Origin of the sequence: Chryseobacterium sp. AG844 (genome assembly GCF_003182335.1) — a bacterium.
GTDB classification, from domain to species: Bacteria; Bacteroidota; Bacteroidia; order Flavobacteriales; family Weeksellaceae; genus Chryseobacterium; species Chryseobacterium cupriresistens.
Map to the genome: position 1 here is coordinate 1 of NZ_QGTV01000016.1, position 57,671 is coordinate 57,671.

Genomic DNA, 57,671 nt, shown 5'->3' on the forward strand with positions numbered 1-57,671 from the left:
GCTAACGCGGGAGAGTAGGCCGCCGCCAGTTTTTATTTTATTTTTAAAAAATCCTTTATCATTGTGATAAAGGATTTTTTTGTTTTATACCCAAGTTAAGCTTATAAGTAATGAGCAATGGGTAATGAGTAATGAGTAATACATGGTTATTCATCATTCACCAACTATGTATGTCTTAATTGTCATAAAACACAGTATCATATCGTCTGAATTAAAGGAATCCTAAAGACTCTAATAAAGTAGGCTGGATTCCTGCGGAATGACACAGTAAGAAAGAAGCGGCACAAATAAAAAGAAAGACGCCATTGCAACCAATAACACCATTGGAAAAGATAACCACGGAATCCGTATCCCGGACTTCATTACATCATTTATAATTTATCATTGATGATTTATTCATCATCCTAGCCCCGATAGAAATGGTTACCCCGCAGCTTGGGTTGGAGTGAATGTGGTGGAGCGTGGGAGTGCATGGGCGCGAGGAGTATGAATGGATAGCGGGAAACAGCTCCAGAATTTTTGATGTTTGTATATGCTGATCAACAGAAATAATTGAGTAGCCAAACGTCTTTAGTATAGTGATAGTTTTTAACTTGTGACCAACTTTATTCAATTACCGGAGATTTTTGTTTTTGTAATTTAAAATTGTGTAACTTAGTAAGGTAAAAACAGTTACGAATCTAAAAATATATACTATGAAAAAACATTTATTCCCTCTATTTTTACTGGTGTTAGGCATAAATGCGCAAGCACAACAGGATTTCTTTGCGATTACAGGAAAAGATACCCAAAGTATTACATTCAATGATTTTCGTGCAATTGATGGCACTAATGGAACTTCAGGAGAGAAGCTTTTTACTGCTGAATCTTCATCAAACGTATTTTCCCAAGCAAGAAAAGGTGTTGTAGCAGAAGACAAAAATTCTTACAATCATTCTCAATCTGTAACATTAGCAGCTCTTGCCTATGATTCTTCGAACAATAATCTGGTATACATGCCTATGTTTTCTTCGAATATCTATGTGTTGAATCCGAAGACAAAGGAAATTACTTTAGTGGAAAATAAGGTGGCAAGAGTATCATCATGTGATATTAATTCTCATATTACCAGAATGGCAACCGGATATAACGGTAACATCTATGCTGTTAATAATGCGGGGACACAGTTTTTGGAAATCAGCAAAAAAGCAGAAGAATACATTGTGACTGATCTTGGAATTATTAAAGATGACCCTTCTAACGGAAGAAATTCTTTTACGGCTATGGAAACTGGTTTTGGCGGTGATATGATTGCTGATGCAGATAATAACTTCTATGTTTTTGCTGCTTCAGGAAATGTTTTCAAAGTTCTGACTAAAGATTTAAAAGCGCAATTTATAGGTAAAATTGCTGGCATTCCTGATAATTATTCCGTAAATGGTTCTGCTGTAAATGCTCAGGGGAAAGTGGTAATAGCAAGTGCAAAGGGAGGTGCTTTATACGAGGTAGATCTGACAACTTTGCAGGCTAAACAGCTTCCGGGAGAACAGGGGCTTCATATTTACGATTTGGCAAGTAAATATTTTGCTAATGATAAATCTTCAACAGTAAATACTCTGGCTGCTAATCTTGATATTTATCCGACAAGAGTTGATGAACACTATATCAACGTTCATGTTAATAATAATTTAAAAGGTGCCATTAAACTGAACATTTTTGATATGGCAGGTAAAAATGTAATGACTCAGAGCTTATCGGTGAAAAATGGCTCAATGGACGAAAAAGTATACCTTAAAGGATTGGTAACGGGAGCGTATATTGTAAATATTGCTGATGAATCAGGGAAAGTTATATTCAATAAAAAGATTTTAGTTACAAGATAATAGAGTGCTATAAATTAGCATATAAAGACCTTTTCAAATTATTTTGAGAAGGTTTTTTAATGATTATTTGATATCCAATAAGTTTTATTTTTCGATATTAAAATGTACTTTTATAAAAAAATATAGATGAAACTATACTTTAATGTAGGATATATTGTAAATGCTGGAGAAAATTTGCAGCTGGTATTTGGTGAAGACGAGAATACCGTACATGTCCATACTATGTTTTATGCGGAGAATGGTTTATGGAAATGCGAAGTAGACTATTTTTCAAAACTCATTTCTTATCATTACCGGGTGGTGAATGAAAGAGGAAATGTATTAAGAGAAGAATTTGTGGGACATCATTTGAGTTTTCCACATAATTATAAGGAATTTATCATTTTTGATGAATGGAATAACAAAAACTTTCCTGAGAATTATTTAAATAATAAAATCCTTTACAATAAACTGCACGATTTTATTCCCGAAAAAGTTACAGTTTTAAAAAAGCATACCCATCTGTTCAGAATAGAAGCCCCTATTTATAATAAGGATTGGAGGATTGTTCTTTTCGGAAGCACAGCATCACTGGGAAACTGGAGCTATGACCAAGTTGTTCATCTTAATCAGACAGATTTTGGAATGTGGGAAACTTCTGTTGAAATTCCGGAGAATGAATTTATCCAGTTTAAATATTGTATTTATGATACGAAAGAAAACAGGGTTATAGATGTAGAAACGGGAGAAAACAGATTTACAGTTGCCAATCCGCTGAGTGATGTGCTGCAGGTAGTTTCCAATCATTATTTTAGGTTTAAGGGATATCAGATGTACCATGATGCCGGTGTCGCAATTCCTGTATTCTCATTGAGAAGTGAGGATGGATTTGGAGTAGGAGAATTTACAGATATTAAAAAACTGGCGGATTGGACGAAAGAAACCGGTCTTGGAATTATCCAGATTCTTCCGATCAATGATACAACCGCCAATTATTCATGGACAGATTCTTATCCATATGCAGCAGTATCTGTTTATGCGCTGCATCCACAGTATATTTCTTTAGAAAACCTTGATTATTCTTTACCGAAAGAATTAGTTGATGACTATCTGTCTGAAAAAGAGAAATTAAACTCTTTGGATCTGATCGATTATGAAAAGATGATTGAAGGCAAGTGGAAATATCTTACAGCCGTTTTCAACAAAGAAAAAGACAAAATTTATAAAGACAGAAATTTCAAGAAATTCATCAAGGATAATGAATACTGGCTTGTTCCTTATTCTGCATTCTGTGTTTTGAGAGACAAATATAAAACACCTAATTTCAACGAGTGGAAAACTCACAAAAAATATATTGCAGGAAAGATTTCGCAGTTCTTTACAACGAAGAATAAAGACTATGATATCTCAATGCTTCATGCCTGGGTACAGTATCAGTTACATGTACAGCTGAAAGATGCTGTTGATTATACCCATAACCTGGGAGTTTCGTTGAAGGGAGATCTTCCCATTGGTATTTACAGATATTCTGTAGAAGCCTGGACAGAACCGGAACTATTCGGAATGGATTTTCAGGCTGGAGCACCACCTGACCAGTTTACTGAATTGGGACAGAACTGGGAGTTCCCGACTTATAATTGGGAAGCTATGAAAGCAGATGATTATAAATGGTGGAAAAACAGGTTCAAAGCACTGGAACAGTATTTTGATGCCATGAGAATCGATCATATTTTGGGATTCTTCAGAATATGGAGAATGCCGGTTTCTGCTGTACAAGGGATTTTAGGATACTTTTACCCGGCGGTTCCAATTGTTTTGGATGAATTCAAGGCCTGGCAGATTCCGTTTAATTTTGACAGGTATTGTAAGCCTTTTATCAACAATAAGATCTTATGGGATTATTTTGGAGAAGAAAGTGCAAAAGCTCTTGAGTTGATGAGCCGTAATGAAGATGGTACCTATGCTTTTAAAGAAGAATTTAATACCCAGAGAAAACTCGTTGACTTCTTTAAAAAAAAATCATACGGATCTATTGAAGAGAAATTGATTTCCCTTTGTGCCAATGTTTTGTTTTTACCGGAAGAAAGAAATGGGAAGACGGTTTACCATCCCAGATTTAATGTTTACAATACAGAGTCTTATCAATACCTTCCCGAATCGGAACAGAAAAGTATATATGACCTTTACCACGACTACTTCTTCAGAAGACAGGACCGCTTGTGGTTTGAAAAAGCCATGGAGAAACTTCCGGTTATCCTGAATGCTACCAAAATGCTGATCTGCGGTGAAGACCTAGGAATGGTTCCTGCCTGTGTACCTGTTGTAATGGACGAATTGGCCATCATAGCATTGAAAGTACAAAGAATGCCTTCTGAAAATATTCCGTTCTATAATCCTAAGAATGCAAACTATATGAATGTAGTGACAGCTTCTTCCCATGACAGTTCAACGTTGAGACAGTGGTGGAAAGAAGATCCTGTATTGACACAGAAATATTACAATCAACAGCTGATACAATACGGAAAGGCACCTGAAGATCTCAATCCCCACCTTGCTGAAATCATTATGAAGCAGCATTTGTATAATGAGGCTATGCTTGCTATTTTCCCGATGCAGGAATTTCTGGCAACAGATACTGAGCTTACCAATAAGAAAATGGACAATGAAAGAATCAATAATCCGGCGGTTTTTCCACATTATTGGCGTTACAGAATGCATATAAAACTTGAAGATCTGAAAGAGAAAACCTCTTTCAACAAAAAAATTGCACATTGGATAAAAGATAGCGGAAGAGCGTAAATTTTACACTTGATTATCAGATAGTTAAAAATATTTTAAAAGAAGTTTAATCTTATGATTTAACTTCTTTTTTTTATTTGTATCAAAAAGATAGAATTAAGATATTCTGCTATATATTAACCAATTAACGACTATAAAGATGAAAAAAATATTTTTGGGATTAGCTTTTGGGTTGGGCGTTTTGACGTCTGCTCAGCAATATCCGAATAATGGTTGGGATGATGACGGTTATTATCAGAATGATGGAGGTTATTACAGTGACCAAGATGATAGAAATTATTTCCCTGATGATTATTATTACAATTATCCTCAGGATTATTATCCAAGTAATTATTACCAAAGCTATTATAACGACTACAGAGGAAGTATTATCAATATCGACTGGAACGGATTTTTCGTACAGAACAGATTAAGCAGATGGCAGGTAGACCAGATTATGAGATTGAATAATCTGTTTGTAAGTTTCACAGCATGGAATAATTTCTACAGATATAATCCGGACAGATGGTACTATGACAGGTTTTATGCATTGGAGAGAATTTTAGGACCAAGAGTATTTGTGGTTTTCCAGAATAACTACTACAGAGGTTCCAGCCCAATCGTATATTTCCAGAATTACAGAAGAACGTATTACGTACCGAGATATACGGTAATGCCAAGATATAGAAATATTAATATCAACGTTTACAGGGTAGACCGCTCAAGATTCCACAGAATGGATAATCCTACTTTTGATATTATCAGAAGAGGCAGCAGACCGGACAACGGTTTCAGAAACACGGGAAACAATGGAAATTCAGGAGGATTCCGTGGAAATAACGGAAATAACAATAATTCCGGTTTCAGAAATGACAATAGTGGTGGTTTCAGAAACAGTAACGGAGGCGGCTTCCGGGGAAATTCTGACAATGGAGGAAACAGAGGAAATAATGATAACGGAGGCTTCAGAAATAATAATGGTGGCGGATTTAGAGGGAATAGTGAAGTAAGAAGAGAAGCTCCTAAAAGAGAAAACAATAGCGGCTTCAGAGGAAACAATGGAGGAGGCTTCAGACAAAGATCTGAAAGTTCTGCACCTAGACAGGAAAACCGTGGAAATAACGGTGGTGGTTTTAGAGGCAGTTTAGTAAAGAATTAATTTTCATATATTATATTTAAGTGGTGTGAAGGGCAGGTTTTTATAATCTGTCCTTTTTTTTGTTGTTTTATTAATTTGTTTTTGTTAAAATTTAACATTATTTATGAATTTGTTAATTTAACTTGTGTTTTAATTCATTATCAAAAAGGTATAATAACAAAATAACAATTAATTAAATTTTAAAAAGATGAAAAAATTAGTTTTAGCAATAGCATTTATCGGAATGGGAAGTTTTGCAATGGCACAACAAACTACAATCCCGCAGGACAAACATGCAAGAACTGCTGAAATGAAGCAGAGAATGGAGCAAAAACAACAGGAACATTTAGACCAGATGCAAAAAGACCTTAATCTTAATGCTTCTCAGGTAGCTCAGATAAAGGTACTCCAGGATAAAAGAAAAACGGAAATGAAGGCAGAGTTTGACAAACATAAGGCAGACAGACAAGCTAAGATGCAGGAAATGCACGCCAAAAGAGCACAAATGGATGCTGATATGAAAAAAATCCTTACTCCTGATCAATATGATAAATGGCAGGCTGACAGAAAAGCTAAAGCAGAGAAAATGAAGATGGCTATGAAAGAAAGAAGAATGATGAAAAAGCCGATGAATACAGGAACTGCTGAAGTAAAATAACAGTTTGTAATTTTAGTTTTTTAATGTTTTAAGGGTGGATGTTTTTCCATCCTTTTTGTATTAATTTTCTTTAAAACTTTTGATGTAGGGCTTTTATTCCCTATTTTTGACTATAAATTTAATACGTATGGTTAGCGAAAAAATTGCAAAATTAATTAACGAACAAATTGCCCACGAACAATACGCCGCTCAATATTATCTTTCAATGTCTGCATGGTTTTCAGGAAAAGATCTGGATGGAATTGCCAACTATTTCAGAGTACAGAGCAAAGAAGAATTGATGCACGCAGATAAAATGTTTGATTATTTGAATGATGTAGGAGGAGAAATTATCATTGGAGAAATTCCAAAACCTCCACATGAGTTCGAAAACGCAACGGATATTTTTGAGAAAGCATTAGCACATGAGAAAGTCGTAACTAAAAGTATTTTCAATATTGTAAAAAATGCAAACGACGAGGGAGATTTCGCAACAACATCATTCCTGCAGTGGTTTATCAACGAACAGGTAGAAGAAGAAGCGAGTGCTTCTCAATACGTAACAAAAATCAAAATGGTATGCGATAATCCATCTGCATTATACCTTTTTGATCAGGAATTGTCACAGAGAGTATTTACTCCTGATACAACTGCTTAAGATTGAAAATTTTTCAAAATATAAAACCGTTATCCTTTAAGAATAGCGGTTTTTTTGTTATGATAAAAGAATTATTTCCTATGCGGCCGCCTTTGAATTCTCACAGCGGAAATAAAAACCACCGCTCCCAATACAAAACTTAGAAATAAAGAGTTGGCAATATTTTCAGCGGGCCCAAAATGGTGGTCATCTGGGGTAACGGGCGGGTCTAAGCAATCAACAATATTGTAAGTGACCACTGTCGTAAATAACATGATAATCAGGCTTATAAAAAAGGAGTTCAAGTATATTCTCATGGTTGGTTAGTTGTAAAACAAAATATAATCAAAGACTGTATGATTGTACTCGTCTTAGAATAAAAATACTAAAACCTTTTTATATTTGAACAATTTTTGCGAAAAATTGTTACAGTAATGTTTTGTAAATCTTCAGATTACAGATAAATGATCTGAGTTTTTAGTACTTTTTTGCCCAGACGTTCAAGAATGTTTTTATATCCTTCTACCTGCGCTTCATCTTTCGCTTTTGGTTCACCGGTTTTGAAATCTACAATTATATAACCTTCTTCACCCTTTAAAATACGGTCTGGCCTGAAAATATGGCTTTCTCCTCTTTCAGAAATCATGATATCTTTTTCGTTGATTACTTCCCATTTTTCATCAAAAAATTCTGCATACGTTCTGACAATTTCCTGTAATGTAATCTGTATTTCATTTTTTTCCTCCAGTGTAATCTGCCCTTCCAAAGCATAACCGTCCAATACTTTCACTATATCTCTTTCTGTATTGATCTTCGATAAAAGTTCATGCACAAAAAGCCCGATTCTTACCTTTTCATTTCGTACCTGATAATTTTTAGACGGCGTAGCAATTTTGATGGATGTACTTTTCTCATTAACATTCTTCAGGTTCTGGATATTCTGGGTTTTAAAAGAAGAGCTTTTATCTTTAGAATATTTCTTCAGCATTTCAGGATTCACCGGGTAAACATCAAACTCGTCAGCCTGTTCAGGATTTTTTGTCTGAAGGAATTCCAGAAGCTCAAGATTATTAGAGGTCTTATTTGCCTTTTGCAGATAGAAAAACAGCTGTTCAACAGGTCTGGTGGTAGCTACGTATTGCAGACATAATCTGTCGATCAGGTTTTTATAAGAATTCTTTGTGTTGAAAAACAGAATTTCATCATCATAAGCTTCCAGGTTTTTACTGAATTGATTGATGTTGACCGATTTTAAAGCTTCATTTTCATTCGTGTCAAACCAGTTGGTGAACTCACTGTCCCGGTTTTTGTTCATCATTGGGATAAAAACAATCGGGAATTCCAGTCCTTTAGACTTGTGGATTGTCATAATCTGGACAGCCTCGATATTTTCCGAAGCCTGAATAGTGTATGAAGAAGCTTCTTCATCCCAGTATTTCAGAAACTCTTTGGTACTGGCACCTGCGTTCTGCGTAAAGTTGAAAAGCATTTCCAGGAAGTTCAGTAAAAAGTCTGTTTCTTTATTTTCAACAGAAAATTCGTTGATATAATATTCAATAAAATTATAAAGATTGAATCTCGGAAAGTTATCCTGTTTAAGCTGCAGCGAATATTTTTGCTGGATAAACTGCAGAATTTCTTCATGCCCTTCAATATCCAGAATTTCTTTCATTCCTAAAGTGAAATCCAGCATATCAATTTTTCCGAGTGTATTCAGATGGTACATCATCATGATCAGACAATGTTTATTCTTAGGATTGAGCTCCCAGCGAAGAAATTCAATAACAGCCTTTAACGTATTGGAAAGTTCCAATGTAAGGCCTTTATCAGAAATCGTTTTAATATTGGTTTCTTCTCCCTTGTAGCTGACTTTTAAAGCTCCCAGTTTCTGAGAATAACTGAAAATATCAAAATTTCCACGGCAAAGAATAGTGATGTCAGAAAACTTGAAACCATTATCCAGACATTCCTGGATATCTTTCCGCATCCTTTCTGAAGTATCATTGTAAAATTCTTCATTCGTAAGATTTTCGATCAGATTTACCTTTACGCGCCCATCCATTTGGGATTTTGGATTTTGCTCAGCATCTGCCCCGAAAATATTCTGATGTTCTTCCAGCAATCCTTCAGAATGAAAACGGTACAGTTCATTGTTGAATTGTACAATGTTTCTGGCACTTCTCCAGTTATCCTTTAATACCAGAAGATCAGCTTCTTTAGGTGAAAATTCTTTTTTGTTGATGATATCCAGCATTAGTTTGCTTTCGCCGCCACGAAACCGGTAAATACTTTGCTTGGGATCGCCCACCAATGTAAATGACGTGTATTCTGTAGAAACACTGTGATCTCTCAGCGGAACAAAATTCTGCCACTGTAGTTCTGACGTATCCTGAAACTCGTCAAAGAAATAATGCTGAAACTGTGAACCTACTTTTTCATAAATAAAAGCAGAAGGTTCATTTCTAAGATTTTCATTGATCAGAATATTAAATTTAGAAAGAAGAACAAGATCATTTTCTTCTTCAATTTTCTGAAGCTCATCCTGAATATCTTTGTTTACCTTTAAAGGAAGAAGAGCAGACAAAACTTTCTCTTTCTTTTGAGTTTCAATATACAGAATGATAAGCTTCATTCTGTTGTCGAGAAGCTGATCCAGGATTTCGAAAATTTCAGATTCTTTATGTTTCGATTTTGAAGACGCTCCCTTTCTATAATTATTGATAACAGATTCTTCCTGCGTAGTAGGGAAAGGAAAACCAGCTCTTTTCTGCTGATAAAAATCGATAACCTTAGTAAAAAAGCCTCCGATTCCGTTTTTACCCTGGGCAAAATCTTCAATATCAATATTTCTTGATCTGAATAATTCAATAGAACTTGCGGCAAGCTCTGCGGACTGTTTTTTATTGAGAACAATCTCTTTACGAAGCGTATTCTTGATATTCTCATAACTGGCATCGTCAAAGCTTTTATTGCTTTTCAGATGCTCATAGTGAATATCCTTTACAAATTCCTTAGCCGAATCATAAAGATTTTTATTAAGATTGATCCTTTCATTGTTTTCCAGACTGTAGTCTACATAATCCATGAAAGAATTGGAAATAGTCTCATTCTCACCAATCTGATCCAGCATCTTATCAACGGCTTCTATCAGAAACGGTTCAGCTTCAATTTCAAGGTTAAAATTTTTAGCCAGTCCCAATTCATAGGAAAAACTTCTTACCAGTCTTGAGTTAAAACGGTCAATCGTTCCGATATTCAGTGTGGAATAATTGTGGAGAACATAATCCAGCATTTTTTTAGAACGCTGATGAAGGTCATCGATGGTAATTTTCAGCCCCTGTTCTTCAAATGCTTTCTGGATGTTTTTCAGATCCGTATTCTCTGCATAATCTTTAGCTGAAAAATTTCCCAGCCACGATAAAATTCTTTCCTTCATCTCGTTCGCTGCTTTATTGGTAAAAGTAAGCGCGAGAATATTCCTGATCGACTGCTGCTGATTAGGGTAGCGGAGACAGATCATCAGAAGCCTTTGTACCAGGGCATAGGTTTTCCCGGATCCGGCAGAAGCATTGATGACTGTGTAAGAATTTTGCATTGTTAAAAGAGAATTGAGACTGCAAGTTAGCTAAAATTTAAAAGAAACTTTAACAATTTAATTACGCTATTTAACAGTTTACAGGGTAAAAATCAAAAAGAAATATTAAAACGCGTTAACTGTGGTTAAACTTATGGGATACATTAAAAATAATTTTAGCTTTGCTTTATAAAAAATAGCCCGTGAAACTTAAACTATTCTTTTTCTTATCCTTTATTCTTTTTATTCATACCCAGGCCCAAAGCTATATATTTGGTAAAATCATTTCCGAAAACGGTACTGAAATGCAGGATGTGAATGTTGTCAATATCAGAACTGATGAGATCGTAGTTTCAAACAGGGATGGTCATTTTATGATTTCGGGAAGACAGGGAGATGAACTTCGTTTTATAAAAGCGGGTTATGAACGTATCACCAAAATAGTTTCCCAGGAAAACACACAATCTCCGATGAATATAAGTATGGTTCGCCAGACTATTCAGATTCCTGAAGTGGAAGTGAAACAGGGGCTAACCGGAAACCTTAAAATTGATTCAAAACTTTATAATAAACCTCAAAAGGTTGAAAAACTGCTCAAAGAGATGGATCGGTATATTGCTCAGAAATCAGATCCCAGAATACTGGCCGCAAAACCCGGGGAATTTGTACAGCCGAAAGGCCAGGGATTTTCTATTGGGAAAGTAAAAGATAAATGGGATGATGTAGATTTAATGAAGTACATCAGAGCAAGCCTTGGTGATGATTATTTTACCAATCTTAAAATTGAGAAACCTCTGATAGAACATTTTATTTATTATGTCTTTGCAGGCGGTTTTGAAAGGAAAAAAATCCTGAAATACGGATTCTGCAGTGATGCGGATCTGAACAGGTTTCAACGTTTTGTCCTGACAAGAATTTCATCTTATCGTGCTCCGCAAACTCAAAGATAATATGGAAATAAAATATATCAGAAGAGTTTTATTATTAGTGCTTTTTTGTACCGCTTCAGGATTGTGGGGACAGCAAAAAATATCAGGAAAGGTAATAACAGGCGATGACCTTGATTTAGCTCCTGTACTCGTTGTTAATATCACAGGGAACAGAAGTGTATTAAGTGATATGTCCGGAAAATTTGAAATCGAAGCCAAAGAAAATGATGAGATCAGATTTGTAAAAGAAGGATATTACCGTGTTGATAAAAAATTGACCAAAGAAGAGATCAATACTCCTTTCAATATTATTCTGAAGAAGATGGAAATTCAGATTCCTGAGGTCAGGATTAAGTACCGGCCTACCGGAAATCTGGCAAAAGATAATCAGCATTATAATGAATCCAGAAAGCTTCAGACCTTAAAATCAGATATGGATGATTATATGAGAAGTCCGCTGAATGAGCCTTTACCTGATAATGCCACATCAAAAACTTTTACCGGTCATGATTTCAATGCAGGGCAGGTCAATCTGTTTGGCGTATTTAATGCTGTAAAGAAACTGGCACAGCCTAAGGTTACCAAAGCCAATTACAATGAAACTCAGGATTTCCTCAGGAGGGTTAAGAATGAAGTAAATCTGGGGTTCCTTAAAAAGTACGGAATGGATGAAGAACAGATTGATGCATTTCTTCTGTATGCCGATAAAACCCGTTCATTGGCGAAAAGATACCGTAAAGATTTTAGTATCACTGTCATTGAATATGAACTTAAAATTGCTTTCGGGGAATATAGTAAGACAAACAAATTAGAAGGAGTTAAAGAATAATATATAAAAATCAGAAGTTGGGTTATTTTACTGAAAATATTGAAACATCCGGACAGAGAAAATTTTTTCTTTTCCTGATGCTTCTGTGCAGTACTTTTATTTTTTCTCAGCAGAAAGTGACAGGGCGAATCGTAGATGACAATGGAGAGAATTTAAGTAAAGTAATTGTTATCAATATGTCTACTGATAAAAAAGTATATTCTGATTCTGAAGGTATATTTTCTATTGATGCCAATCCTAATGATGAATTAAGATTTGTAAAAGAAGATTTCAGAAGAGTTTCCAGAAAAGTTCTTACCAATGATATCAATTTGCCACTCTTTATTACTCTTTATCAGATTCCGAAGGATGTAGGAGAGGTCAAAATTGTGAAAAAACTCACCGGAGATCTGGAAACAGATTCCCGGATTGTTGCTAAAGTAGATAAAGGAGAGCAGGTGAGAGATGCCGTCGGTCTTCCGCAGCCGGTCGGAAAAATGAGAGAAAAACCGGCAGAAGTAAAAAGTGTACTTTTACCTATACTTTTGGGAAACCTGAATGTTCAGGGCGTATATGATCTGATAAGCGGGAAAGCCAGAAGACAGAAAAGACAATACAGATATGACGATCTTCAGGAACATATCGTCTGGGTTCGGGATAGAATAGAGGATGAATATTTTATCAAAGCCGGAATTCCTGGTGACAGAATTTCAGAATTTATTCAATTTTCATTTTTAGCAAAACCTCAGGTACGAACCTATGTAAAAGCAAGAAATCTTTCGGGGGTTATGCTGAGACTGGAAGAGACAGTTCCTCTTTTTCTGGAGAGAGTAAATCAGGATCAAAAGTAATTTAAATGTTAATAAATTCTTAAAATATTGGAATAGAAATTGATACCATTTTGGTAACACAAATTCACACATTTTATGAATAAAAACATTTTTGCAGTAGCTATTGCAGCATTAGGTTTTGTAGTAGGTCTCGGTTTTTTGGGAAATGCTATTAAAAACAGGAATAAATCTGAAAATACCATTTCCGTGACAGGATTAGGAACCAAACAGTTTACATCAGATCTGATCACCTGGTCCGGAAGCTTTTCCAAAAATAATGTGGATCTCAAATCTGCCTACGATGAACTGGCAACAGACAGAAAAGTAATTAATGACTATTTGCTTTCAAAAGGGATACAACAGAAAGAGATCGTGTTTTCTTCCGTAGATATTCAGAAACAGTTCAGAAGCTATAATGATTCAAACGGAAACTATGTACATGGGGAATTCTCCGGTTACAATCTCACCCAAAAAGTTTCTATTGAAAGTAAAGAAGTGGGAAAAATAGAAAACCTCTCCAGAAATATTACCGAAATCATCAACCGAGGAATTGAATTCACTTCTTCTTCACCAGCGTATTTCTACACCAAGCTGGCTGCAGTAAAACAGGAAATGATTGCCAGTGCTACAAAAGATGCTAAAGAACGTGCTGAAAAAATTGCGGAAAATTCTGGAAGCAGTCTCGGGAATCTCAAGAAGGCAACCATGGGTGTGATTCAGATTACAGCACCTAATTCCAATGAAGATTATTCTTATGGCGGAACTTTCAATACTTCATCCAAAGATAAAGAAGCCAGTATTACCATCAAGCTCGAATACGAAGTAAATTAATAGAAAAAGTTGTCTGATAAACTTTATAAAACCACAAAAGTCACAAAAGGACTCATTTTAAAACACTTTTGTGCAGTTATGTGAGTTTAAAATTATACCTCATAAAAGCTCACATAAGATTGAAATCAAAGATTTTCACAAAACTTAGGTGAACTCATTATGCATAAAGTTTTGCTCTAAAAACTTAAGTGTTTAAAACTTTTGTGCCTTTTGTGGTCAAGAAATAGAAAATAAAAACGCTGGAAGACTATTCCGGCGTTTTATATTTTAAGCATAAATAATGTTATGAATTTCTTTTTTGGCTTCCTCTATATTTTCAGGAGTATAATTGGCCAGCAGCCATAAGTTTAAAGATTTTTTCCCTTCGCCATAGCTCGGCTGAACATGAGTAGTATCAATCAGACTGAATTTATTTCTCTGATAAAAAGAATACCGTCTTGATGCATCTTCGCTCAATTCTGCAGGTTCAATTTCCAGAATTATACGTGGGTAATTTTCTGATAAATGATTCATAATATGAGATCCCAGTTTTTTACTTCTGAATGCTTCTAAAACTTCAAAATGCTCTACAAAAACAAAAGAGCTCAGCTTCCACAGGATGAGGTAGCCAATAGCTTCCGATTCGTGGATAACAGACATGAATTCCACATAAGGATTTGTAAATAAACTTTCAAACTGATCTTTATCTCTTTGTTCGTCTACAGGAAAAGTTGTGGTGTATGAAGCATAGATTTCCTGAACCCTATGATCTTCTGCAGAAGTAATCGGTAAAAATTTCATAATTTATAAATCAAAGACACTCGGTCTTCTGGTGATGAAAATATCTTTAATCCAAAGGGTGAATGCCAGTCCCAGATAGATCAGAAAGAAAAATCCAGCTGTAGCGAAAGTAGAATAGATGAAGAAAACTCTCAATTTAGAAACAGGAATTCCCAGCTTGGCTCCCATTCTGGTCAGTACACCAAACCATTCTCTTTCCATTTTATGACGAATATTACTCAGCATTTCCAGATTGTTATTTATAAGTTTGAATCTATTAATCAAAGTTAAGGAATTTTTTTGACAAAGATTTTGATCGACAAAACTGCCCGGATAAGGTTATTCTTTCAAGAGTTTATAGCCGATAGTACAGGCTAAACAATTTTTCGGCTCGCAATAGGTTTTATAATGATAGATAAGACTTTGACTTTCCAACGCATTGGTGACCTTTAATCCATGTTTTTTCCAGCTCGTAATGATGGTGTTTTTCTCTCCGGAAATTGTCTTGTAAAGCGCAATAATTTCATCTGCAATATCTTCCTTATGATATCTGTGATAAGCATATTGTAAAGGAAGTATGGTATTTAGAATGAGAAGATCAACAAAATCTTGGCTCAGTGTTTTAGGCTGTACTTTGGAAATACTCCCGAAATTAAAGTGAAAATCCCAATATTCAGAAGCTTTTACAGATTTGAAAATAGTGTACAGCTGTTCTGCGTTTCTTGCTTCCATGATTTTTGAAAATAAATTCTGCTGCCTGTAAAGGTCAGCCAATTGTGACAACCGGATTGTTGGAAAATTCGGTGGTCTCAGTCTTAAAAACTTAGGATGAAATTTTAAATCAGAAATGGAAAATTTTGCCTTGATAAAATCGAATTCTCTTTTCCATATTGTCATCTGCCCGTCCTGGGGTTTCTCTAGCCATCCTGAAATTCCAAATAATAACGCTTCAAGCTGAAGGGGATTCTGACGTATTTTATTGATAATACTGTAATCTATACTTTCCGCAATCTGCCGGAAAATAGAAGCATTTACTTTTAACCCGAATGAGTAGGCAAAACTGTGAAATAAAACAGCTTCAAAATTATTTTTATATTGATGTAAACTCTGTTCAAGTTCTGAAGATTTCTCATCCAGTTTTTTCAGTATACTTTCTTCATAAAAATTGACCGGGATTTTTTTCGGATCAAAAATCTTTTCGCAGGCAATAAATTCATTACCATTCATAAGTTTTTGATATTTACAAAGAATATTTTTATCAATATAACTTTGAAGTTCCAAGGTTGGAACCTGCTTTCCGATAAGTTCATGAATGTCTATGTCGTGCTGAAATACAACATGAAGAATAATATTGCGGTAATTGGGATCCTGGGAATGATTGTGGAAAATCCAGTCTGAAGAGCGCACGTGCAGTTCTATATTTCCAGCGAGAACTAGACCATTGATTTTGATTTTAGCATCAAGAAAATCAGGGCCTGCATTTTTGTTCCATTTTCCGAAATAGATGATCTCAACGGAATTTCCTTCAATATCCTTGAAGTCAAAATGTTTGAAAACCTTATAGTTCCAAAGATATTGAAGTAGTTTTTCCGTCATAAGTGTGACGTAAATATAATAGAAATATTATACTTTCGTCAGCTCCTTATTAAAATTTTCTATGGTTGTTCTATACATTTTCTCATAGATAGGAAGAATGTTTTTCAAATCGAATTTTATCGCCTGATCTTTCGCATTTTGCTTCATTTTGGCTAAAAGTTCATCGTTACTCAACAGCTTGATCGTGTAGTTGCTCATCGCTTCCACATTTCCGATTTCAGCAAGATATCCGGTTTCCCCCTGAATGTTCACCTCAGGAATTCCTCCTGCATTGGAACTGATCACCGGAGTATACGCTGCCATGGCTTCCAACGCTGCAAGACCGAAACTTTCCTGCTCGGAAGGCAGAAGAAATACATCCGAAAGCTGTAAAATTTTATAGAGATCATTCACCTTTCCTAAAAGGCGGATTTTGGAAATAAGCTCAGGATTTTCTTCCAGAAACTGATTGACCTTTTCCATATCAGGACCTTCACCGATGATGATCAGCTTGGATTTCACTTTTCTTTCCACATTCTTAAAGATCTGCAACACTTCGTCAACACGTTTTACAGGACGAAGGTTAGACACGTGAATCAGAATTTTTTCATCCGGATTGGCAAACTGTGTTCTCTGGCACTCAGAACAGTCATCAAATTCAGAATTATCAATAAAATTGGTAATCACCTGAATTTCTTTTTTGATATTGAAAAACTGAAGGGTATCTTTTTTCAGGCTTTCAGAAACCGAAGTAATCGCATCAGACTGATTGATCGAAAATTCTACTGCATGTTTATAACTCGGGTGCTGGCCTACAAGGGTAATATCTGTACCGTGTAATGTAGTGACCAACGGAATATCATTATTGTCTTCCTTGAGCATTTGTTTTGCCGTAAATGCCGCATATGCGTAAGGAATGGCATAATGTGCATGAAGAAGATCCAGTTTATAAAGATTGACAACTCTGTAGATCATAGAGCTTAACGCAATATCATAAGGCTGATACTGGAAAAGGGGATACGTCTGAACATTGACCCTGTGAAAGAAAATATTCGGGTTGGTGATATCTAATCTTGCAGGAAGTGCAGAACTGATGAAGTGTACTTCATAGCCTTTGTTGGCAAGTGACATTCCTAATTCTGTTGCTACAATTCCGCTTCCTCCGTAGGTAGGATAGCAAAGTATGCCTATTTTCATTAGATTATTGTTGTTTTAATTTTGTATTATTTGGTTTTTGTTGAGGTTGTCATAGGAAGATCTATACCCATTCCCGGTTTCAACTGATCATTAACCAGTACCGGAAGTTTTCCCCATATTTTTGTTTTTCCATTGAAAGCATCCGCAGTTGCATTCATAGAATCATCATTGTTTTCATATGAAACAAGAACGGTTGAAACTTTTGAGATGTCAATATCTTTTAATGCATAAGCACTCCCGAATACATTTAGAATGACATTTTGATTTTTGGAAAGATCAGAAAGTACTCTTTTGGATTCTGCTGAAATTTTATAAGGTTTATAAGCCGTAGAATTATCTTTATGGAAACCTACGATCACTGTAGATCCCGCTGGAATTGTATTAATTTCTCCTGCTTTTTTAATGATAACATTGTTACCCAATCTGTTGGCAAAAGTCTGATAAGGAGCTTCTTCAAGAGGAACATAATAAGTCTGTTTTCCTGTAAGAGGAAGCAATTTCTTTTCATCTTTTAATAAAGTCAGGGCATTGGAGTAAAGATTCTGTACCAATTGGATATGAGAATCATTATTTAAATCCTTATTGATATTTTCAGGGTTTTTAGGAGTGTATTGAGTTAATCCAAGGAAATATTTGGTTAAAAGGATTTTTTTCACACTTTCTTCCACTCTGGATTGAGGGATTTCTCCTTTATCAATAGCTTTCTGGATCAGTTTTTTACCTTCAGAAACACCTTGTGAGAAAAGCATAATGTCATTTCCTGCTTTAAAGGCCATAGCATCCAGTTCGCCCGGTTGGTATTTATTAGCTACAGCACCCATATTTAATGCATCAGTGATGATTAAACCTTTATAACCCAGCTTATCTTTCAGTAATCCTGTAATGATATTTTTAGAAACAGAAGCCGGAATTCCTTTTCCTGATTCTAAGTTTGGAACATATAAATGAGCAACCATTACACCACCAATTCCCTTATTCATTAATGCTTTGAATGGTGCCAGTTCTACGGCGTTAAGTCTCTCAATAGTATGAGAAACGACAGGAAGATCCAGGTGGGAGTCTGTGCTGGTATCTCCATGTCCCGGGAAGTGTTTAATAGCAGCTAAGATATTGTTATCCTGAAGACCTTTAGAATAGGATAGGGCAGAGTTGATTACATTATTTACTTCAGAGCCAAAGCTTCTGTTACCAATAATCGGATTACTAGGATTGGTATTGACATCTACTACAGGAGCAAAATCCCAGTTGATCCCCATTCTGTGACAATCTTCCGCAATTTTTGCTGCCATCTGATAGACAAGATTTTTATCCTGAATAGCACCTAATGTCATAGCCCATGGAAATTTGTGAGCCGTGGCAATTCTCTGGTAGAGCCCCCATTCTGCATCCATTCCGATCATTAATGGAACTTTTGATTTTTGCTGAAATTCATTGACCAGATTGATTTCTCTTGCTGCATCATCCTGCATTAAAATCAGACCGCCTATTTTATCATTCGTAACAATATTTCTTACCTGGCTGATATAGTCTTCTCCTCTGTTGGTGTATAATGCCACAATAAAAAGCTGTCCTAGTTTTTCATCCTGAGAAAGATTTTTATAGGTGGTATCAACCCATTTCTGAGCTTTTTTCAGGTCTTCCTTAGAAACATTTTTTGGCTGATACTGGGCTTTCACCTTAGGGCTTATCAATGCGACAATAAAGAGTGAAGTATATAATAATTTCTTCATGACTTTTTGAATAAGAACAAAAATACAATTAAAAATATGAGGAAAACAAAGTTTTTGAGATTTTTGGTATATGATTTGAATATGCATTATAAATAATAACTAAACTTTAATAGAAATGAAAAAAATACTTCTCTTCTTATTCCTGGGTGCTGTAGGTTTTACTGCTTATAGCTGTGATAATAGTGATGATGTTGTGGTACAAGGTCAGGATAATGATACGTATTCAACAGCTTATGATATTATTCCGAAATTTAATAAACAAGATAGCTATACATATCATTTTGATGATGCATTTAAAAGTCCATTACTTGAATCAGATGTAGTCCTTATTTATTTACAAACAGGTCTTACCAATAATAATTCTCCAATTTGGAAATTGCTTACCTATACAGAATATCCTAATAACGGTGCTGATAAAGTTGAATATTCATATGACTTCAGTAAGTTTGATATTGGGATTGATGTAAGATCTACTACTGGAGTTAACCTTGATAATAACCCAGTATACTACACTAACAAAAAATTCAGAGTAGTTATTGTTCCTGCCAAAACAGGTACATCTAATAAGAGCGCAGCAACACCTACGGTTGATTATTCAGACTACAATAGCGTAATTAAGTATTACAATATTGACGAGTCTAAAATCAAGACTAAATAATTTAGAAATATCTTTTCAGTTTTTTATAATTAAAAAAGTCCCGGGGGAAATTCTCTCGGGGCTTTTGATTTATAATAGAAAATGATACAAAGTGTCTACTTGGTATCTCTGTTTATATAAAGCCTGTATTTTTAGCAGTATATTAAAAATTAAAAGCCTCAGAGTATTTATTCTGAGGCTTTATTTTTATTAGTTATCATTGTCATCAAGAAGATGTCCAAAGAAGTCTTTTTTTGTCTGCAGATAACCTTTGCTTATTTCATTGGCAGGAATCTGTAATGGGACTCTTGAATTAAGGTGAATATTGCTGTCTACCACATATTTTACCTTTTCAGGATTATTGGTGAGTAGATTGATATCTTTTACATCCAATAGATTCAGAATTTCAATGGCTACACCAAAGTTTCTGTCATCTGCAGGAAGTCCCAGCTCAAGATTGGCCTGTACGGTATCCAATCCTTTTTCCTGTAGTGAGTAAGCCTTAAGCTTGTTGATGATCCCGATGTTTCTTCCTTCCTGACGAAGGTAGATGATAATCCCACCGTTTTCTTGGATATATTTCATTGCAGCATCCAATTGTTGGCCGCATTCACATTTTTTTGAATGGAAAACTTCTCCGGTAATACATTCTGAATGGAAACGAACATTGACCGGTTTTGAAAAATCTGTATTTTCAGCAACGATGGCCATATGCGGCATCCAGTCGTTTTCGTTTTCGGAGAAAGCGATCATTCGGAAAGTGCCGTGCTCTGTGGGAACATTGGCTTCCGCCTGAATTTTAATCATTGATAGTTCAATTAGTTTTTAACTTCCTGGCAAAGTATCTTCAATAACAGAAATATTGGTTTTTAAACGTACCAGATATCTGTTAAGAACTTCATCGTCGTCTCTGTCAAGATTCTGCCTTAGCTTTTGAATTTTTTTGTATGATTTTTCGAAGCTTTTAAGGGCTCTGCTTTTTCCGGCAGAATTGCTGGCATCAATAGCATATAAATAATTCTGCAGACTGTATTTCAAACTGGTAATCTCATCATTTAATCCGTTGTTTTTAAACTTGGGAAAAGTGGAGATCATATTTGAAATTTCAGAAGCATTGACATTCTGTTTGATATTGATATTAAAATTCTTCTTAGAGCTTCTGTCTGAATCAGACCCTTTAGCATCACTGTAAAAATTATTTGACAACGGAGAAAGATTAAGCTTCTCCGATGCGCAGGAAGATGTTAATATGATAAGTACTCCAAAGAAAAATAGTCGTTTCATTTTTGTTGCCCTTTTTGATAAAGGATTGGGTTAAGACTTTCATCGTTGTACATTTTCATTTGTTTGTACACTTTCATCTTAACGTTACCGTTCTCAATATCAGCAAGCAACTGATCTATAGAAGTTGATAGATCTTCTTTCTGAGTAAGCAGAACATCCAGCTTAGCCTGGCAGTTGTTTCTGTGTTCTTCAGAAGCAGAATCTCTGTTAGCTTCTAACGACATATGATAAACCTTTAATGCAAGAATTGATAGCCTGTCTACTGCCCAAGCGGGAGTTTCTGTATTTATTTTTGCTTCAGGTTTAGGAGTTATATTTTCAAACTTATTAAGAAACCAGCCATCAATATACTCTACCAAATCAGTTCTTTTTTGATTGGAAGCGTCTATTGTTCTCTTCAGTTGAAGAGCTTCAGCCGGATCAATATTTTCATCTCTAATTATATCTTCCAAATGCCATTGAACGGTATCAATCCAGTTCTTTGCATACAAAATCCGTTCCAAACTATCTTTTTCGAACGGGTTATTAATTAGAGTGTTAACGTCATCAGACACGTGATAGTCTTCAATAGCTTGATTGAAGACTTTCCATGCAGTCTCAGTAAATTTCATTAATTCTAAGGAATTTTAGTTGCTGGAAGAATTGTTATTATTGGAAGCCGATTTGTTTTCAGAACCTGGTTTGTCTTCTTCTTTTACTGCATCTTTAAATTCCTTGATTCCTGAACCAACTCCTCTCATTAATTCAGGGATTTTCTTTCCTCCGAAAAGTAATACCAAAAGTATTGCTACGATAAGGATGTGCTGCCAAGATAAGGCAAGTATTGTTAGTGTATTCATCTCTTAAAATTTTTACAAAGTTACACTTTTTTTAATATGAAATCCAACCTAATGGATCAACTGGTGTACTTCCGTTCCATACTTGGAAATCAAGCGTATAAGCACCATCAAAATCCTGAGCTATCGTACCTACCGGAGTTCCTGATGAAACCTGTTGCCCTTTGGAAACACTTACATTTCCTAAGTTGGAATAAATGGTAAAATAACTTCCGTGTTTGATGATAACGGTCTTGGTTCCGTCATTATTAGCCAGTACCGAAGATACTGATCCCGGGAACACCGATTTTGCACGTGCACCTGAAGGAACAGAAATTTTGATCCCGTTGTTTTCTTCAGTAATATTTTTGAAAACCGGGTGTGGCTGTCTTCCGAAACGGTGAGTGATTTGTCCGGCTCTGTCTGCAGGATAGCCTAATCTACCTCTGTTATCTGCAAAACTGCTTCCTGTAGCGGTGGAAACTCCGTAGCTTGTCATGGCTTTGCTCTCTGCTGCCTTTTTCTCTTCTTCTTTTCTTTTCGTAAGCGCTGCTTCTGCTGCTCTTGCGGCAGCTAATTTATCTGCAGCTTCTTTAGCTCTTGCATTGGCTTCGTCTGAAGCTTTTTTAGCGGCTACTCTTCTGGCTTCATCTCTTGCATTAGCTTCGGCTCTCGCGGCATCTTCATTACGCTTCCTTTCTTCTTCAGCTCTTTTTGCAGCAAGTTCTGCAGCTCTCTTGGCTTCTGCTTCTGCAAGTCTTCTTTCTCTTTCAAGGGCTTCTGCTCTTGCTTTCGCTTCCGCTTCAATTCTTGCTTTTTCTCTTTCAGCAGCCAGTTTTGCCAAACGTATTTTTTCTGCTTCTGCCTTTCTTCTGGCTTCTTCTTCTGCTTTTGCAATTCTGATCTCTTCTGCAATAATAGCTCTGATCTGTCCTTCCAATGCTTTAGACTGAACTTGTTTTTGCTTAAGTTCAGCAGTCAGCTTGGATTCGTTTTTCTTGAATTCAGCTACCAACTGTTCTTTTTGAGCTCTTTCAGCATTGATGGTTGCCAGGTCTTTCTGCTGGTTAATCAAAAGGGATTCTTTCGCTTTTACAGAATTTTGCTTTTGGGCAATGGTCTTTTTGATGAGATTGGCAGCATTTGTGATTTCAGCTGCTTTTTTATCCTGGTAGTCTGAGTATTGTTTCAGATACTGAACTCTTCGTATGGCTTCTCCTAAATTTTTAGCAGAAAGAATAAAAGTTACTTTGTTCTGTACTCCTTTGTTTTTATAAGCATTCACCAAAACTTCAGCATAGTTTTTTCTCAAAACTGCCAGTTCTTTATTCTGACGGTTGATTTCCAGCTGACGTAAGTAGATATCATCCTCAATGAATCTTTTTTCTTTCTGCGTATTATTGTAAACCTTTTCTCTTAATACCAATTTTTGATTGACATTGGAAAGGTAGGCTACGGAAAGTTTAGATTCACTTCTGGTTTTGGCTAAATCGGTATTTATTTGTGCAATTTGTTTTTTAAGTTCGGCATTCTGCTTCTGCAGTTGTTCTTTGGTCTGCTGTCCCTGGTGCAGTCCGAACATCAAAACACCTATTAAAAAGCTAAATTTTCTAATCATTTAATCTCAATTTTCTTATAACTGGATGGTACAGAATAAGGTGTTTCCATCCTCGAAAAGTCAAATTTCGTGTTTTCCAGTAAAATCTGACTAGATTTTGAGCCTTTTATAATTATTTTAACATTTTTCGGAAGGCGTATTCCTTCGTATTCATTCCAGTCACTATAAGAAACATCGAGTTCGTCTGATGACAGAATATCTTTTAAATTCACGGCTAACAAATCGTAATTGGTGTCATATTGGAGAGCCACTTTATACTCCCTGTTTTTTTCATCCGTTACGATTTTCTGGTTCGTATTGGAAACCATTTTAAAACCCTGAGCATTTTGAGTAAGGTCAAATTGTCTGTCGTTAATCTTTACGAAAGTTCTCCCCAGTAGGATCTTTTCCAATGATTTATAATCAATGAAATTAACGTTCAGCAGATTATTAAGATAGTCAAAATCGGAATCTATATAGGTTTTATTGATTTTATCCTGACCTTTTATTCCTTCCGGAGTGGCAATACCGCGGGCGGCATTGATGAACAAAGCTCTCAGGTTCATCCACACCTTTTTATCATTTTCAATATAGATGGTTGCGTCCAGTGTAGGAACATAGCTTCCTGTTTCTACTTTTACCTTGCTGTCTATTTTGATTTGTTCAAATTTGGGTGGGATCAATACATGTTCATAAAAAGTGAGTTTGTCTCTCACCGGTTCATTAACATCTTTTGGATTTCCATTATCTATATTTTTTGCACCATTAATGCTATCCCGTGTATGATCAGTATCACTTTGCGCAGTATTACGGGTCTTACAGGATGATAAGGCAAGAAGCAATAAAAGAAATGGGATCCAGTTTTTCATGTATTTATCTTTTAATTAAAAAATACGTTGCAATATTAACGCCAAACCACACAAAACATTTTGTGTGGCCTGATGATATGATGTTTAAATAAAAATATTTCCTATTCTTATTTAGATAAAAAATCTAAAACGGAATAATCACCTAAAGATATTTCTCTGGCAACCCCAAAATACTGTGCGGAATTACCGATCATAGAATTAGAAAGGTTCCCGTGATTAATTCTTGTGTTTTCCTGAATCAGAGAGTTTTCAATATTAGAATTCACAACAGTTGTGTTGTTTCCTAAAGAAACGCCAGGTCCTACTTTTGAATTGGAGATTTTTACATTTTCTCCAATAAAGCAAGGCTGAATAATCAAAGAATTTTCAATCACAGCGGAAGCAGGATAGTGAGTCATTGCTTCTCTTTCATATTCAAGGATTTTGCTGTTGGTCTCTACTGTAGCATTTTTGTTACCGCAATCCATCCAGTCGTTTACTTTTCCAAGGGTAAACTTGGCACCTTTAGCTCTGAGGTTTTCAAGAGCGGTTGTTAATTGGTATTCGCCGCCGTTTTTAATATCATTATCCATGATATAATTGATTTCTTCCATCAGCTTTTCGGCACTGTTGAAATAATAGATACCAATGATAGCAAGATCTGAAACGTAAGTCGTTGGTTTTTCAACAAAGTCGGTAATGAAACCGTAATTATCCAGTTTTACGACTCCGAACGCTGATGGATCTTCAACACTTTTCACCCAGATTACACCGTCAGAATTTTTGTCCAACTGGAAATCTGCACGGAAAAGAGTATCTGCAAAGGCGATAACGATATCTCCCTGCATAGATTGTTCCGCACATTTGATGGCGTGAGCAGTTCCAAGAGGATCGTTCTGATAATATATACTTCCTTTTGCTCCCAGCTTTTCAGCAATCTGAATAAGGGATCTTTCGATCTCAGGGCCAAAATCTCCGATGATAAAAGCTACCTCTTCAATGTTTTCTCCTGCAACTTTAGCAATATCTTCCACTAATCTCTGTACGATAGGTTTTCCTGCAATAGGAATAAGAGGTTTTGGAACTGTCAGTGTATGTGGACGTAATCTGGAACCACGTCCAGCCATAGGGACAATAATTTTCATAAATTATATGTATAAAAGATGTTTTTATTAGTTGTTTTTTGATATTTAGGTTAAAGATAATAATTAAAACCTTTAAGGGATTATGATTTATATCTTTTTAAATAATTGTTTAAATTAACAACAGGTTTGTTTACAAGCAAAATAAAGACCAAAGTTTAAGATCTTTTTATGATTTTGGATACTATTGCTTTTTCTTTGAATACTATCAAAGCCAGGAATAAAAGGAGGAATAGATTACCTACCATATAATTAGTTCTGAAATAATAGAAAGAGACCAATGAACAAACAATGGTGAATCCCAGATAAATCAATATTTTACCTATATTATAATGAATAGGATACTGCCTTTGTCCCCATACATAGGAAATGATCATCATAGACATAAAGGTAATCAGTGCTGCTATGGCACTTGCCCAATATCCATATTGAGGAATGAACAAGAAGTTGATAAGAATGGTGATACATGCTCCTATAACAGAAATATATAAGCCAACCCTTGTCTGATCTGATAGCTTATACCATATAGAAAGATTAAGGTAGATTCCCAGAAACAGAGCTCCAAGCATGATAAATGGAATGATTTCAATTCCCTCATAGTAGAGAGGGTTCCTTAAATATTTTTCAGAAATCCATTGAAGATTTACCATAAGTCCCATATAAATGATGCAGCTGCATACCACAAAAATATCCATCAATACGGCATAGGTCTTGTGAGAATCCTTGTTCTTGAAACTTGAAAAAAAGTAAGGTTCAATACCCAATTGATAGGCCTGTCTGAACACAGTAATAAAGGTAGCAATCTTGTAAACGGCTCCATATACTCCAATCTGATGACGGGCTTCTTCTTCAGGAAGGAGGTATTTTAAGAATTGTCGGTCTAATGTCTGATTTACAATACCAGCCAGTCCTGCAATCATTACCGGCCAGGAATAGTTCATGATTCTTTTCCACAGTCCGAAATCGAATTTGGATATACTGAAGCTGAAGAATTCTTTTCCTACAATCAAAAGGGTGATAATACTTTGGATGAGATTGGCAACGAAAACATATCCGACTCCGAAGTCAGGATTATATTTTAACCCAAGTACTTCCTCAGGATGTTTAGGAAGCCATCTGATGAAGAATAAAACCAGTAAAAAGTAAACCAGGGAGCCGGCTACCTTGGAAAGCATATATTTGAAGGGTTTTCCTTGTAACCTCAATATAGCAGATGGGATGGTGGAAAATGCATCCAATGAGAGAATAAATAAGAATATGATTAGAAAATTGACCTGATCAGGAGTTTCAAAAGCTTCAGCAAGCTGAAATCTGAATACATATCCCAGAATAAGGTAAATTAACCCCATACTGATGATACTCACTGAGCAGGTTGAAATCAATGTTTTTTTGTCAATGTTATCCTCTTGTGCAAATCGGAAGAAAGAAGTTTCCATCCCATGTGTAAGCAATACCGTAATTACACCTGCAATGGAATACCAGTCTACAAACGGTGACGAAGCAGCTGGTCCGAAAGCCTTTGTAACGATGGGTGCAATGATAAATGGAAAAATACGGACTAGTACGGAGCTAAGTCCATATACCGCTGTCTGTCCTAATAGTTTCTTATACAAAGTCGAATTTTTTTTTGCAAATGTAAAACTTTAAGCATTCGTTTTGCGATTTTGGGGTGAATTAAAACTTAAAATCTTAATTTTACAGCGAAATAAATTGAAATGAAAGTTCTTATAAAAAATGTAAATATCGTCAACGAAGGAAAAGTCTTTGAAAGCGATATCCTGATAGAAAATGATTTAATCTCTAAAATAGCTGCCGGCATTTCTGAAGACGCGGATCAGATTATTGATGGATCAGGTAAATATCTTCTTCCCGGGGTAATAGATGATCAGGTGCATTTCCGTGAGCCTGGACTTACTCATAAAGGCGATATTGAGAGCGAGTCAAGAGCAGCCATTGCCGGAGGGATCACCAGTTTTATTGATCAGCCGAATACTGTTCCAAACGCTGTTACCCAGGAGCTATTGGCAGACAAGTATGAGATTGCTTCCCAAAAAGCATATGCCAACTATGGTTTTATGATGGGAGGAACGAATGATAATCTTGAGGAAGTTTTGAAAACGAACCCTAGAAATGTTCCGGGAATCAAGTTATTTTTAGGATCATCTACAGGAAATATGCTGGTTGATAATCCTGAAACTCTGGAAAACATTTTCAGTAATACCAAAATGCTGATTGCTGTGCACTGTGAGGATGAGGCTACCATCAGAGCCAATACTCAGAAATATATGGATGAATATGGAGATGATATTCCTGTAAAATTCCACCACCTGATCAGAAGTGAAGAGGCATGTTATAAATCTTCATCCAAGGCGATAGAGCTTGCGAAAAAAACAGGGGCGAGACTTCATGTTTTCCACCTTTCAACAGCAAAGGAAATGGAACTTTTCCGAAATGATATTCCTCTAAAAGACAAAAAAATCACTGCTGAGGTATGTGTTCATCATCTTACATTTACCAACGATGATTACGAAACAAGAGGTGGTCTTATCAAATGGAACCCTGCTGTAAAAACTCAAAAAGATAAAGATGCCCTTTGGGAAGCATTACTGGATGACAGAATAGATGTGATTGCTACAGACCACGCTCCGCATACGGCAGAAGAGAAGAATAATGTTTATACAAAATGTCCTTCAGGGGCACCTTTGGTGCAGCATTCATTGATTGTAATGCTTGAAAACTATAAAAACGGTAAAATATCCCTTGAGAAAATTGTTGAAAAGATGGCTCATAATCCTGCTATTCTTTTTAAAGTTGAAAAAAGAGGTTTTGTAAGGGAAGGATATAAAGCAGATCTTGTTTTGGTAGATTTAAATCAGGATTGGACGGTTTCCAAAGACAATCTACTCTACAAGTGTGGCTGGAGCCCACTGGAAGGGATGAATTTTCACTCTAAGGTTACCCATACTTTTGTCAATGGTCATTTGGTGTATAACAATGGTACAATTGCAGAAGAGAAATTTGGAGAGAGATTACTTTTTGAACCTAGAGATTAATCAGAGATTATTATAATTCAATAGAAGCGGGCTTTAGCCCGCTTTCTTATTTTAAAATCTGCCACTGGCTTCAGCCAAAACTAAGCAGGAAGATTATTAAAGATTGGCGAATGATTAGCTGGACACTCTTTTAAGTTTCAAGATATTTTAAATTTATGTAGCTTCGCGCAAAAAATAATTAATACCTATGTACAAGCTCTTTTTATTGCTATTTCTATCAATTTCTTTGCAATTTAGTTCACAAATAAATACAGAATTACTTTCAAATTCGTCATGGACAAGTATAAAATCCAGCATGTTAGATGGAAGCAGGGATTTATTTCAAAAACCATCCAGTTTTTTACTATGGAAAATTAATGGGAATAACCTTTGTGAATATATTGATCCTTGGTATTCGGAGAGGAAAAGTTGTGTGAATGTTAAGATAGAAAAAAATGTAATAAGGATAGCTGATAAGCCAATTTATGAAATTGAAAAGTTGACATCCGATTCATTAATTGTTATAGAAAAACCAGAAGGTGTTACTTTTCCTGATAAAATAAGAAAGAGATGGTTTGTAAAAACATCTGAGGTTTTGAAAGATTTTACGGATAAAGCAACTGGCGATTCGATTATAATTACTTCCCGAAACGCAATGCCATCATTAAAAAGAGGAATAAATTTTGAACTTCTTGAAAGTTATTCTAAAAAGAAATATACTCTGAATTTTGAGACAGTAGGAGAAATCAGAATTTTTCCTAAAAAACAAAAAGTTGAAGTAACAGTGGACTCTAAAAAGCAGACTAAAGATAATCAGACAGCTATTGAATTTTTCAAAACAACGCTGGAAAAAGATTATAAAGTATGGGATCTGACAGGTTTTGAGAGCTTTGAAAAAATTATTATTCCGTACTACCTCAACGTTAAATTAGAAGATGGTGATGCCGGTAGTATTGCTTTTTTTGGCAAAGTTTCTTTTGAAAAAGATGAAAAAACTGTAGTGAGAATAAAAGATAAGTTTGTGTCTGTAGAAAATTTTAATAAGGGTTTAAAAGCCATTAACAGTCAAAAATTTGATAACGCAGTTTACTTCTTCAATAAGGCTCATGAAGACGATAATACAAATACAGAAGCATTGTACAACATTGCTTCAATTGCAACAGCACAAAACAAAACAGATGTTGCTTGCACAGCATTAAAAAGATTGAAGGATCTGGAGCAAACAGAAGGAACCAAATTATACAACGAAAAATGTTCAGGAAAATAATCAATAGGAGCGGGCTTTAGCCCGCTCACTTTATATTTAACCTTCCATTGGCTTTAGGAGCCAAAACTTATTTTAATTAAAGACTGCGAATGTTCAAATCCTAGCTCATTCACCTTTTTACTTTTTCGCCTTATTTCCCATATAAAATGTCAGTTTCCCACCATTCATAATCTCAGAATGTTTTAATGTAAAGTTTTTAATCTCTTTTCCATTCAAAAGAACTTTCTGAACGTACACATTTTCCGGACTTTGGTTGATCGCTTCAATTTCAAAAGTTTTTCCGTTTTCCAGATTCAGTACAGCATGACCAATCGCCGGGCTTCCGATAGAATAGTTCTCTGATCCAGGAGCTACAGGATAGAAACCTAATGAACTCAGAATATACCATGCACTCATTTGTCCGGCATCATCATTTCCGCCCAATCCGTCCGGTGTTGCTTTATACTGCATTTCCAGAATACGGCGGATCTGTGCCTGTGCTTTCCACGGCTGTCCTGCCCAGTTATAAAAATACGCAACATGGTGAGCCGGTTCATTTCCGTGAACATATCCACCAATAATTCCTTCACGGGTAATATCTTCAGTGTCTGCAAAGAATTCATCAGGTAAATGCATGGTAAACAGTTCATCCAGTTTGGATGCAAATTTTTTCTTTCCGCCCATCATCGTGATCAGTTCATCGGGATTTTGCGGAACAAAGAAACTGTAGTTCCATGAATTTCCTTCAATAAAGCCCTGCCCATGGGTACTTAATACATCAAAATCTTTCTTAAAACTTCCATCTGCCAGACGCGGACGCATAAACCCGATGGCTTTGTCAAAGTTATTTTTCCAGTTTTCGGACCGTTTAATAAACTGATTGTAAATATCTGTTTTGTTTAAATGCTTTGCCAGTTGAGCAATCGCCCAGTCATCATAGGCATATTCTAATGTATTGGAAACTGATGTTCCATTTTTTTCAGCCGGAATATATCCAAGATCAATATACTGTCCTATACCTTCGTAATCTCTTTTTTTTGCTGTTTCTATACATGCTTTCAAAGCTTCTTCAGGATCACCCGTATAATTTCCTTTAATAATAGCATCAGCTACAACGCTTACACTATGGTAGCCGCTCATACACCAGTTGTCGTTTGCATAATGTGACCAGATAGGCAGCATTTTCATTGAGAATTGATTGTAATGAGCCATCATAGATTTTACCATGTCACCATTCCGTTTAGGCTGAATGATATTAAAGAAAGGATGAAGCGTGCGGTAAGTATCCCAAAGAGAGAAGGTTGTATAATTGGTAAAGCCATCTGCTTTATGAACATTCTGATCCAGCCCTTTATATTCTCCATTGACGTCCATATAAGTGGTGGGATTGATAAAGGTGTGGTACATTGCTGTATAGAAGTTAGTCTTTTCCGTATCAGAACCTTTGATGACAATTTTATTTAATTCCTTGTTCCAGTTGTCCTGGGTTATAGCTTTAACCTGATCAAAAGTCATATTCCCGGTTTCTTTTTCCAGATTTTCCAGAGCATTGGTCTGGCTTACCGGAGAAATGGCTAATTTTACTTCAATCGCTTCATTTTCATTGGTATCAAAATCAAAATACATTTTCAGGTTCTTTCCTGCAATCTCCGGAAAGTTTTTGTTTTGGTCGAATTTTCTCCAGAATCCTTTGTAAACCTGTTTTTCATCATAGTTTTGCTGACCGTAAGATTTAAAAGGTTTTGAAAACTTCATGGCGAAATAAACCGTTCTGGTTCTTGCCCAGCCGTTGGTCTGCCGATAACCTGTGATGGTATTTCCGTTTTCTACACGAACGTATGTCCATACATTTTTTCCGTCATAATTGTAAATGCCAGCCATCAGATCCAGAATAATGTGAGTCTGGTCAGATTTTGGGAAAGTATAACGGTGAATTCCCACTCTTGGAGTTGCTGTCAGCTCTGCCAGAATATTGTGGTCATCCAGTTTTACTTTATAATATCCGGCTTCTGCTGTTTCATTTTGATGCGAAAATCTGCTTCTGTATCCGTTTTCAGGATTAGAAGCTGTTCCGGGATTCAACTGAAGTTTTCCCACGGTAGGCATTACCAGAAAATCTCCGAGATCAGAGTGTCCTGTACCGCTGAAATGGGTAGAACTGAATCCCACAATGGTTTTGTCTTCATAACGGTAGCCGGCGCAGTATTTATACACCTCACCATTATATTTTCCATTGAGTTCATAGGAAATGGTGTCTGTTTCAGGGCTTAGCTGTACGGCACCAAAAGGAACAGTGGCTCCCGGATACGTATGTCCCATCTTTTCAGTTCCGATCTGAGGATTGACATATTGTATTAATTTTTCAAATTTTTGGGCATGAAAGTTTGCACTTAAAAATGCTAGAGAAAGAAAAACAATAGACTTGCGATTTTTCATTAATGACAATTTTTCAAAGTTTAAAATTAATTAAAATCATCATTTTCTGTTGTGTTTTAAATTAGTTAAGGGCTATTTACTCTTTTTCTGAAAAACGGAAACCTATTCCGTGAAGGTTTTCTATTACTATGTTCTGTTCTTCAGCCAGTACCTTCCTCAGCCGGGAAATAAAAACATCGAGGCTTCGTCCCATAAAATAATCATCATCACCCCAGATGGCCTTTAGAATTTCCTGCCTTTTAACCACCAGATTTTTATGGCGGATAAAATATAAAAGAAGATCAGATTCTCTTTGGGTAAGGGTAATATTGTTTTCCGCACCTTTCAGGGTGTAATTTTTTGGATCAAAATCATATTTGCCCACTTTATATTGTAGAGGGGAAGTATCCGATTTCTTAGTGCGTTTCAGAAAAACTTCAATTTTCAACATCAGTTCTTCAATACTGAACGGTTTTACCAGATAATCATCAGCTCCAATTTTAAGCCCTTTAATTCTATCTTCTTTTAAAGCTTTTGCAGAGATAAAAATAATCGGAACCTCAGCATTTTTACTGCGGATTCGCTGTGCCACCTCAAATCCGTTCATGCCAGGCATCATAATATCCAGAAGGCAGATATCAAAATCCTGGCTGTTAAATGCTTCCAACGCAGATTCTCCATCAGAATAACAGCTGATATCATAATAACTTTCCAGACTGTCTTCCACCAGAAAAGCTATTGTTTTATCATCTTCGGCATATAAAATTTTAGATTTCTCCATACTTACACATGATTAATTTGAAAACGGAAAGAAGAGCGTTGTAGTAATTCCTTTGTCTTCATTATTCTCTACAGAAATTTTCCAATGATGCTGCTGAACTACTTTTTTTACATAAAATAATCCCAGTCCGAAACCATTTACTTCTTCACTTCTTTTGGTATGTACCCGATAAAATTTTTCAAAAATATGAGGAATATTTTTAGCAGGAATTCCCATTCCGTTGTCTTTAAACTTTAAATATAAGCCTTTTGAATCTTTATAAGCTGAAATTTTAATCACAGGCTTTGTTTCACAATACTTGATGGAATTATCCAGCAGGTTGTAAATGATATTCGTAAAGTGAAATTCATCTGCCATTATCGAAGTACTGTTTTCAATATCGATTTCGATGCTGAGATCTTTATTTTTGTGCTGTATATTATCTGCAATCTCTTGAATAAAAGGTTGTAACAGGATTTTTTGAGGTTTTAATGATAGTCCGGCTGCATCGTTCTTCGCAATATTCAATATTTTTTCAATGTGGCTATTGAGCTTGTGGCTTTGATTGATGATAATGGATGTATAGGTCTGCAGTTTGGAATTATCCTGTACCAGTTCCTGTTTATTAAGCGCTTCTGATGCTAACAGGATGGAGGATAAAGGTGTTTTAAACTCATGAGTCATATTATTAATAAAATCACGCTGCAGCTCCGAGAACTTCTTCTGCTGAATGATCGTATAAATAGAATATACATACACCAAAAGGATGATGATAAGGGCAAATGTAAGGAGATACCAGAATCTTAATGAACTGATCAGGTAAGTGGTTTTATCAGGAAATCGTATGGAAAAATAGTAGATCAGATTTTTATGCTTCGGAAAATTGATCACCTTGCTGCCGGGACTTTCCTGATGGGTCGTCATATACTTCCCATATACCATTTTATCGCTGTGGCAATTGTATAATGCATACACGTAATCTGTATTGATCTGGAAACGGGTAAACTCTGTTTTCAGATAATATTCAAGAACTACGGGGTGAAATTCATTGTTGATATTAACCACATAATAATCGTTGGCAATATTCTGTACGGGATTTTCAGTGTAGGATGTCTTTCCTCCGGAAAGTTTTTCTGCGACTTCCATTAAGGCAATATTGACTTTCTGGTTAAATTTTTTGTCTTCAAGATTATAAGCCTGTATCGTCCACATCAATTGTGCTATTAAAATTCCGATAATAGCGACGAATCCAAGCGTGATAATAATATTGAGTCTTTTTATTTTCATTTCCTGAAACAATATTATCCAAAAATATCTATTTATCTTTTACTATTAACAACTCATTAACAAATGTTAGACAGCGGTTAACAAGCCGTAATCATTGTCTGCTTTACATTTGTCATATAGAAGAACATAATCAGTTTCAAATATTAAAATATATACTCATGAAAAAATTAAAAATTACAGCTCTTTTAGCCGTGTTGGCGTTCTCTCCGTTTTATGCGAATGTATTGACTACAGATGGTCCATCTATCGTAAAAATGGTTGCTGATGCTATCAAATGGAAATCAGAATCTATCGATGTAGGAAATATTCCTCAGGGTAAACCAAAATTGATCAGATTTGAATTTACAAACACAAGTTCAAAACCAATCATTATTCAGAATGTAGCTCCTTCATGCGGATGTACAACTGCTGATTACACAAAAACTCCTATCCAGCCAGGAAAAAAAGGATTTGTGGAAGCCAGCTATAACGCAGCAACAGTAGGGCCATTTATGAAGACTGTAAACGTTACTACCAGCGACAGCAAAACGCCTAAAACACTTTCTTTCAAAGGAGTGGTAGCTTCTTAATATATTGTTTTAACAAATGAAAAAATAGCCGGGTAATTATTATCAGGCTATTTTCTTTTTAAATAGTTGATCTATATTTAAGAATAATATAAGGAACAATTATTTGTAGCATTATTTATCAACCCATTTTAAAGGATTGCATTTCAATATTTAGTATTTTTAAGAAAAAATATTTTATGAGTCTATATACACAACCTATGCTGCGCGAAGGTGCACTAAAAGATAAAGTAGCGATTGTTACAGGAGGCGGAAGCGGCCTTGGAAAAGCAATGACCAAATACTTTCTTGAACTGGGTGCCAAAGTAGTGATCACTTCCAGAAATCTGGAAAAATTACAGGGAACAGCCAAGGAACTGGAAGAGGAAACAGGAGGAAAAGTGCTTTGTGTAGCTTGTGATGTAAGAAACTGGGATGAGGTGGAAGCCATGAAAGAAGCAACTCTGAAAGAATTCGGAAAGATTGATATTTTATTGAATAATGCTGCGGGAAACTTCATTTCTCCCACAGAAAAACTGACTCACTCTGCTTTTGACTCCATTCTGGATATTGTTTTAAAAGGAACGAAAAACTGTACCCTTTCAGTAGGAAAACACTGGATAGATTCTAAAACTCCGGGAACAGTACTGAATATCGTAACCACTTACGCATGGACAGGTTCCGCTTATGTTGTACCGTCTGCCTGTGCAAAAGCAGGAGTGCTGGCGATGACCAGATCATTAGCGGTAGAATGGGCAAAATATGGAATCCGTTTCAATGCCATTGCACCAGGGCCTTTCCCTACAAAAGGAGCATGGGACAGACTTCTTCCAGGGGATCTTCAGGAAAAATTCGATATGAAGAAAAAAGTTCCGTTAAGAAGAGTGGGAGAACATCAGGAGCTTGCCAACCTTGCTGCTTATCTGGTTTCCGATTATTCAGCGTATATGAATGGGGAAGTGGTAACTATTGACGGTGGAGAATGGCTTCAGGGAGCCGGAGAATTCAATATGCTTGAGGCAATTCCTAAAGAAATGTGGGATGCTTTGGAAGCAATGATTAAAGCCAAAAAATCGAATTAAATTAAACTTATATTAAAAAAACTCCCGGATGTGTAACAAATCCGGGAGTTTTTTTTACCTATACACTAAATAATACTTTTCAAATGAATTTTAAACTTCCAACCCTTGTTTCGACGCTTGCAGTTGTCCTCTTTTCAGGATCTGCATATGCACAGCAGACTCCGAAATATGATTATGTAGAAGCATTTAAGCCGTTCTTTTATCCGCAGACAGGCACAGCTACCCGTTCTGCAAGCGGACAGCCGGGACATGCTTACTGGCAGAATTCAGCAGATTATCATTTGAACGTCAGCCTGAATGAAGATAAAAAAGAAATTACCGGTACAGCGCAGATTATCTATACCAACAACAGTCCTGATAAATTAGGCTTTCTCTGGCTGCAGCTGGATCAGAATCTGTTTGCAAAAGATTCAAGAGGAAATGGTGTAGTGCCGCTATCCGGGAGCAGAAACGGAGCTCATGGTGAAGAATTTAACGGTGGATATACCATTAAATCAGTCAAACTGGATGGTAAGAAAGATGTAAAATACACCATTACCGATACAAGAATGCAGATTGATCTTCCCAAAGAGCTGAAAGCCAATGGAGGTGTGGCAAAGATAGAAATAGAATATTCTTTTATTTCTCCTGAGTATGGTTCAGACAGAATGGGAGTTCAGGATACTAAAAACGGTAAAATATTTACCATCGCACAGTGGTATCCGAGAATGTGCGTATATGATGATGTGATGGGCTGGAATACACTTCCTTACCTTGGAGCTTCAGAGTTTTATTTAGAATATGGAAATATTACAGCCAATATTACTGTTCCTGCCAGTCATTATGTCGTAGCATCCGGAGAACTTCTGAATGAGAAAGAAGTGTACAGCAAAGAAGAAATCAACAGATGGAATGAGGCAAGAAACAGTGATAAAACGGTAATGATCCGTCCGGAATCTGAAATCGGTAAAAATAAAACTTCAGGAACAAAGACCTGGAAATTTAAAATTAATCAGACAAGAGATTTTGCATGGGCATCTTCTGCCGGATTTATTTTAGATGCTGCAAAAATCAATTTATCCAGTGGAAAGAAATCTTTAGCTATTTCTGCTTATCCAGTAGAAAGTGCCGGTGAAAAAGCATGGGGAAGATCTACAGAATATACGAAAGCGGCCATAGAGCATTATTCAAAAAAGTGGTATGAATACACCTATCCGGCTGCAACCAATGTAGCAGGAAATGAAGGTGGAATGGAATATCCGGGAATTGTTTTCTGTCATATGGATTCCAAAGGGGAAGATCTTTGGGGTGTTACAGACCACGAGTTCGGACACAACTGGTTCCCTATGATCGTAGGATCTAATGAAAGATTATTTGCATGGATGGATGAAGGATTTAATACTTTTATCAACGGACTTTCCACCGAAGCTTTTAATAAAGGAGAATATTACCGTAAACCGAATCTGGCAAGATCAGGAATGTATTTGCTGACTGACAGTCTGGAGCCTGTAATGGTAGGACCTGATAATATGAAAGAAAGAAGTATCGGAGCGTTGGCTTACTATAAACCGGGTACAGGTTTAGATGTTTTAAGAGAAGCAATTCTGGGACCTGAAAAGTTTGACAAAGCATTCAGAACCTATATAGATCGTTGGGCATTCAAACATCCGACGCCATGGGATTTCTTCCATACGATGGAAAACGTTTCCGGAGAAGAACTGAACTGGTTCTGGAGAGGATGGTTCTTTAATAAATGGAAAATTGATCAGGCTGTTAAAAACGTAAAATATGTCAACGGAGACTTTAAAAACGGCGTTCAGATTACGGTTGAAAATATTGGCCAGCTGCCAATGCCAACAATTGTACAGATCAAATTCAAAGACGGAACGGCACAGACTGTAAAAATTCCTGTTGAGGTCTGGAAGAGAAATACTGAATGGACATTCAAAGTAGATTCTAAAAAGGAAATAAACGAAGTAAAACTGGATCCGGATTCTGTTGTTCCGGATGTCAATCTGGAAAACAACAGTAAAACGCCGGCGTAGAAAGGTTGAATCTATTTAAATTGGCGACTACCTACAATTTTATGCCATTGTCATTCTGACGAAGTAAGAATCTCATGTAAAACCTGGATTCTTCATTTCACTGCGTACATTCAGAATGACAGAGTCATAATAATGGAGCAAAGATGGAATCAATACAATTGATTCTTTCTAAGCGTAAGCATATCCATGCAGCTTCGTCAGCAACTTTGTTGCTTTCTTAGCTTCCTTAAAAATAATAATAGTTAATATGATCTTTGCGTCTATAAAATAAATATTTGCTATATATATACAAAAGCCTGAGCTTACCACTGTAAGTTCAGGCTTTTTATTTTTTTAGGGTGTTTTTCCTGAACAAGTAGAGGTGTTCTCCTGAAATGTTTTGAAGGCCGGTTATCTAATTTTGTCCCACAATATTAATCAAAAACAAAAAACATGGAAACATTAAAATCAGTGCTTGAAGCAAGCCACGCCAAAAAAACAAAAAATGAGTTAATCGACCTTTTATCGGGAGTAGAAAAAGTACTGACTCCGGCAGTCTATGAAAAAGTATCAGGAATTGAAACCTCAGAACTGAGTTCATTGACGAATAAGGAATTATTAGCAATTGTAGACGAGTTCAAAAAGAATTATGATGAAAAGTGGGAAAAATCTTTTTCCGGTGCCTCTTCTGAGATCATGAAACTGATTGCCGGTAAAATGGCTGCTGATGAAGAGATCTTCAGAACTTCAGATGCTGCCAATGCAGATTTTGCAGCAGAATTGGGAAGCATCGACTTTGCAACAATTATTGGCGGACCTTTGGATGCTTGTGTAAAAGCGCAGTCCAATGCCTCAATTGCCACCGTTAATTTCATCAACGAAGTCGGTTTCGAACTTACAGATCCGGCCAATGCTGCCAGTCCTAAAAAACTGAGAATGGCAGAATTCAAATACAAAAAAAATATTCCGAACCCGGATTTTAAAGAAGATGAGCCGGTAAGTGCCACCAACCCTAAAACGATTCCGAACGATGTGGAAATTTCAGTGCCGTTTATTGCATTGCTGAATGTACCAAGCTTCAGAATTGAAACCTGTGAAGTAGACTTTAATGTGAAACTTAATTCTACATACACAAAAGACGTAAGTGATGAATTCGGGATCAATGCCGGAGTATCCGGTGGATGGGGACCTGTGAAATTCAAAGTGGATGTCTCCTATAAGAGAACTTCCAGTACAGGAATTAAAGTGGAAAAGGAATATTCTCTTGGGGTAAAAGTGCGTGCAACCAATGACGAAATGCCTGCAGGGCTTGAAAAAGTGCTTGGACTTCTTTCACAATAATTAGATTTTACGAAAGATGATAAAACTATCAGATTACCTGGATTATCTCAACAACGAGATAATTCAGGCTCGTAAAAAAGCAGACGAAAATGCGGTTCTTATTGCCAAAGAATATGCCCGCCATGAATACCTTAAGTATTTCAAGGTTCCGCGCTATGCTCTGCCAAGTGTAAAGATGGACATTCCGATTAAAATTACGGATATCGATTCAGATTCCAAATATAATTTCAAACTGAATCAGGATCAGTTTGTGACAGAAATAAATGAAAGAATCCGTCTGGTGAATAGAGAGAAGAAATTTAATATTCCCGAAATCAGCAAGAGACAGCTTCAGACTGAAGAATTCAAAACCCTGTTCAGTAAACTGGAAAAAAATGATCAGAAATTCGGGCAGCTCCCAGCCAATGAAGTGCTCAAACTGGATCTCAGAAATAAAATGCAGCTTTTAAATTCAGGGATCTTCAGACCGCAGGAAGGAACAGAAGAAGAAACCGATGAACTGAAAGAAATTTTTTCAAAAGTTCTGCTGAATAAATATACGCTGGTGAATGCAAAGTTGAACAGCATTTACATAGATCCCAATACAAGCGCAGTAGAAGATAAAGATAAACTATTCATCAATCTTCATGTGGAAATGGAGGAGGAAGGAATCAGGATTGTTTCCTACAAAGATAAAGACGGTAACGAAATAGAACAGATAACTTTTGAGTAATGCAGGAACTTATTCACTTTACGGTACAGAAAATCAAAGAACTGCTGGAACAGTTCAATGAAGTTCAGGCTTTATACCTGTCAAAATCATTTGACTTTGATGCACGGTTCGATGTATTTCTCAACGAGGTTCTGGAGTATTTCCGTACCAAAGGAAATACCAGCCATGAATCTGAAGTGCTGAAGATAATGAATATGATTTCTACCGTTAAAAGAGGCTTTAATCCTATTAAAATGGAGAAAATAATGACAGGAAGAAGAGAAATGCTCGCAGGATTCTCATTTAACGGAATGGAAAGTATTTATGATATCCTGATGGAAATATATGCCAGGGAGAATAAAAAACTTGAGGAGGCGGAAGAACTTATTTCAGGAATCATTGTCTCATTATATCAAAATGGTATTCTGGATGATGAAAAGCTGAAGGACATGAACTCCGTTCCGAAAATTGAACGTTTCTGGACTTCACTGGCTGAACAGAATACAGCGATATCCGGGATTAATAAGAAACTCAGACTGACCATTATTCCGGAGGATATTTTTCTTATTCTCGAAAAGATATTTCTGAAATTAATTTAAAAAAGATTATTATGGAAACCGGAAGATATATTGTTCTGCTGCAGAACCAGCAGAAAAATGCACTCAAAAAAATTGAGAAAGAGCTGGAAGTGAGTATCACCTCTTCAGAATTTCTATCGAAAGAAAACCGTTCTTATGAAATCATTGATAATGACAATGGAGTACTTTACAAAAACCTGGGGGTTCTGGTGGTGGAAAATATGGACGAAGACCAGTTGAAAAGTGCTGTGAAAGATGAATCCAATTCTATTGTATACTACGAAAAAGAAAGAGAATTTTTTCCTGCAGATGAATTGCAATTGATTAATGAGCTTAAAAAACAGTCTGCCGGGCTTGCAGAAAAAATCTCAGAACTTGAAAAATATATTACCAGCAAACCTTTACCTCAAAAATCATTTATTGAAATGGAATGGGGATTAAAAGCGATCGGACTGGAAAATGCCAGCTCCACAGGAAAAGGTATTGATGTATGCATTCTTGATACCGGACTTGAAATTTCCCATCCGGATTTTTCCGCCGAAGTGATTGAAGGGAAATCTTTTATAGATGGTGAGGACTGGAACAGAGATCCCAACGGACATGGTACCCACTGTGCAGGAGTGGCTGCAGGAAATACAAGAAGTGATAATGGAAGACGTTACGGAATAGCTAAGGATTGCAACCTGAAAATAGCAAAAGTGCTCGCAGACAATGGAAGAGGAACTACCAGCAGTGTCATTGATGCGATAGACTGGGCCATTTCTAAGAAATTCAGAATATTGTCTCTTTCACTAGCTTCTCCTGTGAAGTTTGATGATCAGCCGTCTGTTCTTTTTGAAACAATTGGAGAAAGAGCACTGGAAAACAACTGTCTTATTATCGCAGCAGCAGGAAATGACAGCAACAGGCCACAGATTCCACAGCCTGTTTCCATGCCAGCCAATTCAAAATCGATCATGGCTGTTGGAGCTATTGACGGACAAATGAAGATCGCCAGATTTTCAAACGCAGGTCTTAATCCATCTACAGGCGGAAGCATCAATGTCTGTGCTCCCGGAGTAGATATTATCAGTTCCTATCCTAAAAATGCGAAGAACAAAAATAACCTGTACTATACAATGAGTGGTACCAGTATGGCCGCACCGCATGTTTCAGGGCTTGCTGCGTTGTATATGGAACAGTTTCCCGATAAATCGGCAAAAGAGATCTGGGAACTGATTGAAAACAAAGCAAGACCTGTTGAAGGGATAAAATACAGAGATATTGGAAATGGTTTAATACAGGTATACCGATGATCACTTATCTCGCAGTTTTAAAGAAAGATATAAATTTTAAAAGGCTTGAAACTCTTCTCAAAACTAAAGGCATAAAACTGGCCTCTCACTATAAAACCTTGGGAATTGTAAAACTTGAAAGTCAGCTGCCGGTTTCGGAGTTCGAATTTCAGGAATATTTTATATCTGTAGAAGAAGAAAAAGATAATTTAACAATATAATCACATCAATAAAGCTTTTCTGTCGCAGAGAAGTTTTATTTTTGTCTCTTAATGATAAAATAACATATGAATTTCAGATTTTCAATGGTGTTTCTGATGTTTTTTGCATTGGGATTTTCACAGGACCTTACCGTAATGAGTTTTAATATCAGGCTGAATGTAGAGTCGGATAAAGACAATGCCTGGCCAAAAAGAAAGCAGGATGTTGCCGATTTACTGACGTATTATCATCCTGATTATTTCGGAGTACAGGAAGCGCTTCCCGAACAGATGAAAGATATTAAATCAGGATTAAAAAACTATGATTATATAGGAGTAGGAAGAGATGACGGCAAAGAGAAAGGAGAGTTTTCTGCCATCTTTTATGACACAAACAGACTTGAAGCAGTAAAATCAGGGACATTCTGGTTATCTGAAACTCCGGAAAAACCATCAAAAGGCTGGGATGCCGCACTGAACAGGATCTGTACTTACGCCATATTTAAAGATAAAAAATCGAAGAAAGAATTCCTGGCGATGAATCTTCATTTTGATCATGTAGGAAATGTGGCAAGAGTAAAATCTTCGGAACTGATTCTGAAAAAAATCAAAGAACTGAATCCAAAAAACCTTCCGGTGACATTGAGTGGAGACTTTAACCTGACAGATGATTCAGAACCTATTAAAATCCTTTCTCAGAATATGAAAGACAGTTTCTATCACTCGGAAACCAAGCATTATGGTCCTGTAGGAACTTTCACCGCTTTTGATGTCAATACAGTCCCGAAAGACAGAATCGATTATATTTTTACACAAGGCTTTAAGATCAGATCTCACAGACATATCAATGACAGAAGAGAAAATCTCTTGTATCCGTCAGACCATTTTCCGGTGATTGTGAATCTTTCTCTATAAAAATCAATTGGTTGGAAAATCAATTTCAAATCCAATTCCTCTCAGGGATTGGATTTTTATTTGGGGATCACTGATGAAATATTTACGAAGCCTGCTGATAAACACATCAAGACTTCTTCCGGTAAAATAATCATTGGTTTCCCAGAGATTATCAAGAATATTATCTCTGGTGATGATCGTCCGGTTGTGTTTCAGAAGGTACAGCAGTAATTCCTGTTCCCGTATGGTCAATCGGGTATTCCCGTCAGGATGTGACAACATAAGTTTGGTAGTATCCAGTGAAAACTCTCCTATCTTTATTTGGCTTTCCGTAACGGTGGGAAGTGTTCTTTTCAGAATATTTTTAATTCGTAAAACAAGTTCTTCAGGGTCGCAAGGCTTGGAAATATAATCGTCGGCACCTATTTTCAATCCGGTCAATCGGTCTATTTTTTGATTTTTAGCCGTTAAAAATAACAATGGGAAATTGCTTTTTTCCTTAATGATCATTTTCGCCAGAGAAAAGCCATCAATATTGGGCATCATCACATCCAGAATTCCTATCTGAAAGGGAAAATCAGCCTGAAACAATGGTACGATATCTTCCGGATTCTGAAACCAGCTGACTTCAAAATCTTCCAGTTCAAGATATTGTTTAAGAATCATTCCGAAATCCGGATCGTCTTCTGCCAGAAGGATTTTAGTTTTCATAAGGAATTGATATTTTAAAAGTACTGCCTGTATGAAGCTGGCTGGAAACCTCTGTTTTACCACCATAACTGGTAATAATTTTTTTCACGAAATAAAGTCCCAGTCCCAGTCCTTTGCTATTGTGAATATTGTTATTCTGTATTCTGTAGAATTTTTCAAAAATAGTATTCAGTTCTTTAGCCTCCATGCCCTGGCCGTTGTCAGCAACTTCAATTTCCAATTGTTGAGAATTGTCGCGGATATGTATTGTAATAGCCGATGCTCCATATTTCACACTGTTTTCACAAAGGTTTTTAATGACTGTTTCCATCAGGTTTTTATCAAAAGGAAGTTTTTGTGAAACGGTATTTTCGAGGTTAAAATCACAATTTGGGTAAGTAACGGAAAGATCCTGGATAAAAAAGTTCCAGTCCTCAGGTTGTATAGCAGTCATTTCATCCGGAATTTCATCCTTATGAAGTTGAAGCATAAGACTTTCGAGCCGGGAAATCTGTCTGTCTATAAGAGGCAGCGTATCAGGATTCCATTCCTTTTTTAATGCTTTGGAAGCTATTTTTAAAGTGGCAATAGGCGTTTTAAATTCATGTGAAATGTTATCCACAATGCTGTGGAGAACTTCCACCTGCTTCTGCTGCTGAATAAGATTTCTGATCGTGAAAATATAAAGCAGAAGAACTCCCGAAAGAAGAATAATGCAACATATAATCAATAAAGTAAGCTCCTTGAAAACAATACTTTTTATATTTCTGATCTCAAAATCGGTCTGGGTTTTAACAAGAAAAGTATTCTTTTTTTCAATATGCCCCTTATCCGAATCATTTCTTTTGGTACTGGAGGTTTCCCAGCTTCCGATACTCGCAATACGAGGCTGTTTGATCTTGTCTTTTGTCTCAAAAATAACAATAGGTTCGGTAATTACTTTTGAACTGTCCGGAAGATGTACAATAGAAAGATATCTTATTCTGGCCGAAATTTCGTAACCGTCTTTCTGGTAACGGCTGTCAATATAATGAATCAGTCTTTCTCTGGCAGATTTCCTGTTTTCTATGAAATAGCGGAGAAAATCTTTTTTGCTGATCTCCTTATTATGATACTGTATGATGATTTCCTGAAGAGAGTCATCATTCCTTTCTTTTACTTCCTGTATATCTTCAAGATCGTCTGTGTAATTGGTAAGCCCGTCATTCACGGATCTGTAGATGTCTCTCTCTTTTACCTGATAGGTTTTATACATAAAATAAACCTGAATTCCCAGTAAAAGCAGGAACAGAGCGGCAAAAACCGAAATCAGAATTTTACTTTTGGCTATCATTAAAACAAAGATAAAACTTTAGCCATGTTCCGGGAATGATTATTTTATTATTAACCTTCCGTTAACCATAGTTTTGAATCTTCAAAAACAGTTTCATTTCTTTATCTGAAGCTGGTAATTTTATGACAGAAAAGACATTAACCCATCATTAACCTTCTATTAACCGTATTTTTACCAGCCAATATAGAATTTTGTACCCATAGAACAGAACAATAGTTTTTGTTTGAACGGATAAAAAAATAACCATGTATAAAATTCTTTTTCTTCTGTGTTTTCCAGCTTTGATTCTTGCCCAGCAACAAAAAACTGAAGGTACAGTGATGAACACCGAAAATGAAAAACTTTCTTTCGTAAAGGTAGAAGTATATAACGCTCAGAATGCATTGATCAAAGAATTAAAAACGGATGAACACGGGAAGTTTGTACTCGAGGGTATAGAAAAACAGGATGTAAAGCTGATAGTTAAAAATCAGGGATATTCTTTATTTGAGAAAAAATTGGATTTAAAAGAGCCTGAACCTCTGAATATCGTTCTTAAAAAAGAATCTCAGGAAATAGAAGGAGTAGTCATGACGAAACGTAAGCCTTTGGTGAAAAGAAAGGTAGACCGTCTGGAATTTAATCTGGAAAACAGTAATATTTCTTCGCTCAATGCCTGGGAAATCCTGAAAAATACACCAGGTGTTACTATCAGCAACAGTGTATTGAGTGTAAAGGGAAGTACCGGAATTCTGGTGACGATTAATGATAAAAAAGTAATGCTGACAGGGGATGAGCTTAAAAACCTTCTGGAAAATACACAGGGAGATGAAGTGAAATCTGTGGAAGTGATTACCAATCCACCTGCAAAATATGAAGCCTCAGGAAGCGCAGTACTGAATATCGTTCTGAAAAAGAATAAAATTGAAGGTTACCGTGGCATTCTCTCATCCAAATATGTACAGACACAATATGCGAAAGGCGTTTTCGGTCTTTCCCAATATTATAAAAAAGATAAACTTTCCATTATGGGGAGCTATTATAAAGGGCTGGGAACGTACTACCGGGAAGGAACAGATTATGTAAACTATCCGGAAAGCCAAACCCGATGGGTAAGTACGATGAACAGGAAGGATAAAAACAATAACCAGAATACCCTGAATTTTAATGTGGAATATGAACTGGACAGCCTGACCAATCTTAGCCTCAACTACTCAGGGTATTTTTCTCCAAAATCCTTCGGAAACTATAATGTTCCTACGCTGATCTTTAACCAGCAGGATAGGGTAGAATCTGATTATACTACCATCAATGATCATCGCTCACGTTCCATCAATAACTCTGTAAGTTTTCAGATAGACAGGAAAATGAATAAGAAAAGCAGCCTTTCCTGGATTAATTATTTTACCGGAAATAATGCCGATAAATATCAGAATGTAATCACCTATCTGAATTTTGCAGGGCAACCTCCCAAAGAAGATAATTTCCTTACCCAGAATAAAGCAGATGTTCAGCTATATTCTACCCAATTCGATTACCAATGGAAAGGGGATAAACTGGAACTAGAATCGGGGATTAAGTATAGTTTTGTAAAAACCAGCAGTCAACTTGATTTCTCTGATAACGAGAACGGAACACTACAATACAGACCGGAAAAAAGCAGTATTTTTGATTATAAAGAACACAATTTTGCCTTGTATTCTTCATTAACCTACAATATCGGGAAGTGGAATTTCAAGGGAGGTCTTCGTGCGGAAATGACAGATCTTGAAGGTGTGGTTTCAAAACCTTATGAACTGAATAAAAGTAATTATTGGAAATTCTTTCCCACTTTTTATGCACAGTACACGACAGAAAATAAACAGGAATTTGGGTTCTCCTATGGGAAAAGAATCAGCAGACCGTCCTATTCATGGCTGAATCCTGCAAAATCTTACTACAATCTGTTTTCCTATTATCAGGGAGATCCCAAATTAAAAGCAACGATTACCCACAATCTCAATCTTACTTATTCATGGAAAGACTGGAATCTGGATTTGTACTATAGAAAAGAAATTTATCCGTCCATGGAAATTTCCTATCAGGAACCCAGTACGAATAGTCTGATCTATTATTTTACCAATATTGAGAAAGGAGAGGCTTTCGGATTAAGCTTTTATAAAAATTTCCAGGTGAAACCATGGTGGAATATCATCCTTTCTGAAAACCTTGAACACAATGAAAATTATTTCACAGGAGTTGATGGAATGCTGTATAAAAATAAAGTCTGGAACTGGGTTTCAAACATTTCAACAAGCTTTACGCTCGATAAAAACAGCGACTGGAAAATGGAAATGGGACACCGCTACTATTCTCCCGGCATACAGGGAACATTCAGGATATCTTCTCTATGGTTGGCTTATTTTGTAATGAACAGGAAATTCTTTAGTAAAAAACTGGAAGCCAGCCTTATTTTTAGCGATATTTTCAGATCTACAGAGCAGAAAGTCAGTACAAAATATGCAAATCAGGATAATTATTTTCTTGATTATACCGATACTCAGGGAGTAACATTTTCATTGAAATTCAACTTTGGAAATCAATCAGTTAAAAATGCCAAAACAATTAAAAAAACAGCCGAACAAGATAGATTGTAGAATATTTTAATATAAAAGTTAATCACGGTGAAATATTATTGTGAAAGAATGGTCGTCTGATGGTACATTTTCGCTATTTTTGATGCCTATCTTTAAAGAGATCGCTATGAAGAAAATTTTTTCCGGAATGTTGATCGCAGTTTCTTTACTGCAGCTGTCAGCTCAGGAATTGTATATGCCGAGGAATATCAAAAAAGCGTATGAAAGAGGTACACGTGATATCTCCGGAGCACCAGGGAAAAACTACTGGCAGAATAAAGGAGTGTATAATGTAGAGGTGAAAGTAGATGCTGCTACAAAAGTGGTTTCCGGAAAAGAAACCATTATTTATACCAACAACAGTCCTGATAACCTGAATGAGCTGGCTATACGATTTGTGAATAACCTTCACAAGCCACAGTCGCCAAGATCAGGATTTGTATCCAAAGATTTCCTTTCATCAGGGCTGAAAATTAAATCTTTTGCGGTAAACAATGTAAAATATGAGATCAACAGTGATGACTGGAGTACTGTTGAAAAAGTAAAATTAAAATCAGCCCTGAAATCCAAATCAAAAGCTGAGGTTAAAATAGAGTGGGAATATCCATTGTCGGTTCAGAGTGGAAGAGAAGGACAGATTGATCCTGAAACATTCTATGTGGCATATTCTTTTCCAAGGATTTCCGTGTTTGATGATTACAACGGATGGGATATGCTTCAACACTCAGACAGACAGGAGTTTTATAATGATTTCAATGATTACAGTTTTGCCATCACCGCACCGAAAAATTATGTAGTCTGGGCAACCGGTGATTTTCTGAATCCGGAAGCTGTGCTTCAGCCTCAATATTTAAAAAGATATAAAGCTTCCCTGAAAAGTGATAAGCTGATGCATATTGCCACAGAACAGGAAATGAAGTCCGGTAAAGTAACCAAACAGAATAAATGGAATGTCTGGAAATTTAAAGCCAGCCATATTACAGATTTCTGTTTTGCGATGAGTAACCATTATGTGTGGGATGCCGCCAGCGTTCAGTTAAAAACAAAAAGAGCCAGCGTTCAGGCAGGATATAAAAACGGAGCTAAAGATTTTGAACATTATGTAGACTGGATGCGTTACAACCTGGATTGGTTCTCGAAAAACTGGCCAGGCGTAGAATATCCTTATAACGTAATGACGGCTATCCAGGGATACGCAGATATGGAATATCCTATGATGATTAATGATACCAGTATTCCTGATGATCTTAATGATGCAAGGCTTACGGCAGATCATGAAATTGCCCATACCTACTTTCCTTTTTATATGGGAATCAATGAGACCAGATATGCATTTATGGATGAAGGCTGGGCAACCACGCTGGAATATCTTATAGGGATTGATGAAAACGGAGAAGCTGCTGCCAGGGAATTTTATAAAAACTTCCGCGTTAAAAAATGGATCAATGATCCTTCTGCAGAGCAGGATCAACCGATAATTACCATGAGTACGCAGGTAAGCGGTGCCGGATATGGAAACAACTCCTATGTAAAATCTTCATTGTCTTATCTGGCGCTGAAAGATTATCTGGGAGATGAACTCTTCAAAAAAGCATTACACCATTATATGGACAACTGGAACGGGAAACATCCTGTGCCATGGGATTATTTCAATTCTATGAATACGGGATCAGGAAAAAATCTGAACTGGTTCTTCCATAATTGGTTTTATACCAATAATTATATAGATTTAAAAGTAACAGGAGCATCCCAGATGAATGACATGCTTACCATCAACGTAGCGAATGTAGGAGGTTTTGCCATTCCGTTTGATGCCATCCTGTCTTATGATGATGGAACGACAGAAAAAATCCATTTTTCACCTTCAGTATGGGAAAAAGACCAGAAGCTGACTGACCTTGTCATTCCTATTAAGAAGAAGATAAAATCGGTACAGCTGGACGGAGATATCTTTATGGATTATACTCCGGATGACAACCGTAAAAACTTATAAAAGTAAAGCCTTCAGATTCTGGAGGCTTTCTTGTTTTAAAAATAGGCTGTCAATCGTAAACCTAGCGTGATATAATTGATTTTTTCTTTAGCAATCAGGTTGTTCAGTTCCTGATCCAGTTCAGCACTTTCCTTAATTTCATCGCTGAAGTAATAACGAATGGTTGAGTTGATCTGATTGTAATCCGTATAGAAAGTAAGACCTAATCCCGGATTAAACTTATAAGTCATAGAAGCACCTGTATTCCATCGGAAAGCTGGTTTTGGTTTATATCTGGCTATTTGGAGCTCATGGTTGGGAGCATCGATATCCTCTCCCTTTACAAATACTTTTCCAGTGGCAGTAGCGGCATATCCTCCGGTAATCTTTAAAGTAAGTTGCCATTTATCTGATAATTCATGGGAAAAATAAGGCCCAATACCTGCAGAAAGGAATCCCATGGATTGTGTTTTGATTTCATGATCACCAAAATCCTGCCCGTCATCCAATGTTATTCTTTGAGATTTAATAGGGAAGCTGCTGAAAGATACATCGGCACCCACACCCCATTTTTTTGAAAAGAAATAAGCGCCTTCCAGTCCGCCCTCAAAACCGATTTGTTTTTTATCATCAAGTTCAGATTCCCTCAGGAAGTTAGTGGTACCAAACGCAGTTCCCATTTTTAAAGAAAGAAAGGATGGATAGTCGTTACCCTGTATTCTGGATAAGATACTTAAATTATCACCCTTGTTTTTATAAATTTTGTCAATAAAAAAATACCCCAGTTCTGTTGATATAATTCCGATACCTGCGCCGGCAAGAATATCCGGAACCCAGTGTCTGTTGTTTAAATTTCGTCCAAGTCCTGTAAGAGTAGCAGAACCATATCCGGCAATACTGTAAGCCGGATTCACCAAACCATATTCTTTGTGTAGAAATGTGGCATTGGTAAAAGCCATTGCGGCATGTCCTGATGGGAAAGAGTTGTTTTTGGATCCATCGGGACGTTCCACTTTTGCTGTATATTTAATAGAGTTGACTAAAATCGCCATGATGGCTAAGCTGGTGCCGTAGGATAAAGTAGCCCGTCCTATATTATTACGCCCTTTTACACCTGCCAGTTTTAATCCATAGACTGCAGCAGCAGGAGCGTATTGCAGATAATCATCATATTTTACTTTGAAGTTGGGAAGGTATCGGTTTCTTACCTCGCGAATATTCTCTTTTTCTCCCCATGTTGCTGCGGCTGCCGTAAAAAGTAGAGCTGGAGCCACCGATATTTTTACCCATTCTTTTTGGAAAAAAGGAGTTTTCTCCTGAATTGTATACCCTGAATTGATAAGTGCCAGATCTTCCTTGAGATTTCGGGATGGGATAGTATCCTGTGCTTTAATACAGGATAATTGCAATAGTATTCCTGATGCTAATGCTATTTTTTTCATCGTAGTGGTGTTGAATTTAAATTGCGTAAAAATATTAAAAAAATCTATCCCAAAAATTGAGATAGACTATTTTAATATTTTTATAATATTTCTAAGCAATCCGGCTGATTATCTTAATCCTGCTCTTGGTCCCGATGCTGATACTACAGCCTGCATTCGTGTTTTTTGGTTGGCAGAGAACATAAACATAGATTTGTCATCTACATAATCCATATAATTCATAAACATCTGAGAACGGCTTACACCTCCACAAATTCTGTTTAGAGGGTAGGTGGGATTTCCATAATTAGGGCCGGGAGATGTAGGAGTATCATTAGAGTAATCTGTCTGGCAGCCTGTGTCTGATGATCCCCAAAGGTGTGGAAGGTTCAGGTAATGTCCTACTTCATGGGTTACTGTTCTTCCTAAATTAAACGGAGCTGAAGCACCTGTTTTTCCTATATACTGATAACCTATTACAAGGCCGTCATACCATTGTCCTGCATGTTCAGGATAATAAGCGTAGCCCAGCGTTCCAGGTTGATTGTTTTCGTCAAGAATTGAATTTACAACCCAGATATTCAGGTTTTTATTGACATCAGTAGCGTCAATTCCTCCGGTGCTGGCTTTTTTCATTTGTTCAAGATCAGATCTCCAGCCTGTTTTTGAACTCTGTTTACGGTTGGTTGCAACTAATTTGAAACGGATTTTTACATCACCTGCTGCGGCAGGCTGAAATGCCGAAGGAATTTTCGTAACATCAGAATTGGTGCCTCCGTAATCGGCATTAAGAACAGCAATTTGTTCTGCAATTCTTGTGTCAGAAACATTTTGAGTAGAAGTGTTATAGATGACATTAAAAACTACCGGGATCTCAACAGTTCCGTCTGCAAGAACTTTTCCCACTTTAAGGTTTTCTGCAAATTTTTCAGTACCGGATTCAATATCCGCTATTTTCTTTTGTAGCGCTGGGTTTTTCAAAAGCATTGCTTGTCTGATTTCTTCCGAAGGGCAGCTTCTTTTAAGAGCACTTGGAACAGAATTTTCCTGATCCGCAGGTGTTTCATTTTGAGTGGTTAAACTGTCGGTGTTACATGCCGACATAAAGCCCAGGACCAGGGCTCCCATTAAGAATTTTTTCATATCGTTATAATATAATTTGGTTGAGGGTGTGAAATTATATCATTTGTGATTAATATGCAAATCATTTATTGAAAAAGATAGTTAATTTTTAAATTATATAGTATTTGCTTGAATTAAATGTAAATAAAATGATGTTTAATTGAATTTTAGTTAAAATTAATTGTTTTGTTTATATTTAATAATCAATCGGATTTTATGCGTGAATAATTTCATGTTTTTATTGTTTTTTATAGGATATTTTATACAAACGGAATGTTGCTGAAAACGTAAATGAGATTTAATTTCAGGAGATAGATATAATAAAAAAATCTATCTCAATTTGAGATAGATCTTAAGTTTGTCAATATTTAAATTTTAATATACTCTCAATCCGGATCTTGCACCAGAAGAAGCTACTACAGACTGCATTCTTGTTTTTTGTCCTGCAGAGAACATAAACATTGCTGCATCATCTACATAATCCATGTAATTCATAAACATTACAGATCTCTGTACACCGCTGCAAGTATTATATAGCGGGTACGAAGGTTTTCCGTAATTTGCTGTAGTTTGTGTAGGAGTGTCACTTACCTGGTCATTTCCACAATTAGCATCTCCCCAGATGTGTCTTAAGTTTAAGTAGTGTCCTACTTCATGTGTTGCTGTTCTTCCCAGGTTGAAAGGTGAAGAAGCTCCTGTCTTTCCAAAATATGGAGCAGCAATTACAACACCGTCATTCCATAGACCTGCAGATTCAGGGAATGTTGCATACCCAAGAATGGTACGTCCCTGGCTGGTCATTTTACCTACAACCCATAAATTTAAATAATTGGTAGGATTAGTAGCATCAATTCCTCCTTTAGATGCTTTTTTCATATCATCATTGGTAGCCCATCCGGTTTTTGTGGTAGATTTTCTAACAGTATTTACCAGTCTGAATTTTACTTTTGTGTCACCGGAACTTACAGCCTGGAATTCAGTTGGAATTTTGCTGGCATCAGTGTTGGTACCGGAATAGTCAGCATTTAATACTGCAATTTGTTCAGCAATTCTTGCATCAGAAACGTTTTCAGCTGTAGTTCTGTATATAACATTCACTACAACCGGGATTTCTACAGTACCATCAGCTAAAACTTTTCCAAATTTTACATCGTTGGCGAACTTTTCTGTATTGGTTTCTAATGCTGCAAATCTTTGTTGGAGTTCAGGGCTTCTTTTCAATGCTTCCTGTCTGATTTCCTCAGACGCACAGCCCCTTTGAGCAAAACCTGCAGTTGCTACTGCTTCGTCAGTTGTGTTTTCATTTTGATTAGTAACGCTGTCAGTGTTACATGCAGACATTACAGTGAGCATAAAAGCTCCAAATAATAGTTTTTTCATATCAAAATCATTTAGGTTGAGGTTGTGAAATTATATTATTTGAAATTAATATGCAAATAATTTTTTAATTTATTTGATATATTGTCAATATTTGACTTGTTTGTTTGATTAAATCTTACTATTACTTGAAATGTATTGAATTTTAATCAATTTTAGAAAAACTACTGATTCGTTTTTAGTTTTTAACTATTTTATGTGTATACTTTTCGTTTAAATTTATTTTTAAAAGAATTTTTTTACTATAAAACTTAATTAGCGAAACCATTTTTAATGGCAAAAACCGCTAGCCCTACGCGGGTTTTAAGATCCAGTTTTTCACAAAGCTGATCGCGATAGCTTTCTACTGTTCTCGGACTGCAGCACATTCTGTCGGCAATTTCCTTATAACTGAGTTCGGTTACAGTGTATTTCAGAAACTCTTTTTCTCTGTCTGAAATTTTTATTGCCATTTCAGATTCAGTCTCTTTGTTCAGGTTGGAAAATATGATTTTGGAAGCCCAGTCCGGATAAAAGAAGCCATCACTATTAAGTCGGGTAAGTGCGGTTTCCAGATCTCTTGGATGGGTGTTTTTCAACAGATAACCTTTTGCTCCGCTTTTGATCATCTTGATTACACTGTTGTCATCTCCCTGCATACTGAGAGCCATAATTTTAATATCGGGATGGTTTTTTGTAAGCCAGACTGCCGTTTCAAAACCGTCCATAATAGGCATGCTGATATCTAAAAGAATAATATCAGGAATGGCATTGCCTTCTTCAAATTTTTGGATAAGGTCTTTCCCGTTCTCACTTACATAGATGACTTCAAATTCACTGAAGTTACCTATAATTCCTTCCAGGGCTTTTGCAATAAGTATATGGTCGTCAACAATTACGATAGATTTTTTCATGACTGCTTTTTTAAGATAATATTGATTTGGGTTCCTGCATTTTCCCGGCTTTCCATACGAAAACTAGCTCCTATGATTTCAGCTCTGTTTTTCATATTGGTAAGGCCTATTCCGTTGGATTTGATCTGTGAAGTATCGAACCCGATTCCATCATCACGAATATCAAGTTCCCAAAGGATGTCTTCAGACGTATTCAGGCTGATAAAAATATTTTTACAGCGGGAATGTTTTATACTGTTCTGAATAAACTCCTGGGTAATCCTCAGAAGGACATTTTTATGAACAAAGCCTAAGTCCAGTTGTTTAAAATTATGCTCAAAACTTACATGGCACTTTTTAAAGGAATTGGTATTGTCTACTTCTTCCTGTATCAAAGTTACAATTTCCTTCTGGTTGATATTGTCGTCTGTAAGTGTTTTTGACAAGCTTCTGAGATCCTGCAAAGATTGGTTGATGATTTGTGAAACCTGATCAATTCTTTCACTTGCTTCGGATACTTTATTTTCATAAAGCATCTGTTGTACATAGAGGCTTACCAGGGTAAGTTTCTGACCAATATTGTCATGCAGTTCTCTTCCGATCTGCTGCATGGTGGCCTGCTGAATTTCCAGTTGGGTAGAAAGGAGCTCTCTCTGATGAAGTTCATTTTTTCTTTCAATTTCATTCAGATGTTCCTTCTTGCGTTGTTTGTAACTTCTGATGTAGATCAAAACTGCCGTTACAAACATTACAAAAAGTATATTAAATAGAATGATAACTATTAAGAGCTCTGTTTTCCCCATATAAATGAACTTGCAAATAAGATATACATCACTGAAACTGATACCAGAAAATAACTAAAATATATATCCCAAATTTCCTTGTATTTTACCAGAAGTGATAAAAATGACATAAAAGGTAATGTTCCTATATATGATAGGGTAATCCCAAGATTAATATAAAACATTTTGTTTTTATTGAAATTGAGAATTTCCTGTGAAGTAATTTGTTTATAGTACTCCATTATTACCAAAAGCATCAAAATAAGGCACCCAAACGTATAGTTGAAAGCAAATACAATTTTACTTTTGGAAAAATATAATTCGTTGGGAATAAATGAAAGCAGATATAAAATGGAAAATATCCAAAACAATTTGGGTTTTCCTAAAGATTTTGCAGCATATAACCAGTAAAAAAATACGAACTGGATTGGCATTAAAAGGTAGTTATAATACTGGGCTTTGGTAAAATGAACAAAACTTCCCCACTTGCCATAAGCTTCCCCAAGAAAAATAAATACCAGATAAAACACAAAAAAATTCCAATATTGTTCTTTTAAACGGTTATAATGAAAGAGTGCTATGACTGCGGCAAGTCCTTCAGCCCAAAGCAGACTTTGTTGTGCAAATTCCTGGAATTCTGTCATACAGTTTTGATATAATATACTACAATTAAAAAGACTCTCCTAAAGGAGCTTTTGGTGGAACAAGTATTCCGTTATTTTCTCCAAGACCGGTGTCATCATCTTCTTCCGTACCTTTGTTTGCTAATACTAAAGATTTTCCTTCAGCACTCTGAAAAGGATTGAAATCATAATCAATAAGCTCTCCGGTTTCATTGGCTTTTTTTAATGTTGGGACCATCACCAGCGTGTGTCTTCCTGCATATTCTGTCGGAACAGGATGTGAATCCATGATAGACCAGTTTTCCTGTTTCGGATAAGTAGCATAATAAAATCTGATCCCTAAGTCTTCTGAAGATGCAGCTGGGTTCACTTTGGCAGCTTCTTCTTCGATCTTTGCAATAAAACTTTTTAGTTTAGGAAGATCAAACCAGATGGAATGAGCATCTTGTATTCCTAAGGCGGTATTAATAGCAGTGAGATGATTTTGACGGTAATTGTCAATCAGAGCCTGGATAAGACTGTTTGACATAATTCCAGGTTCCAGTGGATTGTTTGATTCTGTATTCATAGCTTAGTGGTTTGCGGATAAAACTTAATTAATATGCAAATTTCGGAAAAATAATGGTAGAAAATGTATCTGTTAATAGGGAATTACACTGTTATTTTTACCGTGATTTTACGGATTGTATATTTTATAAAGAATAAGTTGGAATTTGGAGAAAATCTTTCAATCTGAATTCTTTGAAAGGCATACGGGGGGCAAAACACAAAAGGTCGCCTTTCACAAGCGACCTTTTATATTGTTTTTTAAATTTTTTACAGAACTCTTAATCCTGCGCGAGGGCCGGATGCTGAAATGGTAGCCTGCATTCTGCTGTTTTGTTGTTGTGTAAACATAAATAATGTTGTTTCGTCAGAATAATCCATGTAATTCATAAACATTACAGAGCGTGAAACTCCACCGCAGGTTTCGTATCTCGGATAAGTTGGCACACCGGAGTGTTTTGTAATCTGTTGAGGTGTATCATCTACGAAATCGTTACCACAGTTGGCGTCTCCCCAGATATGTCTTAGATTTAAGTAATGTCCAACCTCGTGTACTGTTACTCTTCCCTGATTATGAGTGGCATCAGGACCACCTTCACCCACATAATCGTCCATCATAACAACACCGTCGTTCCAAAGTCCTGCATCTTCCGGGAAAGTAGCATATCCTAAGACATATCCGGACTGATACGGCATATAATCAACTACCCAGATATTCAGATACTGGTTAGGATCCGTAGAGTCCATTCCTCCTGTAGATGCTTTTTTCATTTTATCATCCGGTGCCCATCTGGAAGTCTTTGTCGACTTTCTGTTAATGCCCGCCAATCTGAATTTAATTTTGGTATCTCCTGCATTTACCGGTTGAAATTCTGCGGGAATCTTGGAAATATCAGAATGTGTAGATGCGAAGGCTTTATTAAGTACATCTATTTGGGAATTTATCCTGGCATCTGATACGTTATTTGATGCTTTTGTGTAAAGGACATTGAAGATGACCGGTATTTCTACGCTTCCGTCAGGCAAAACTTTACCCATTTTTTTCTGCTCGATATAGTTTGCGGTCTGGCTTTCTATCTGAAGCATTCGCTGCATAGCTGCAGGATCTTCAGCAAGGTGTTTTTTTCTGAGAATATCAGAGCCGCAGAAGGCCTCTTTGCCGGCTGTGATATTGGTTTCTTCCACGTTTGTGTTCTCTGGAGTAATGTTTTCTGTTTCATTATTATTACATGAAACCAGGAGTGTGATTAAGACTCCGAAAATTGTTTTTTTCATAAAATCTCGTTTTTAGTAAAACGAATATAGGTGAAATTTTAATATGATATATTTAATTAATCAGTTATTATTTTATGTTAAATTTAATTTATTTTTATTTTGTATGAAATATTTACATTATTAATATTA

50 protein-coding genes are annotated in these 57,671 nt (G+C 36.3%); 23 read left to right on the plus strand and 27 right to left on the minus strand.

Going from position 1 to position 57,671, the window contains the following annotated elements; genetic code table 11:
• Positions 1–695: 695 nt before the first annotated feature.
• The 5 genes from DEU40_RS15195 (at position 696) to DEU40_RS15215 (ending at position 7,052) form a co-directional block, all read left to right on the plus strand.
• Positions 696–1,862: a T9SS type A sorting domain-containing protein gene (locus DEU40_RS15195; RefSeq protein ID WP_110010627.1), complete on the plus strand. Its 1,167-nt coding sequence runs from the start codon at positions 696–698 to the stop codon at positions 1,860–1,862.
• Positions 1,863–1,988: 126 nt separating this feature from the next.
• The gene (locus DEU40_RS15200; protein ID WP_110010628.1) at positions 1,989–4,640 is read left to right on the plus strand and encodes a 4-alpha-glucanotransferase; all 2,652 of its coding nucleotides are present in this window, start codon (positions 1,989–1,991) and stop codon (positions 4,638–4,640) included.
• A 139-nt stretch (positions 4,641–4,779) separates the two neighbouring features.
• Positions 4,780–5,778, plus strand: coding sequence for a hypothetical protein (locus DEU40_RS15205; protein WP_110010629.1), 999 nt, complete (start codon positions 4,780–4,782; stop codon positions 5,776–5,778).
• Positions 5,779–5,965: 187 nt separating this feature from the next.
• A complete protein-coding gene (locus tag DEU40_RS15210; RefSeq protein WP_110010630.1) occupies positions 5,966–6,415 on the plus strand; it encodes a hypothetical protein in 450 nt (149 codons plus the stop codon).
• A 127-nt stretch (positions 6,416–6,542) separates the two neighbouring features.
• Positions 6,543–7,052 carry a ferritin gene (locus DEU40_RS15215; protein WP_110010631.1) on the plus strand — a complete coding sequence of 170 codons (510 nt, stop codon included), beginning with the start codon at positions 6,543–6,545 and terminating at the stop codon, positions 7,050–7,052.
• A gap of 433 nt (positions 7,053–7,485) precedes the next feature.
• On the opposite strand, the gene DEU40_RS15220 is transcribed toward DEU40_RS15215, so the two are convergent.
• On the minus strand, positions 7,486–10,626 hold the full coding sequence (locus DEU40_RS15220) for a UvrD-helicase domain-containing protein (protein ID WP_110010632.1): 3,141 nt from the start codon (positions 10,624–10,626) through the stop codon (positions 7,486–7,488).
• Between the two features lie 182 nt (positions 10,627–10,808).
• Here DEU40_RS15220 and DEU40_RS15225 point away from each other — a divergent pair, with 182 nt between their 5' ends.
• The 4 genes from DEU40_RS15225 to DEU40_RS15240 all read left to right on the plus strand — a co-directional run bounded on the left by DEU40_RS15225 (position 10,809) and on the right by DEU40_RS15240 (position 14,003).
• A complete protein-coding gene (locus DEU40_RS15225; RefSeq protein WP_110010633.1) occupies positions 10,809–11,555 on the plus strand; it encodes a hypothetical protein in 747 nt (248 codons plus the stop codon).
• Between the two features lies 1 nt (position 11,556).
• Entirely contained in the window at positions 11,557–12,363 is an 807-nt protein-coding gene (locus DEU40_RS15230; protein WP_110010634.1) for a hypothetical protein, read from the plus strand.
• Between the two features lie 17 nt (positions 12,364–12,380).
• A complete protein-coding gene (locus DEU40_RS15235; protein WP_228406530.1) occupies positions 12,381–13,193 on the plus strand; it encodes a carboxypeptidase-like regulatory domain-containing protein in 813 nt (270 codons plus the stop codon).
• A gap of 75 nt (positions 13,194–13,268) precedes the next feature.
• Positions 13,269–14,003, plus strand: coding sequence for an SIMPL domain-containing protein (locus tag DEU40_RS15240; protein WP_110010635.1), 735 nt, complete (start codon positions 13,269–13,271; stop codon positions 14,001–14,003).
• A 267-nt stretch (positions 14,004–14,270) separates the two neighbouring features.
• Here DEU40_RS15240 and DEU40_RS15245 read toward each other — a convergent pair whose 3' ends face one another.
• The 5 genes from DEU40_RS15245 to DEU40_RS15265 all read right to left on the minus strand — a co-directional run bounded on the left by DEU40_RS15245 (position 14,271) and on the right by DEU40_RS15265 (position 19,264).
• Entirely contained in the window at positions 14,271–14,783 is a 513-nt protein-coding gene (locus DEU40_RS15245; protein ID WP_110010636.1) for a GNAT family N-acetyltransferase, read from the minus strand.
• Positions 14,784–14,786: 3 nt separating this feature from the next.
• A complete protein-coding gene (locus DEU40_RS15250; RefSeq protein WP_002981826.1) occupies positions 14,787–15,008 on the minus strand; it encodes a PspC family transcriptional regulator in 222 nt (73 codons plus the stop codon).
• Positions 15,009–15,101: 93 nt separating this feature from the next.
• Complete coding sequence (locus DEU40_RS15255; RefSeq protein WP_110010637.1) at positions 15,102–16,358, minus strand: DUF2851 family protein; 1,257 nt, start codon at positions 16,356–16,358, stop codon at positions 15,102–15,104.
• Between the two features lie 27 nt (positions 16,359–16,385).
• A complete protein-coding gene (bshA, locus tag DEU40_RS15260) occupies positions 16,386–17,534 on the minus strand; it encodes an N-acetyl-alpha-D-glucosaminyl L-malate synthase BshA (protein WP_079240311.1) in 1,149 nt (382 codons plus the stop codon).
• 26 nt (positions 17,535–17,560) lie between these two features.
• Complete coding sequence (locus DEU40_RS15265; protein WP_110010638.1) at positions 17,561–19,264, minus strand: glycoside hydrolase family 3 protein; 1,704 nt, start codon at positions 19,262–19,264, stop codon at positions 17,561–17,563.
• A 115-nt stretch (positions 19,265–19,379) separates the two neighbouring features.
• On the opposite strand from DEU40_RS15265, the gene DEU40_RS15270 reads away from it, so the two are divergent.
• Positions 19,380–19,922, plus strand: coding sequence for a hypothetical protein (locus DEU40_RS15270; protein ID WP_110010639.1), 543 nt, complete (start codon positions 19,380–19,382; stop codon positions 19,920–19,922).
• 189 nt (positions 19,923–20,111) lie between these two features.
• On the opposite strand, the gene ribA is transcribed toward DEU40_RS15270, so the two are convergent.
• From ribA to DEU40_RS15310, 8 genes are all read right to left on the minus strand, one after another.
• Positions 20,112–20,708: a GTP cyclohydrolase II gene (gene ribA, locus DEU40_RS15275; protein ID WP_110010640.1), complete on the minus strand. Its 597-nt coding sequence runs from the start codon at positions 20,706–20,708 to the stop codon at positions 20,112–20,114.
• A gap of 18 nt (positions 20,709–20,726) precedes the next feature.
• A complete protein-coding gene (locus DEU40_RS15280) occupies positions 20,727–21,185 on the minus strand; it encodes a hypothetical protein (protein WP_062672271.1) in 459 nt (152 codons plus the stop codon).
• Entirely contained in the window at positions 21,182–21,796 is a 615-nt protein-coding gene (locus DEU40_RS15285) for a DUF4254 domain-containing protein (RefSeq protein ID WP_110010641.1), read from the minus strand. The genes DEU40_RS15280 and DEU40_RS15285 overlap by 4 nt, the downstream gene beginning before the upstream one ends.
• A 15-nt stretch (positions 21,797–21,811) precedes the next feature.
• Positions 21,812–22,024: a twin-arginine translocase TatA/TatE family subunit gene (locus DEU40_RS15290; protein ID WP_076596910.1), complete on the minus strand. Its 213-nt coding sequence runs from the start codon at positions 22,022–22,024 to the stop codon at positions 21,812–21,814.
• Between the two features lie 31 nt (positions 22,025–22,055).
• Positions 22,056–23,618 carry a peptidoglycan DD-metalloendopeptidase family protein gene (locus DEU40_RS15295; RefSeq protein WP_110010642.1) on the minus strand — a complete coding sequence of 521 codons (1,563 nt, stop codon included), beginning with the start codon at positions 23,616–23,618 and terminating at the stop codon, positions 22,056–22,058.
• Positions 23,615–24,466 (minus strand): DUF4292 domain-containing protein, encoded by an 852-nt coding sequence (locus DEU40_RS15300; RefSeq protein ID WP_110010643.1) that lies wholly within the window; start codon positions 24,464–24,466, stop codon positions 23,615–23,617. The genes DEU40_RS15295 and DEU40_RS15300 overlap by 4 nt, the downstream gene beginning before the upstream one ends.
• A gap of 107 nt (positions 24,467–24,573) precedes the next feature.
• The gene (locus tag DEU40_RS15305; RefSeq protein WP_110010644.1) at positions 24,574–25,590 is read right to left on the minus strand and encodes a sugar phosphate nucleotidyltransferase; all 1,017 of its coding nucleotides are present in this window, start codon (positions 25,588–25,590) and stop codon (positions 24,574–24,576) included.
• Between the two features lie 155 nt (positions 25,591–25,745).
• Positions 25,746–27,200 (minus strand): lipopolysaccharide biosynthesis protein, encoded by a 1,455-nt coding sequence (locus DEU40_RS15310; protein ID WP_110010645.1) that lies wholly within the window; start codon positions 27,198–27,200, stop codon positions 25,746–25,748.
• Positions 27,201–27,302: 102 nt separating this feature from the next.
• Between DEU40_RS15310 and DEU40_RS15315 the strand changes: the two genes are divergently transcribed.
• Together DEU40_RS15315 and DEU40_RS15320 are read left to right on the plus strand one after the other, a co-directional pair.
• Positions 27,303–28,640, plus strand: coding sequence for a dihydroorotase (locus DEU40_RS15315; protein ID WP_110010646.1), 1,338 nt, complete (start codon positions 27,303–27,305; stop codon positions 28,638–28,640).
• Between the two features lie 187 nt (positions 28,641–28,827).
• Entirely contained in the window at positions 28,828–29,886 is a 1,059-nt protein-coding gene (locus DEU40_RS15320; protein WP_146207870.1) for a hypothetical protein, read from the plus strand.
• A gap of 117 nt (positions 29,887–30,003) precedes the next feature.
• On the opposite strand, the gene DEU40_RS15325 is transcribed toward DEU40_RS15320, so the two are convergent.
• The 3 genes from DEU40_RS15325 to DEU40_RS15335 form a co-directional block, all read right to left on the minus strand.
• Entirely contained in the window at positions 30,004–32,301 is a 2,298-nt protein-coding gene (locus DEU40_RS15325; protein ID WP_110010648.1) for a GH92 family glycosyl hydrolase, read from the minus strand.
• Positions 32,302–32,377: 76 nt separating this feature from the next.
• A complete protein-coding gene (locus DEU40_RS15330) occupies positions 32,378–33,061 on the minus strand; it encodes a response regulator transcription factor (RefSeq protein ID WP_110010649.1) in 684 nt (227 codons plus the stop codon).
• Positions 33,062–33,073: 12 nt separating this feature from the next.
• Positions 33,074–34,327: a sensor histidine kinase gene (locus tag DEU40_RS15335; protein ID WP_110010650.1), complete on the minus strand. Its 1,254-nt coding sequence runs from the start codon at positions 34,325–34,327 to the stop codon at positions 33,074–33,076.
• A gap of 158 nt (positions 34,328–34,485) precedes the next feature.
• Between DEU40_RS15335 and DEU40_RS15340 the strand changes: the two genes are divergently transcribed.
• From DEU40_RS15340 to DEU40_RS15380, 9 genes are all read left to right on the plus strand, one after another.
• A complete protein-coding gene (locus DEU40_RS15340) occupies positions 34,486–34,896 on the plus strand; it encodes a DUF1573 domain-containing protein (RefSeq protein ID WP_110010651.1) in 411 nt (136 codons plus the stop codon).
• 176 nt (positions 34,897–35,072) lie between these two features.
• Positions 35,073–35,954 carry an SDR family oxidoreductase gene (locus tag DEU40_RS15345; RefSeq protein ID WP_034695744.1) on the plus strand — a complete coding sequence of 294 codons (882 nt, stop codon included), beginning with the start codon at positions 35,073–35,075 and terminating at the stop codon, positions 35,952–35,954.
• Positions 35,955–36,037: 83 nt separating this feature from the next.
• On the plus strand, positions 36,038–37,978 hold the full coding sequence (locus DEU40_RS15350) for a M1 family metallopeptidase (protein ID WP_110010652.1): 1,941 nt from the start codon (positions 36,038–36,040) through the stop codon (positions 37,976–37,978).
• A gap of 432 nt (positions 37,979–38,410) precedes the next feature.
• Complete coding sequence (locus DEU40_RS15355) at positions 38,411–39,298, plus strand: DUF2589 domain-containing protein (RefSeq protein WP_228406531.1); 888 nt, start codon at positions 38,411–38,413, stop codon at positions 39,296–39,298.
• A 16-nt stretch (positions 39,299–39,314) separates the two neighbouring features.
• The gene (locus DEU40_RS15360; RefSeq protein ID WP_110010653.1) at positions 39,315–40,010 is read left to right on the plus strand and encodes a hypothetical protein; all 696 of its coding nucleotides are present in this window, start codon (positions 39,315–39,317) and stop codon (positions 40,008–40,010) included.
• Positions 40,010–40,588 carry a hypothetical protein gene (locus DEU40_RS15365; RefSeq protein ID WP_110010654.1) on the plus strand — a complete coding sequence of 193 codons (579 nt, stop codon included), beginning with the start codon at positions 40,010–40,012 and terminating at the stop codon, positions 40,586–40,588. The genes DEU40_RS15360 and DEU40_RS15365 overlap by 1 nt, the downstream gene beginning before the upstream one ends.
• An 11-nt stretch (positions 40,589–40,599) precedes the next feature.
• Positions 40,600–41,862, plus strand: coding sequence for a S8 family peptidase (locus DEU40_RS15370; RefSeq protein WP_110010655.1), 1,263 nt, complete (start codon positions 40,600–40,602; stop codon positions 41,860–41,862).
• Positions 41,859–42,062 carry a hypothetical protein gene (locus tag DEU40_RS15375; RefSeq protein ID WP_110010656.1) on the plus strand — a complete coding sequence of 68 codons (204 nt, stop codon included), beginning with the start codon at positions 41,859–41,861 and terminating at the stop codon, positions 42,060–42,062. The genes DEU40_RS15370 and DEU40_RS15375 overlap by 4 nt, the downstream gene beginning before the upstream one ends.
• Before the next feature lie 66 nt (positions 42,063–42,128).
• Positions 42,129–42,956: an endonuclease/exonuclease/phosphatase family protein gene (locus DEU40_RS15380; RefSeq protein WP_171006317.1), complete on the plus strand. Its 828-nt coding sequence runs from the start codon at positions 42,129–42,131 to the stop codon at positions 42,954–42,956.
• Between the two features lie 3 nt (positions 42,957–42,959).
• On the opposite strand, the gene DEU40_RS15385 is transcribed toward DEU40_RS15380, so the two are convergent.
• Together DEU40_RS15385 and DEU40_RS15390 are read right to left on the minus strand one after the other, a co-directional pair.
• Positions 42,960–43,646 (minus strand): response regulator transcription factor, encoded by a 687-nt coding sequence (locus tag DEU40_RS15385; RefSeq protein ID WP_110010657.1) that lies wholly within the window; start codon positions 43,644–43,646, stop codon positions 42,960–42,962.
• Positions 43,636–44,958: a sensor histidine kinase gene (locus tag DEU40_RS15390; RefSeq protein ID WP_110010658.1), complete on the minus strand. Its 1,323-nt coding sequence runs from the start codon at positions 44,956–44,958 to the stop codon at positions 43,636–43,638. The genes DEU40_RS15385 and DEU40_RS15390 overlap by 11 nt, the downstream gene beginning before the upstream one ends.
• Positions 44,959–45,203: 245 nt before the next feature.
• On the opposite strand from DEU40_RS15390, the gene DEU40_RS15395 reads away from it, so the two are divergent.
• On the plus strand, positions 45,204–47,573 hold the full coding sequence (locus DEU40_RS15395; protein WP_110010659.1) for an outer membrane beta-barrel family protein: 2,370 nt from the start codon (positions 45,204–45,206) through the stop codon (positions 47,571–47,573).
• A gap of 106 nt (positions 47,574–47,679) precedes the next feature.
• Positions 47,680–49,545 (plus strand): M1 family metallopeptidase, encoded by a 1,866-nt coding sequence (locus DEU40_RS15400; protein WP_110010720.1) that lies wholly within the window; start codon positions 47,680–47,682, stop codon positions 49,543–49,545.
• A 35-nt stretch (positions 49,546–49,580) separates the two neighbouring features.
• On the opposite strand, the gene DEU40_RS15405 is transcribed toward DEU40_RS15400, so the two are convergent.
• The 8 genes from DEU40_RS15405 to DEU40_RS15440 all read right to left on the minus strand — a co-directional run bounded on the left by DEU40_RS15405 (position 49,581) and on the right by DEU40_RS15440 (position 57,542).
• The gene (locus tag DEU40_RS15405; protein ID WP_110010660.1) at positions 49,581–50,966 is read right to left on the minus strand and encodes a phosphatase PAP2 family protein; all 1,386 of its coding nucleotides are present in this window, start codon (positions 50,964–50,966) and stop codon (positions 49,581–49,583) included.
• Between the two features lie 108 nt (positions 50,967–51,074).
• Positions 51,075–52,088, minus strand: a complete 1,014-nt coding sequence (locus tag DEU40_RS15410) for a zinc metalloprotease (protein ID WP_110010661.1) — start codon at positions 52,086–52,088, stop codon at positions 51,075–51,077.
• 354 nt (positions 52,089–52,442) lie between these two features.
• Positions 52,443–53,447 carry a zinc metalloprotease gene (locus tag DEU40_RS15415; protein WP_110010662.1) on the minus strand — a complete coding sequence of 335 codons (1,005 nt, stop codon included), beginning with the start codon at positions 53,445–53,447 and terminating at the stop codon, positions 52,443–52,445.
• Between the two features lie 248 nt (positions 53,448–53,695).
• A complete protein-coding gene (locus DEU40_RS15420) occupies positions 53,696–54,337 on the minus strand; it encodes a response regulator transcription factor (RefSeq protein ID WP_110010663.1) in 642 nt (213 codons plus the stop codon).
• The gene (locus tag DEU40_RS15425; RefSeq protein WP_228406532.1) at positions 54,334–55,065 is read right to left on the minus strand and encodes a sensor histidine kinase; all 732 of its coding nucleotides are present in this window, start codon (positions 55,063–55,065) and stop codon (positions 54,334–54,336) included. The genes DEU40_RS15420 and DEU40_RS15425 overlap by 4 nt, the downstream gene beginning before the upstream one ends.
• A gap of 32 nt (positions 55,066–55,097) precedes the next feature.
• Positions 55,098–55,742: a hypothetical protein gene (locus DEU40_RS15430; protein WP_110010665.1), complete on the minus strand. Its 645-nt coding sequence runs from the start codon at positions 55,740–55,742 to the stop codon at positions 55,098–55,100.
• Between the two features lie 25 nt (positions 55,743–55,767).
• A complete protein-coding gene (locus DEU40_RS15435; RefSeq protein WP_110010666.1) occupies positions 55,768–56,289 on the minus strand; it encodes a hypothetical protein in 522 nt (173 codons plus the stop codon).
• A gap of 248 nt (positions 56,290–56,537) precedes the next feature.
• Complete coding sequence (locus DEU40_RS15440; protein ID WP_110010667.1) at positions 56,538–57,542, minus strand: zinc metalloprotease; 1,005 nt, start codon at positions 57,540–57,542, stop codon at positions 56,538–56,540.
• Between the last annotated feature and the right edge of the window lie 129 nt (positions 57,543–57,671).

Bases quoted from the DNA above. Each gene is read 5' to 3' on its own strand.
- DEU40_RS15195 (WP_110010627.1), top strand. From the start codon at position 696: ATGAAAAAACATTTATTCCCTCTATTTTTACTGGTGTTAGGCATAAAT.
- DEU40_RS15200 (WP_110010628.1), top strand. From the start codon at position 1,989: ATGAAACTATACTTTAATGTAGGATATATTGTAAATGCTGGAGAAAAT.
- DEU40_RS15205 (WP_110010629.1), top strand. From the start codon at position 4,780: ATGAAAAAAATATTTTTGGGATTAGCTTTTGGGTTGGGCGTTTTGACG.
- DEU40_RS15210 (WP_110010630.1), top strand. From the start codon at position 5,966: ATGAAAAAATTAGTTTTAGCAATAGCATTTATCGGAATGGGAAGTTTT.
- DEU40_RS15215 (WP_110010631.1), top strand. From the start codon at position 6,543: ATGGTTAGCGAAAAAATTGCAAAATTAATTAACGAACAAATTGCCCAC.
- DEU40_RS15220 (WP_110010632.1), bottom strand. From the start codon at position 10,626: ATGCAAAATTCTTACACAGTCATCAATGCTTCTGCCGGATCCGGGAAA.
- DEU40_RS15230 (WP_110010634.1), top strand. From the start codon at position 11,557: ATGGAAATAAAATATATCAGAAGAGTTTTATTATTAGTGCTTTTTTGT.
- DEU40_RS15240 (WP_110010635.1), top strand. From the start codon at position 13,269: ATGAATAAAAACATTTTTGCAGTAGCTATTGCAGCATTAGGTTTTGTA.
- DEU40_RS15245 (WP_110010636.1), bottom strand. From the start codon at position 14,783: ATGAAATTTTTACCGATTACTTCTGCAGAAGATCATAGGGTTCAGGAA.
- DEU40_RS15250 (WP_002981826.1), bottom strand. From the start codon at position 15,008: ATGCTGAGTAATATTCGTCATAAAATGGAAAGAGAATGGTTTGGTGTA.
- DEU40_RS15255 (WP_110010637.1), bottom strand. From the start codon at position 16,358: ATGACGGAAAAACTACTTCAATATCTTTGGAACTATAAGGTTTTCAAA.
- bshA (WP_079240311.1), bottom strand. From the start codon at position 17,534: ATGAAAATAGGCATACTTTGCTATCCTACCTACGGAGGAAGCGGAATT.
- DEU40_RS15265 (WP_110010638.1), bottom strand. From the start codon at position 19,264: ATGAAGAAATTATTATATACTTCACTCTTTATTGTCGCATTGATAAGC.
- DEU40_RS15270 (WP_110010639.1), top strand. From the start codon at position 19,380: ATGAAAAAAATACTTCTCTTCTTATTCCTGGGTGCTGTAGGTTTTACT.
- ribA (WP_110010640.1), bottom strand. From the start codon at position 20,708: ATGATTAAAATTCAGGCGGAAGCCAATGTTCCCACAGAGCACGGCACT.
- DEU40_RS15280 (WP_062672271.1), bottom strand. From the start codon at position 21,185: ATGAAACGACTATTTTTCTTTGGAGTACTTATCATATTAACATCTTCC.
- DEU40_RS15285 (WP_110010641.1), bottom strand. From the start codon at position 21,796: ATGAAATTTACTGAGACTGCATGGAAAGTCTTCAATCAAGCTATTGAA.
- DEU40_RS15290 (WP_076596910.1), bottom strand. From the start codon at position 22,024: ATGAATACACTAACAATACTTGCCTTATCTTGGCAGCACATCCTTATC.
- DEU40_RS15295 (WP_110010642.1), bottom strand. From the start codon at position 23,618: ATGATTAGAAAATTTAGCTTTTTAATAGGTGTTTTGATGTTCGGACTG.
- DEU40_RS15300 (WP_110010643.1), bottom strand. From the start codon at position 24,466: ATGAAAAACTGGATCCCATTTCTTTTATTGCTTCTTGCCTTATCATCC.
- DEU40_RS15305 (WP_110010644.1), bottom strand. From the start codon at position 25,590: ATGAAAATTATTGTCCCTATGGCTGGACGTGGTTCCAGATTACGTCCA.
- DEU40_RS15315 (WP_110010646.1), top strand. From the start codon at position 27,303: ATGAAAGTTCTTATAAAAAATGTAAATATCGTCAACGAAGGAAAAGTC.
- DEU40_RS15320 (WP_146207870.1), top strand. From the start codon at position 28,828: ATGTACAAGCTCTTTTTATTGCTATTTCTATCAATTTCTTTGCAATTT.
- DEU40_RS15325 (WP_110010648.1), bottom strand. From the start codon at position 32,301: ATGAAAAATCGCAAGTCTATTGTTTTTCTTTCTCTAGCATTTTTAAGT.
- DEU40_RS15330 (WP_110010649.1), bottom strand. From the start codon at position 33,061: ATGGAGAAATCTAAAATTTTATATGCCGAAGATGATAAAACAATAGCT.
- DEU40_RS15335 (WP_110010650.1), bottom strand. From the start codon at position 34,327: ATGAAAATAAAAAGACTCAATATTATTATCACGCTTGGATTCGTCGCT.
- DEU40_RS15340 (WP_110010651.1), top strand. From the start codon at position 34,486: ATGAAAAAATTAAAAATTACAGCTCTTTTAGCCGTGTTGGCGTTCTCT.
- DEU40_RS15345 (WP_034695744.1), top strand. From the start codon at position 35,073: ATGAGTCTATATACACAACCTATGCTGCGCGAAGGTGCACTAAAAGAT.
- DEU40_RS15350 (WP_110010652.1), top strand. From the start codon at position 36,038: ATGAATTTTAAACTTCCAACCCTTGTTTCGACGCTTGCAGTTGTCCTC.
- DEU40_RS15355 (WP_228406531.1), top strand. From the start codon at position 38,411: ATGGAAACATTAAAATCAGTGCTTGAAGCAAGCCACGCCAAAAAAACA.
- DEU40_RS15360 (WP_110010653.1), top strand. From the start codon at position 39,315: ATGATAAAACTATCAGATTACCTGGATTATCTCAACAACGAGATAATT.
- DEU40_RS15365 (WP_110010654.1), top strand. From the start codon at position 40,010: ATGCAGGAACTTATTCACTTTACGGTACAGAAAATCAAAGAACTGCTG.
- DEU40_RS15370 (WP_110010655.1), top strand. From the start codon at position 40,600: ATGGAAACCGGAAGATATATTGTTCTGCTGCAGAACCAGCAGAAAAAT.
- DEU40_RS15375 (WP_110010656.1), top strand. From the start codon at position 41,859: ATGATCACTTATCTCGCAGTTTTAAAGAAAGATATAAATTTTAAAAGG.
- DEU40_RS15380 (WP_171006317.1), top strand. From the start codon at position 42,129: ATGAATTTCAGATTTTCAATGGTGTTTCTGATGTTTTTTGCATTGGGA.
- DEU40_RS15385 (WP_110010657.1), bottom strand. From the start codon at position 43,646: ATGAAAACTAAAATCCTTCTGGCAGAAGACGATCCGGATTTCGGAATG.
- DEU40_RS15390 (WP_110010658.1), bottom strand. From the start codon at position 44,958: ATGATAGCCAAAAGTAAAATTCTGATTTCGGTTTTTGCCGCTCTGTTC.
- DEU40_RS15395 (WP_110010659.1), top strand. From the start codon at position 45,204: ATGTATAAAATTCTTTTTCTTCTGTGTTTTCCAGCTTTGATTCTTGCC.
- DEU40_RS15400 (WP_110010720.1), top strand. From the start codon at position 47,680: ATGAAGAAAATTTTTTCCGGAATGTTGATCGCAGTTTCTTTACTGCAG.
- DEU40_RS15405 (WP_110010660.1), bottom strand. From the start codon at position 50,966: ATGAAAAAAATAGCATTAGCATCAGGAATACTATTGCAATTATCCTGT.
- DEU40_RS15410 (WP_110010661.1), bottom strand. From the start codon at position 52,088: ATGAAAAAATTCTTAATGGGAGCCCTGGTCCTGGGCTTTATGTCGGCA.
- DEU40_RS15415 (WP_110010662.1), bottom strand. From the start codon at position 53,447: ATGAAAAAACTATTATTTGGAGCTTTTATGCTCACTGTAATGTCTGCA.
- DEU40_RS15420 (WP_110010663.1), bottom strand. From the start codon at position 54,337: ATGAAAAAATCTATCGTAATTGTTGACGACCATATACTTATTGCAAAA.
- DEU40_RS15425 (WP_228406532.1), bottom strand. From the start codon at position 55,065: ATGTTTGTAACGGCAGTTTTGATCTACATCAGAAGTTACAAACAACGC.
- DEU40_RS15430 (WP_110010665.1), bottom strand. From the start codon at position 55,742: ATGACAGAATTCCAGGAATTTGCACAACAAAGTCTGCTTTGGGCTGAA.
- DEU40_RS15435 (WP_110010666.1), bottom strand. From the start codon at position 56,289: ATGAATACAGAATCAAACAATCCACTGGAACCTGGAATTATGTCAAAC.
- DEU40_RS15440 (WP_110010667.1), bottom strand. From the start codon at position 57,542: ATGAAAAAAACAATTTTCGGAGTCTTAATCACACTCCTGGTTTCATGT.